This window comes from Acidovorax sp. JG5, from assembly GCF_017939685.1.
Classification (GTDB): domain Bacteria; phylum Pseudomonadota; class Gammaproteobacteria; order Burkholderiales; family Burkholderiaceae_C; genus Acidovorax.
Map to the genome: position 1 here is coordinate 1 of NZ_JAGKSE010000016.1, position 55266 is coordinate 55266.

The following is a 55266-nucleotide window of genomic DNA, read 5'->3' on the forward strand; positions in this document are numbered from 1 at the left end:
CAATTCCTCATTCGAGGTAGATGGGTTGGCCGGACGGATACCCTGCGCCAGCCCATTGCGATCGACAATCGGTCAGGCCCCGGTGGAACTCTAGGCACTGCGGTTGCCGCGAGAGTTCCTGCAGACGGGCATCACCTCCTGATCCCAAACACCCTGCCCCACACCTCAGCCGAGGGGCTGCTCTGCCAGCGGTACAGCCCTCCTTCTGGCTCGCTGTTGTGCCTTGCTTCGCACATGAATCCGCCCAAGACAGATCAACATGGCTCATCAAAGCCGATTCCAAAGTGGGGGTAGAGGCGGGGGGTGGACGGACTCGAACCCGCGCCCCCCGGCGTGACAGTCAGCCCCCCTCGCAACAGTTTTCGTATGCCTGCGTGAAGTGCAGGTCACACCCGTGTAGACACGTATTGTTCGAATCGCATCAATGCATCAAGCAATTGCTCTTTGGTTGGCGGCGCGTAAGAAAGCGTCATAGTGATCGTCGGCGAATGCTTCATCAAATAGGCGATCGTGAATGCATGCACATTCAATGAGGTCATGGTCGTCGTGAAGGTTCGTCGCAAGTCATGCATGGACCAATGCTCGCCACATGCCCGCCGGATTTTCTTGATGGCCTGCTGGGGCGGGCATGGGATGCGCCCGGTTTTCGATTCCTTATAGCCAAAGACAAAGTCATTGACCTTCTCTTTCCGGCGCCTCCCCAAGATGGTCAGTGCCAGCGGGGTCAACGGAAATACGTAGTCCAAACCATTTTTGGTGTCCCAATATGCCACCTCTCGCTTCTTGAGGTCAATATCGCCCCATTTCAACGTTGCGCACTCGATTGATCTACCACCTTGCAATAGCGTAAATAGGATGTAATCGCCGGCAACGCGGGATTCACAGGCCTCACACGCCTTCCACCATTGAACAAAGCTAGGCTGACTGGTGTCGAGGAAGCTACTTCGCCGATTTATACGACTCCACCGTCTCGCCGTTTTCAGGATGTCTACAGGGTTTTCAAAACCCATCTTCGTCAGGCCGTGTTTTCTGATGACGTAGTTATAGGCAGCCTGTAGATACTTGAAGGCCTGGTTGGCAGTACGCGTGATCGGCGCAGGCTTGTCCCCGAGTTTGCGTGCCGGAACCATTCGAGAAATCGCATCAAATCGGGCAAGGACTTCGTCCTGAGTGATGTCCCGATACCGACGCTTCATCCAACTAGCCAACTGCACCGGTACGAGCTCAACAGTTTCGAATCTACGACCATTCGGCTTCGTCTTGAACGCTTGACCCATCACGTCGCAGAATTTTTTCTTCGCACGTTCGATGCTGATGCGGGTGTTTTCCTTGTGCTCGACATCTTTCGTGTACTCGGAGAACAATTCCGCTAACGTCCCATTCGTTACGCCTTTGATTTTCGCGGCATAGGGATCGACTCCAGACTGAAGTTGTGCCTTCATTTGCAAGGCAAGCTTCCGAGCTTGATCTACGGACTTGATGCCGTATTCCCCAAGTCGACGCTTCATGACCTTGTGACCCACCCGCATCTGCAGGTAGAACACCTTCTTGGTCGGGGACACACGCACCCCAAACCCAGTCAACTCATCATCCATATAGAACTTTTGAGACTCACCCGGAGCGAGGGTGAGCGACTTGACGACGGATTGCGTGAGCTTGGGCATTTGGACGTTTCCTAGGCTACAAGTAGGCTACATCTAGGCTACAAGTTCAACCAAGCCCATCCAAGTCAGGCGAAGTGCATCGTTGAGTAATTTATTTATAAATCAACGATTTAGGAGAATATTTCTGGTTTTCTCCAAGCTGCTCAAGGGCTTAGGAAAACCCAATGTAGGGGATTATGAGTCCTCTGCTCTAACCAACTGAGCTAACGCCCCTCGCACCAACACTGAATCAAACGGGACACCGCAAGTATTGTAGGGCGTTTATTTGCGGTAACTCAGCGCGTTGGACACCAGCTTGGAGGTAATGTCGACGATCTGGATCATCCTGTCATACGGCATACGGGTGGGGCCGATCACTCCCAGAGTGCCTACCACCCGGCCGTCCACCTCGTAGGGCGCGCTGACGATCGAAAGCTCTTCAAACGGCACCACCTGGCTTTCACCGCCGATGTAGATACGGACACCCTCAGCCTGGCTGGAGATGTCCAGAAGACGCAGTATCTGCGTCTTCTGCTCGAACAGATCGAAGGCCCTGCGAAGGTTGCCCATGTCACTGGAAAAATCGCTCACGGCCAACAAATTTCTTTCGCCCGAAATGACAACCTCATCCTGCGCTTCGGAAAGCGCCTCCGAACTAACGTTGACAGCAGCCTGCATCAATGACGCGATCTCCCCGCGAAGCATGTCAACCTCTGCCTTGAGCCTTTCCCGCACCTGCTCTATGGCCAGGCCAGCATAGTGTGCATTCAGGAAGTTGGCTGCCTCGATCAACTGCGACTGGGAATAGTCCACATCGGTGAAGATGACACGGTTTTGCACATCACCTTCAGGTGAAACAATGATCACAAGAAACCGGCGCTCTGAAAGCCGGAGAAATTCGATGTGACGGAACACGGAGGTACGACGCGGTGCCATCACCACACCCACAAACTGCGAGAGGTTTGACAAAAGGTGTGCCGCATTAGCAATCACTTTTTGCGGCTGCTCTGGCGCCAGCTGTGGCGGCGTCAATGGATCACGTTGCACCGTTAGCATAGTGTCCACAAACAAGCGGTAGCCACGCGCCGTGGGGATCCTGCCAGCGGACGTGTGCGGGCTGGCGATCAATCCCAGTTCCTCGAGATCCGCCATGACATTGCGTATCGTTGCCGGAGAGAGCTCCAGGCCGGACGCACGCGAAAGGGTGCGCGAACCCACGGGTTGCCCATCGGCGATGTAGCGCTCGACCAGCGCTTTCAGCAACAACTTGGCACGGTCATCGAGCATGGGGTGATTTTAATGATGTAATTTCGCGATGACGTCCAATTTCCGCCATGTTGCGCTTATCGGCAAGTATCAGGCAACGGCTGCCGGCGGCATGACCGACAGCTCTCGCCACGCCCTGGGAGAGATCGCGCAGTTTCTGGTCCGCCTGGGATGCCAGGTGGTGCTTGAAAAAGAAACCGCCATCAATGCCAACCTGACCGACTACCCCGCCTTGGACGTCGACGCCATTGGCACCCAATGCGATCTGGGCCTGGTAGTGGGGGGAGACGGCACCATGCTGGGCATCGGGCGTCGGCTGGCACGCTACGGCACCCCGCTGATCGGGATCAACCAGGGACGCCTGGGTTTTATTACCGACATCCCCTTCGACAGTTACCAGATGGCACTCACTCCCATGCTGTGTGGAGAGTATGAAGAAGACTTGCGCCCCCTGATGCGAGCGCGGGTGGTTCGGGAGCAGACCACGGTTTTTGAAGCCCTGGCCATGAACGATGTGGTGGTGAATCGCGGCGCCACCTCCGGCATGGTGGAGCTGCGCGTGGAGGTGGGCGGGCGATTGGTTGCCAATCAAAGGGCTGACGGGTTGATCATTGCTTCGCCAACGGGGTCAACGGCGTACGCGCTGTCCGCTGGAGGCCCCATGCTTCACCCATCCATTCCCGGATGGGTGCTGGTTCCCATTGCACCCCATACCCTGTCAAACCGCCCGATCGTTTTGTCCGATGCCACCGAAGTGGCGGTCGAGATCGTGAGCGGCAGGGACGTCAGCGCCAATTTCGACATGCAGTCACTGGCGTCACTGCTGCATGGTGATCGCATTCTCGTGCAGCGCTCCGAGCACAGCGTCCGGTTTTTGCACCCGCACGGCTGGAACTACTTTGCCACCCTTCGCAAAAAGTTGCGCTGGAACGAAGGGGGCTCCTGAACATGGCGCTCAAGCGGATCACCCTGCGAGACTTCGTGATCGTTCAAGAACTGGCGCTTGATCTTGAGACAGGCTTTACCGTGCTGACTGGGGAAACGGGTGCTGGCAAGTCGATTTTGGTAGATGCTCTGCAACTTTCACTGGGTGCACGCGCGGATGCAGGATACGTGCGCGAAGGCGCCCCCCATGCGGATGTGTGCGCAGAGTTCGATTGCCCCAGCCACTTGCAGCCGTGGTTCGAGGAAGCAGGAGTCGAAACCAACGACAGCCTACTCCTGCGCAGAACCGTTGACACCCAAGGAAAAAGCCGCGCATGGATCAATGGCACGCCGGCCACCGCAACACAACTGCGCTTCCTCGGGGATCAGTTATTGGATATCCATGGGCAGCACGCATGGCAAAGCCTGACCCGCCCGGACTCCGTGCGGGGTTTGCTTGACGCCTATGCAGGCATCTCGCTGCAGGAATTGGCTGCATGCTGGGCAAAATGGCGTGCCGACCAGAAGATCCTGGAGGATGCGCGCACCGCACAAACAACCCGCCAGCAAGAGCGCGAGCGGCTGCAATGGCAAATTGCGGAAATCAGCAAGCTGGCCCCGGCAGAGGATGAATGGGCAGAGCTGGAAGCACAACACAAGCGCCTCTCGCACGCCCATACGCTGCTGGAGGCCGCCCAGGGTGCGCTTGCCACCCTCGACGAGGAGGAATCGGGCGCTCAGTCCAGCCTGACGCGTGCGGCCGCCCTGCTTCAAAGCCAGGAGCAACTGGAACCCGTGTTCAGCGAACTGGCCGACATCCTCTCGTCCAGCCTGGCGCAGACCAGTGACGTCATCCGCTCGCTGCAAACCTATCTGCGACACACCGACCTGGACCCGGACCGCCTCGCAGCGCTCGACGCGCGCCTGTCGCAATGGATGGCTCTGGCCAGGCGCTACAAACGCCCGCCCGCCGAATTGCCAGCCTTGCTGCAAGCATGGAAAGCAGAACTGCAGCAACTGGACGCCGCAGCCGACCTCGCGAGCCTGGAAGCAGCGCAAGCGAGCAGCGCCAAAGCCTACCAAGCGGTCGCACGCGCCATCTCTCTTGGCCGGACAAGGGCCGCCCCCCAACTGTCTGCCGCCATCACACAGGCCATGCAGGGCCTGGGCATGACGGGAGGCGTGTTTGAGGTATCGGTGACAAAAGCCTCTGAACCTGCACTCCATGGCTTGGATGACATTGCTTTTCTCGTGGCAGGCCACCCCGGCATGACGCCCCGCCCGATCGGCAAAGTCGCGTCGGGCGGTGAACTGTCACGAATTTCGCTGGCCATTTCCGTGACCACCAGCGAACTCGGCACGGCACCCACCCTGGTCTTCGACGAAGTGGATTCGGGTGTCGGCGGGGCCGTGGCAGAAACCGTGGGGCGGTTGATGCGGCAACTCGGGCGCGACCGGCAGGTGCTGGCAGTCACCCACTTGCCGCAAGTGGCAGCCTATGCCGATCACCACCTCATGGTGTCCAAGCGCAGAAATGTTGCAGGAACCACGAGCACAGTCACGCCCGTTCTGGGCGACCACCGGGTGACGGAAGTGGCCCGCATGCTGGGCGGCGAACGCCCCACCGGCACCACCCTGGCCCACGCCAGCGAAATGCTGACCCTCGCCACCACACCGCAGAAAGGCTGACGACCATGTCCCTGGAAATTGTGCTGATCACAGGGATGTCTGGTTCCGGAAAATCCGTGGCATTGCATGCCATGGAAGATGCGGGCTACTACTGCGTGGACAACCTGCCCCCCGAACTGCTCCCGGCCTTTGTGGCGCTGGAGCACAAGCACCACGGCAACCGCGTGGCCATCGCCATGGATGTGCGCAGCGCCACGTCACTGCCGCAGGTGCCCCAGGAACTGGAGCGACTGCGCAATCAAGGGGTGACCATTCAGTCCATCTTCCTGGATGCCACCACGGAAACACTGGTCCGCCGTTTTTCTGAAACCCGTCGCCGCCATCCTTTGTCGCATGACGACATTCCCGATGGCCGGCTGGCGCTCACACAGGTGATTGAACTGGAGCGCGAGCTGCTGGCCGACCTGCGCGAGCAGGCGCACGTCATAGACACCAGCACGATCAGGGCGGCCCAGCTGCAAAGTTATGTCAAAGACCTGATGCCGGCGGCGCCAGGGCAGCTCACGTTGGTTTTCCAGTCGTTCGCCTTCAAGCGCGGGATTCCAGTGGACGCCGACTATGTGTTCGATGTGCGCATGCTGCCCAACCCGCATTACGAGCCCGGGTTGCGCGACCTGACGGGACTGGACGCTTCCGTCGCAGACTTTCTGCACCAAGAGCCAGATGTGGCGCTGATGGGCCAACACATTGAGCAGTTCCTCTCGCACTGGCTGGAGATGCTGGACCGCAACCACCGAAGCTATGTGACGGTAGCCATCGGGTGCACGGGCGGTCAGCACCGATCAGTCTATCTGGTAGAGCAATTGGCCCAGGCGTTCAACGACCGATGGACCGTGCTGCGACGCCATCGCGAGCTGGACGGCCGCTAACCCAGGTTAAACCCAGGCCCAGCGCACGCATCCAAGTGGTGCGCCCTGCTGAATCTACAGCCCTGCCAGCAGCTTGCGAACGGGTGCCGGAAGGCCCAGCGCCCCGATCTGCTCCGCGGTAAACCAGCCCCCACCATCGCCTGGCGTTGCGTCACCGCCATACCGAACGATCACGGGATGCAGATGCAGATCCCGATGGGTCAGCACATGCAAGAAGGGTGCACCCTCCTGGATGGATTGCGCAGAGTCAGGTCCGAGGTGATCGAGAAACGCTGAAAGATCCGAGCGCAGGGGGAATACGGGCACGCAATACAGCCCCGCCCAGATGCCCGCCGCAGGACGGCGAGCCAACCACACCCGCCCCGCAGCATCCTGCAGGACCAGGAGCCACCACGCTTCAGAACGGCGTTTGAGCTTGCGCGTTCTGACAGGGTATTTTTCGGGCTCTCCCTCGCGGTGTGCAACGCACAAGGTCTGCAATGGGCATTGCGGGCAGGCGGGATTGCGCGGCATGCACAGGCTTGCCCCCAAATCCATCAACCCCTGGGTGTAGCGCGGCATGGCTGCTTCGATGTTCACCGAGGGCAGCAAGGCCTGCGCGTGCGCCCACAGTGTCCGTTCATTCTTGGCCAGGGCCAGATCGGCATCAAAGCCCAGCACGCGGGTCAGCACCCTGCGCACATTGGCGTCGAGAATCGGTGTGCGTTCTGCAAAACAGAAAGCCGCAATCGCGCCGGCCGTCGAGCGCCCAATGCCGGGCAAGGTGGCCAGCACCTGCGCACTGCGCGGGAAAATTCCGCCATGCTCACTGACCACGGTCTGGGCGCAGTGGTGCAGATTGCGCGCACGGCTGTAATAGCCAAGGCCGCTCCAGAGCGCCATCACATCATCCTGCGGTGCAGCGGCCAATGCACGCACATCGGGAAACCGCTCCAGAAATCGCGCGTAGTACCCCAGCACCGTGCTGACCTGCGTCTGCTGCAACATGATTTCAGACAGCCAGACCCGATACGGATCGCGCGTCTGCTGCCAAGGCAGGTGGTTGCGCCCATGGCTTGCTTGCCAACGAACCACCCGCGTGGCGACATCCGTTTCCGAAAGAATCATGCAGGCATGAGCCCGGTATCTTCTGCTGCCTCCGCCAAGGCCGGCAAGGCGATCAACTGGGCCGTCAGTTCGGTCAAGCGTCGTTCCAGTTGAACGAGTTCTTCTTCACCGGCCTCGATCTCGGAAATTCGCTCCACCAGGCCCGTGGCAGCGTGCTGAATCCTGTCAACCGCCTCGATGCGCCGGGCAAAGCTCCGGCGGCGCTCACGCAACTGGGCATCGAGTTGCGCCGTGGCCGACTTGCTCCACAGCTCCAGGTCATTGGCCGCCGACTCATACACCGTGCGCAAACGCATGGCCAAAGCACGCACCAGGCGTTCGGCGAACTCTGGCTGCACAAGCTTCAGGGCGTTGCCGACGCCCAGGTACTGCAAATGGCTTTGCTCGATCTGCGCCAGCTCCTGCACAAATTGTTCAAGCTGCGGCGGGGGAGGAACCTGCAGGGAGAACCCAAACTCCGCATTCAACTGGCGAAACGTGCCACCCAACATCGCCTGTATTTCAATGCCGGCTGCCTGCGCTCTGTCCAGGGTGCCCCTCAGACTGTCAAAGGTCTTGGCATATATTTTGCGCACGCCCAACTTCAAGCCTTTTTGCTGGAGCATCTGCGCCAACTCGGCCAATTCCATCTTGAGCGACTTCGCCCCCAGCTGATGAAAAACCTCCCGCAGCAGCTTGAGATGCACCGCCCGAACCGCCTGGATCTTGGCGGTGCTCATATCGAACTCGCGCTGCTCTTGCTCCACGCGGTGGCGCATCGACTCGATCACCGAAGCATTCTTGCCCCGGAGACTTCGCAGTTCCGCCATCTGGTCATCCAGATCCCGGCGACGAATATTGATGACACGCGAAGTCTCGGCGCGCAGACCCGCCACCCCCGTTGCCACGGCAGCGCGCAAGATGGCCTGGCGACGGCCCATGATCCCCTTGGCCAGCGCCTCCTCCAATAGAGGCAGGCCACTGGATTCAAGCAGCAGGTCGTCACAGGTGATTTTTGCCGCCAGCCCTTTTAGCGCAGAAACAGGCACCACCTGCGCCAGCGGAACGCCCAGCATGTCGGCAGAAGTTCTGCATTGCCGGTTCATCTGCGCAAGGATTTCGTCCGGCGCATTGAGGGTGTCCCAGAGCGTATCGATCTTGTTGAGAACCACCAGCCGCGCGTCCAGGCTGTCCGGGGATGCTGCCAGATGCTCGCGCCAGATGGACAAGTCCGAACGGGTGACCCCCGTGTCCGCGCTCAGGATGAATACCACCGCATGGGCCTGCGGAATGAGATTGACCGTCAACTCGGGCTCGGCGCCCACCGCATTCAATCCGGGGGTGTCCAGAATCACCAGGCCTTGCTTGAGCAAGGGATGGGGAATGTTGATGATGGCGTGTCGCCACATCGGCACTTCCACCAGGCCATCGGCATCAGGAACCGGATTTTCATCGGGCAGCTCATCGTGCCAGAACCCCAGCGCCCGAGCGCTGTCCCGCGTGACCTTCCGTACCTCGGCAACCTTTTCAAGGGCCTTGGCGATCTGATCGGCATTGTGGACATCCAGGGGAATTTCAATCCAGCGATCAGGCTTCACTCGCCATTCTGCGAGGCCCCGCAACTGCAACCGGGTTTCTATCGGTAGCAGCCGAAGACTGGGCGCCACAGAAGCGTCGTAGCCCAGTTCCGTGGGGCACATCGTCGTGCGGCCAGCGCTGGCAGGCATGATGCGACGGCCGTAGCCGGCAAAGAAAATGGCGTTGATCAACTCGGATTTGCCGCGCGAAAACTCCGCGACGAAAGCCACCATCACCTTGTCGCTGCGCACCTGGGCTTCCAGGCGATGGAGCCGCTCCTGCACCGCAGCGTCCATGAGCTCGTGGTCGGTCATCCACTCGGACAGACGGTGAATCTGGTGGGCAAACTCACGCCGCCAGGCACCATGCTGGTCGAACTGTTCGTTGAAGGATGGTCCCACTTTGCTCCCGAAGTGCGATGAATGACCTACATGCAGGTAGGCACAAAATATAGCATTGCCTGCACCGCGGGAGCGATCCCCAGGGCGATTGCCATCCGCCCGGCGTCATGCACGCTGGCAGCGGGGGCAAAAATAGCTGCTGCGTTGCCCCTGGCGAAGCAGCTGGATGGCCGTGCCACAGCGATGGCAAGGGGCGCCGTCGCGACCATAGACATCCGCCGCATGCTGAAAATGCCCGGCCATCCCGTCGGCACTGGAAAAATCCTTCAGCGTGCTGCCACCCAGTTCCACCGCACGCGCAAGCACCGTCGTGATGGCGGAAAAAAGCCTGCGCGCCCTCACGGGGCCGATGCGCTGCGCGGCAACAGTGGGCCGAATGCCGGCAAGAAACAACACCTCGGACGCATAGATATTGCCCACACCCACGACCAGCCGCCCCGCCAGCAGCACCTGCTTGATCGGCGCTCGACTCGCCTTGAGTCCCGCCGCGAAGGCGGGAAAGGTAAAAATATCGGACAGCGGCTCCATCCCCAAACTGCCAAGCAACTTCTGGGCGACCGCGTCCTGCTCGCTTGCCGCAAACACCACAGCACCAAAACGCCTGGGATCATGCAGACGAAGGGTCCCTTGAGAGGTGACCATGTCGAAATGGTCATGCGCCCCAAAAGGAGGTAGATCGCTGCTGAAACGCAAGCTGCCCGACATACCCAGATGCACAAGCAACATGCCGCAGTCCAGATCCGCCAGCAAATACTTGCCCCGCCGGCGCAGCGAGAGCACCTTGCGCCCCACCAGCGATTGCGGATCACATCCCAGCGACCACCGCAATGGCTTGCCCATGCGAACCGAATCGATCCGAGCCCCGGCAATGGCCTGCGCAAAGCTGCGACGGGTGACTTCCACTTCGGGCAGCTCAGGCATGCCGTGGCCTTTGGAACAGGTTTGAAAGCATGGATTATTATGATCCGATGGTGCAATCTCATCGCTTTCGAACCGCCCTCCTCACTGCCGCTCTGTTGGCTGCATCAACCACGGTATGGGCGCAGTCCGGCGATCAAGAGCACCCCGCCAGCACCGAAGCCGCGACCCTCCCCGATCCCGGAGCGCAGCTGGATGCCGAACTTTTTTATGAGATCTTTCTGGGCGAGCTGACCACCCGGTCTGGGGACCCTGGTGCTGGTTATTCGCTGATGCTGGAAGCGGCACGGCGCAGCGGAGACAGCGCCTTGTACCGGCGCGCTGCAGATATTGCCTTGCAAGCCCGGTCTGGTGACTACGCTTTGGCGGCAGCACGGGCGTGGAAAGAGGCGCAACCCCAGTCGCGAGAAGCCAACCGTTACACGCTGCAGATTCTGATTGCGCTCAACCGGATCGGTGAAACCCCGGAACTGCTGCGCCAGGAATTGGCGCAGATACCCCCCGCTTCCAAAGCCGCGGCCCTCTCGGCTCTGCCCCAGATGTATGGCCGCGCCAGCGACAAGACATTGGCGGCGAATGTGGTCGAGCAGGCGCTGGCCGATGAACTTCGCCACCCCGCCACTGGGCCCGCCGCCTGGACCGCACTGGGTCGCATGCGGCTGGCGGCAGGAAACAAGGCCGGCGCACTGGATGCGGCGCGTCGGGCCCTCGCGCTGGATGGAGCAAGCGAAGTGGCCATGCCGCTGGCCCTGGAACTGATGGAAGAAGGAGTGAGGGAGGCGGAATCGCTGGTGACAGCCCATCTTGCCAAACAACCGGCCCCCGAATTGCGCACGGCATATGCCCGCGTCCTTTTAAGCCAGCAACGTTACCCTGCCGCGCGCCAGCAGCTGGAGACCGTGACGCGCGACAAGCCCGATTTCAGGGAAGCGTGGCTTGCGCTTGCGACACTGCAACTCCAGGACAACCGACTGCCCGATGCAGAAAAATCACTGCAACGCTACATCGAACTGGCCAATGCTGCCACGTCAGACCCCGACCTCCAGCGGCGCAGCCTGACCCAGGCCTATCTTCTCTATGCACAGCTTGCCGAAAAGAAAAAGGACTACACGGCAGCGGAATCCTGGCTCGCACGCATTGACAATGCAGAAGAAATGCTCAGCGCGCAGCGGCGCCGGGCGTCCCTGCTGGCGCAACAGGGAAAGATCGCTGACGCACGCGCCCTGCTGCGCGGCCTGCCGGGCCACACCCCCGCCCAGACCCGCCTGAAACTGCAGGCAGAGGTGCAGCTTCTGCAGGAACTGCGTTGGTACAAAGAAGCCCTGGCCGTTCAGACCGAACTGGTGGCCCAGAATCCGGACGACAACGAGCTGGTCTACGACCAGGCCATGCTGGCCGAAAAGACTGGTGATACGGTCATGATGGAGCAGTTGCTACGGCAGCTGATGGCGCGGCAACCCGATTTTCACCACGCCTACAACGCTTTGGGATACTCGCTGGCCGAACGCGGGCTGCGCCTGGAGGAGGCCAAGGGCCTGATCGCCAAGGCACTCGAATATGCTCCCGGCGATCCCTTCATTACGGACAGCCTCGGCTGGGTCGAATTCCGCCTCGGCAACAACACCGAGGCCTTGCGGCTGCTAACGGCTGCCTTCAAAACCCGGCCCGATGCCGAAATTGCAGCGCACCTGGGCGAAGTCCTCTGGAGCACCGGCGACCGTGCGCGCGCCACCAGCGTCTGGCGTGAAGGTTTGCGCCTGAACCCAGACAACGAAACACTCAAAGACACCCTGAAACGCCTCGGAGCAAAGCCCTGATGTTGCGTGCCGTTTCACCGGGCTCGCTTGCGCAACGCACAGTCGGAACGTTGCACCGTGGGTTGACATGCCTGCTGGCGCTTCTGGTTCTGCTGCTGGCCGGCTGTGCCCAGCCGCAGCCCATGCCTGCAAACTCTCATCGCACGCTGTGGACAGGACGCCTTGCGTTGCAGGTGGAAGAACAGGCGTCACAGTCATTTTCGGCATCGTTTGAGCTGTCGGGGTCGGCGCAGCAAGGCCAATTCATCTTGCTGAATCCTCTTGGCAACACCCTCGCGCGAATCCAGTGGGATGCCGGCCATGCAGAGATCACCACGGGGCAGAGCACGCGCGAGTCCGAATCACTGGATGCCTTGCTGCACGATGTCCTGGGCACGAGCATTCCGGTCGCTGCACTGTTCAGCTGGCTGGAAGGCACCCAGGTCGCGGCCGTTGGCTGGCAAGTCGATCTGTCGGCCATTGCCGCCGGGCGACTGGTGGCACAACGCCACACGCCGGCGCCGCAAGCCACCCTGCGCATCGTCCTGACCCACTGACCCCGTTTCATGCAAGCCCTGTACGACGTGCCGGCGCCGGCCAAGCTCAATCTTTTCCTGCATATCACGGGCCAGCGCGCCGACGGTTACCACCTGATGCAGTCCGTCTTCATGCTGATCGACTGGTGCGATACGCTGCATTTCGAGGTGCGCCACGATGGCCGCGTCACCCGTGAAGACCTCGGCCCCGCGCTTCCTGCCATCGACCTGACGGTGCGCGCAGCGCAGGCCTTGCAAGAGGCCACCCACTGTGGCCTGGGCGCTCACATCGGGGTGCTGAAAAAGGTCCCTGCGCAGGCGGGCATGGGGGGCGGATCATCGGACGCGGCCTCCACACTGCTGGCACTCAATCGCCTCTGGAACCTGAACCTGCCCCTTGCCGCGCTGGAATCCATCGGATTGAAACTGGGCGCCGATGTGCCATTTTTTTTGCGCGGCCGCAACGGCTGGGTAGAAGGAATTGGTGAGATAATCACGCCGCTTGAGAAAGCACATCAGCTACCGCAGGCGCGCTTTGTGGTGGTGAAACCCGAAGCGGGTTTGGATACGAAATCAATTTTTTCCGCTCCAGACCTTAAACGCGATTCAGATAGTGCTACAATCTTAGGCTTTGCTGCAGCACAATACGACTTCGGTTGTAATGACCTGCAACCAGTTGCCCAGGCCCTGTGCCCCGAAGTGACCCAAGCCCTTCAATGGCTAGAATCACACGGTTTGCAAGGTCGGATGACCGGTTCTGGTAGTGCAGTTTTTGCGCAAATATCGCATGCCGTTGATCTCCAAAACGCCCCCGGCGCTTGGCAGGTCAGAACATGTGAAAATTTGATGATTCATCCTCTGGCAGGGTGGGCGTCAGACAAGAGTTTCGGTTGATTGCTTCTGCAATCGACCTGTGTAGGGGAGTCGCCAAGCTGGTTAAGGCACCGGATTTTGATTCCGGCATGCAAAGGTTCGAATCCTTTCTCCCCTGCCAAATTTCTTTTCGCGTACGGGCTTTTTTTTCAGACTGCTGGGACGCTCATGCAAGCCAACCAACCCGACTTCATGGTTTTCACCGGCAATGCCAATCCTGGCATGGCAGCTGAAATTGCCCAACACCTTGGCACCACCCTGGGTGCGGCCGATGTGGGCCGATTCTCTGACGGTGAAGTCACCGTCGAAATCAAACAGAACGTGCGCGCCCGCGACGTTTTCGTGGTGCAGTCCACCTGCGCACCCACCAACGAAAACCTCATGGAACTGCTGATCATGGTGGACGCACTCAAGCGCGCCTCCGCCGAACGCATCAGCGCCGTGATCCCCTACTTTGGCTACGCCCGCCAGGATCGCCGTCCCCGCTCCAGCCGGGTGCCGATCTCTGCCAAGGTGGTGGCCAACATGCTGCAGGCGGTGGGCGTGGCCCGCGTACTGACCATGGATCTGCATGCCGACCAGATCCAGGGTTTCTTCGACATCCCGGTCGACAACATCTACGCCTCGCCCGTGCTGCTGGGCGATCTGCGCCAGAAGCAATACGAAGACCTGATCGTCGTCTCGCCCGATGTGGGCGGCGTGGTGCGTGCCCGCGCTCTGGCCAAGCAGCTCGGCTGCGATCTGGCCATCATCGACAAGCGCCGGCCCAAGGCCAACGTGTCCGAAGTGATGCATGTGATCGGCGAAATCGACGGCCGCAACTGCGTGATCATGGATGACATGATCGACACCGCCGGCACGCTGGTGAAGGCCGCCGAAGTGCTCAAGGAGCGCGGCGCCAAGAAGGTGTACGCCTACTGCACCCACCCCATTTTCTCCGGCCCCGCCATTGAACGCATCGCGCAGGGCTCGGCCCTCGATGAAGTGGTGGTGACCAACACCATTCCCTTGAGCGACAACGCCAAGGGTTGCGCAAAAATCCGCCAGCTCTCCGTGGCCCCGCTGATCGCCGAAACGATCCAGCGCATTGCCAAGGGCGAGTCGGTGATGAGTTTGTTCTCGGACCAAGATAATCTTTTCTGAGCGCCGGCCCGCGCCCCTCGCGAGGCGCGGCTGGGTTGTTCAGTCAGATGCTTGCCAAGCCTCCTTCGGGAGGCTTGCCTGTTCGGGAGCATTGTTGTGGGCTTGCCGCCATCCGGGCGCAACAAGCCTTTTTTCAACAGGGAATGACTGGTCGCGGTCGTCCCTTTTCAGGAGCTAACTATGAACTTCGTCGCTTTTGAGCGCGCCAAGCAGGGTACGGGTGCGAGCCGCCGTCTGCGCAATTCGGGCAAAACGCCTGGCATCGTGTATGGCGGTTCCGCTGAACCCCAACTGATCGAGGTGGACCACAACGCACTGTGGCACGCCCTCAAGAAGGAAGCATTCCACTCCAGCGTGCTGGACATGGAACTGGCCGGCACAACCTCCAAGGTGCTGCTGCGCGACGTGCAATACCACCCCTACAAGCAACTGGTGCTGCACATCGACTTCCAGCGCGTGGATGCCAAGACCAAGCTGCACATGAAGGTGCCACTGCACTACAGCGGCGCGGAAGAGTCCGATGCTGTCAAGGTGGACAAGTGCACGGCGAACGTCATCGTGAACGAACTCGACGTGACCTGCATGCCTTCCGACCTGCCAGAGTTCATCGCCGTGGACTTGAGCACGCTGAAGAAGGGCGTTTCTTTGCACCTCAAGGACATCAAGCTACCCAAGGGCGTGAGCCCCGTGATCCGTGGCGGCCAGAACAACAACCCCGTGCTGGTTTCCGTGGTCAACCCCGTGGTGGTCGTTGAAGCGCCTGCCGCCGACGCAGCACCTGCCGCCGATGCCAAGGGCAAGGGCAAGGGCAAGAAGTAAGACCGGCGCACCGGTCTGAAGCGGCCTGCCCTCCCGGCAGCGCCGCATCCAACGGCCCACCTGTGTGGGCCGTTTTCATTGGCAGCTACCGATAATTGCGCACATGATCAAACTGTTTGTGGGCCTGGGCAACCCGGGGCCCGATTACGAGGCCACCCGCCACAACGCGGGCTTCTGGTGGATCGACGCGCTGGCGCGGGAACTCAAGGCCACGCTGGTGCCCGAGCGCAGCTACCACGGCCTGGTGGCCCGCACCAGCGTGCATGGCCAGAGCGTCTGGCTGCTGCAGCCGCAGACCTTCATGAACCTGTCGGGCAAGTCGGTGGCGTCCCTGGCGCGGTTCTTCAAGATTCAGCCCGAGGAAATCCTGGTGGTGCACGATGAACTGGACATTGCCCCCGGCCAGGTGAAGCTCAAGCACGGCGGCAGCCATGCCGGGCACAACGGCCTGCGGGACATCCACGCCCAGCTTGGCTCGCCCGACTACTGGCGCCTGCGCATTGGCATCGGGCACCCGGGCGTCAAGGCCGAAGTGGCCAACTGGGTACTGAAAAAACCGTCGCCCGACCAGCGCACGCTGATCGAGGACAGCATCGCGCATTCGCTCAAGGCCCATCCCGCCATGCTGGCCGGAGACATGGACAAAGCCACGCTGCTGATCCACACCACCAAGCCCCCGCGTCCCAAACCCCCACGACCGGAAGAGAACTAAAAGCTACTATTTTTATAGCTATCAGCGCTTGATGGATGAGCACCAGAGGCCAAAAATGCTCAAATTTTTGTGACCGCCTGCAGCCTTTGAAACTTCTGCCACAGCGTCTCCCGGCTCTCCACATGCTGCGGGTCCACCGGGATGCAGGCCACCGGACACAGCTGCACGCACTGGGGCTCGTCGAAATGGCCTACGCATTCGGTGCATTTGTGGGGGTCGATCTCATAGATCTCCGGCCCCACGGAGATGGCCTGGTTCGGGCACTCGGGCTCGCACACATCGCAGTTGATGCACTCGTCGGTAATCATCAGCGCCATGCGGGCCTCCCTGCGGATGGCAAGAGCGCCAGGCGCGAATGCAGCGATTTCAAGGAGGCAGTGTTCATGCCGCGTATTATCCCGCGCCCCTGCCCTGCACCGTCTTGCCCGCGGCACAACACACCACCGCCACCATGGGTGCTTTGTCGGTATGCTGCGCAGGCTCCTCTGCCCTCCCAACCTTCCGAAGCACCCGCCCGGCCCTGCCCGCACCACCATCCATGGGTTTCTTTCTTCTCAAGCGGTTCCTGACCCTCATCGCCACGCTGCTCGGTGCATCGGTGGTCGTATTTGTGGTGCTGGATGTGCTGCCGGGCAATGCCGCCCAGGTGCTCATGGGGCCCGATGCCGCGCCCGATGCGGTGGCGGCGCTGGCCACCCAGCTGGGGCTGGACCAGCCCGCCGCGCAACGCTACGGGCAATGGATAGGCGGCGTGCTGGTGGGCGACCTGGGCGAGAGCTACGCCTATGGCAGCCCGGTGCTGGATCTGGTGCTGGAGCGCCTGGCGCTCACCGTGCCGCTGGCGTTGCTGGCCATGGCGCTCAGCACGGTGCTGGCGCTCGCGGCCGGCCTTTACGCCGCATCGCGCCACAACCGCTGGGGCGACCTGGGTGTGATGGGCCTGGCCCAGCTGGGCATTGCCATTCCCAACTTCTGGTTCGCCATCCTGCTGATCTTGCTTTTTTCGGTGAAGCTGCAATGGTTTTCGGCGGGGGGCTTCCCGGGCTGGACCGAAGACAGCGGCGGCGGCCCGCTGGCCGCGCTGAAGGCGCTGCTGCTGCCGGCGCTGGCGCTGGCAGTGGTGCAGGCGGCCATACTGGCGCGCATCACGCGCTCGGCCGTGCTGGATGTGCTGCGCGAAGACTTCGTGCGCACCGCGCGGGCCAAGGGGCTGTCGCGGCGGGCCGCACTGTGGGGCCATGTGCTGCGCAACGCCATGATCCCGGTCATTACCGTGATGGGCCTGCAGTTTGCCAACCTGCTGGCCGGCACCATCGTGGTGGAAAACGTGTTTTATCTGCCCGGCCTGGGCCGGCTGATCTTCCAGTCGATTGCCAACCGCGACCTGATCGTGGTGCGCAACTGCGTGATGCTGCTGGCGGCGATGGTGGTCCTGGTCAACTTCTTCGTGGACCTTTTGTATGCGGTGATCGACCCCCGAGTGAAGGCCAACGATATATGAGCTGCCCCCCTGAGTCACTTCGCGCCATCCCCCCAGGGGGACGCCACCCGTGGCCTGGCAGAGCCAGTTCCACGGTGGCACTGGCCTTCGGGCAAGCCGGTTTCCAGCGCCAGGGGCTTCACAAAAAACTGTCAACCAACCCATGAACGCAGCGATTTCATCCTCCATTCCCTCGTCGCGCCCCCACTGGCTGCACCGCGCCCTGGGCCACCGCAGCTTTGTCGCGGGCGCCGTCCTGGTGGCGCTGCTGCTGGCCGCGGCAGCGCTGTCGCTGGTCTGGACGCCCTGGTCGCCCTACGACATGGACCTGCCCGCCAAGCTGCAGCCGCCCAGCGCCCAGCACTGGCTGGGCACCGACGCCTTTGGCCGCGACGTGGCGTCGCTGCTGCTGGTGGGCGCGCGCAACTCGCTGCTGGTGGGCGTGATTGCGGTGGGCATTGGCATGGGCCTGGGTGTGGCGCTGGGGCTGATTGCCGCCGCGCGGCGCGGCTGGGTGGAGGAAACCATCATGCGGCTGGCCGACTTCACGTTTGCGTTTCCGGCGATTTTGTCGGCCATCATGCTGACGGCGGTGTTTGGCGCGGGCATCGTCAACTCGATCATCGCCATCGGCATCTTCAACATTCCCACCTTTGCGCGGGTGACGCGCGCATCGGCCAACGCCGTGTGGTCGCGCGATTTCATCCTGGCAGCGCGGGCCTGCGGCAAGGGCCGCTGGCGCATCACGCTCGAACATGTGCTGCCCAACATCGCCTCGGTGCTGATCGTGCAGGCCACGGTGCAGTTCGCCATTGCCATCCTGGCCGAGGCCGCGCTGTCGTACCTCGGCCTGGGCACGCAGCCGCCGCAGCCCTCGTGGGGCCGCATGCTCAGCGATGCGCAAACCCTCATGTTCCAGGCCCCGCTGCTGGCCGTGTGGCCCGGCGTGGCGATTGCGCTGGCGGTGCTGGGCCTGAACCTGCTGGGCGACGGCCTGCGCGATCTGCTCGACCCGCGCCTGGCCCGAAAGCGCTGATCCCGACCCCAACATGCCCACCGTACCCATGCCCTTGCTGCAAGTCTCCAACCTGCGCATCCGCCTGCAGACGCACCACGGCGCGGCCGACGCGGTGCGCGGCATCGACTTCGCGCTCCAGCGCGGCGAAACGCTGGGCCTGGTGGGCGAATCGGGCTGCGGCAAGTCGATCACCGCCCTGGCGCTCATGGGCCTGCTGCCTGAGGCCGCGCAGGCCAGCGGCAGCATTCTTCTGGACGGGCAGGAACTGCTGGGGCTGGACGAGCGCGCGCTGTGCCGCCTGCGCGGCAACCGCATCGGCATGGTGTTCCAGGAGCCCATGACGGCGCTCAACCCCGTGCACACGATTGGCGACCAGGTGGCCGAGCCGCTGCGCCTGCACCGCGGCATGGATCGCGCCGCGGCACGCCGCGAGGCCCTGGCCCTGCTGGAGCGCGTGGGCATTGCCGATGCCGCGCGGCGCCTGGATGCCTACCCGCACCAGTTCTCGGGCGGGCAGCGCCAGCGCATCACCATCGCCATGGCGCTGGCCTGCGGGCCCGACCTGCTGATTGCCGACGAGCCCACCACGGCGCTCGACGTGACGGTTCAGCAGCAGATCCTGGACCTCATCAGCGAGCTGGTGGCCGAGCGCGGCATGGCGCTGATCCTGATCTCGCACGACCTGGGCGTGATCTCGCAGAACGCCGACCGCATGCTGGTGATGTATGGCGGCAGCGTGGTGGAGAGCGGGCCCACGCAGGCCGTCTTCTCGACCATGGCCCACCCCTACACGCGCGGCCTGTTCGCGGCGCGCCCGCAGCTCACGGCGCGCGCGCCCGGCGAGCGCAGGCGCCTGTCCACCATCCCGGGCACCGTGCCCGAGCTGGCCGATCTGCCCGCCGGCTGCCCGTTTGCGGGGCGCTGCGGCGGCGCGGTGGCCGCCTGCCACACCACCGCGCCGCCGCCCGTGCAGGTGGGCACTTTGGGCGCTGTGGATGGGGGGCACCTGGCGCGCTGCATCCGGCTCGATGCCCTGCCCGCCGTGCTGGAGGAGCGCGCATGAACCCCTCCGTAACTACCAATTTGATAGCTACTAGCGCTTGTCCAGAAAGCGCTACAGGCCAATTTGGCTCAAAATCGCCCACCGATGCACATCCCCCGCTGCTGCAGGTAACGCAGCTGGTGCGCCACTACCCGCTGCCGCGCACGCACCTGTTGCAGCCGCCGCAGCAGGTGCAGGCGCTGCAGGGCGTGGACTTCACCGTGGCGGCGGGCCACAGCCTGGGCATCGTGGGCGAATCGGGCTCAGGCAAATCCACGCTGGCCCGGCTGGTAATGGCGCTCGACACGCCCACCAGCGGCGCTGTGCACCTGCTGGGCCGTAACCTGCACCGCCTGCCCGCCGCCGAACTGCGCCGCGCACGGCGCGACTTTCAGATGGTGTTCCAGGACCCCTATGGCTCGCTGGACCCGCACCACACCGTGCAGCGCATCGTCACCGAGCCGCTGCAGGCCCAGGGTGCCAGCAGCCGCGCCGAACAGCGCGAGCAGGCCGCCCAGGTGCTGGCGCAGGTGGGCCTGCGCAGCACCGACCTGGACAAATACCCGCACGAGTTTTCGGGCGGCCAGCGCCAGCGCATTGCCATTGCGCGCGCGCTCATCACCCGCCCCCGCCTCATCGTGGCCGACGAGCCCGTGAGCGCGCTGGATGTGTCGGTGCAGGCCCAGGTGCTCAACCTGATGCTGGACCTGCAGCAGCAGTTCGGCATCACCTACCTGCTCATCAGCCACGACCTGGCCGTGGTAAACCACCTGTGCGAAGAGGTGCTGGTGCTCTACCAGGGGCGCATCGTGGAGCGCGGAACGCCGCAGGAACTGTTCCACCACCCGCAGCATCCCTACACGCGTGCGCTGGTGAACGCCGTGCCGCGCATCGAGCCCGGGCGTGCCCGCGCGCGCCGGGCGCTGCTGGCCGACAAAGCGGCGCGCACCATGGTGTAAAAAGCCTTCCACCCCAGCCGGCCGTGCACCTGCCGGCCCGGGCCCGATCCACAGGTATTCCTCCGGAGATTTCCAACATGCTGAGCCGCCGTTCCATCCTCACCACTGGCGCCATCGCCGCAGCGCCCCTGGCCGCGCCCTGGGGCGCCCTGGCCCAGGGCCGCAAGGACACGGTGGTGCTGGCCATGACGCTGGAGCCACCCGGGCTGGACCCGACGGCCGGCGCCGCCTCGGCCATTGCCGAGATCGTGCACTACAACATCTTCGAGACGCTCACCAAGATCAACGCCGACGGCAGCGTGTCGCCGCTGCTGGCCGAGAGCTGGGAGGTGGCGCCCGACCTGAAAACCTACACCCTGCGCCTGCGCCGGGGCGTGAAGTTCAGCAACGGCGTGCCCTTCACTGCCAAGGCGGTCAAGTTCTCGTTTGACCGCGCAGGCAGCGACAAGAGCACCAACAAGGACAAGCGCACCTTCGCCAACCTCACCACGCAGGTGGTGGACGACCACACCGTGGTGCTGATCCACAAAGACATCGACCCCGATTTTTTGTTCGTGCTGGGCCAGGCCACGGCCATCATCGTCGAGCCCCAAAGCGCCGCCACCAACGCCACCCGGCCCGTGGGCACCGGCCCCTATGTGCTGGGCGCGTGGAACCGGGGCGCGTCGATCACGCTGAATGCCTGGCGAGGCTTTCGCGCCCCCGCCACCATCAAGATGCGCCGGGCCACGTTCCGCTTCATCTCCGACCCTGCCGCGCAGGTGGCGGCGCTGCTGGCGGGCGATGTGGATGCGTTTGCCCGCGTCACGCCACGCAGCGTGGCCCAGTTCAAGGCCAACCCGCGCTTTCAGGTGGTGGTGAGCGGCTCGCGCGCCAAGACCATCCTGGCCATCAACAACGACCGCAAGCCCCTGAACGATGTGCGCGTGCGCCGTGCCATTGCCGCCGCCATCGACCGCAAGGCCGTCATCGAAGGCGCGGGCGACGGCTTTGGCGTGCCCATTGGCAGCCACTATGTGCCGGGCGCGTTCGGCTATGTGGACACCACGGGCATCAACCCGTTCGATATCGACAAGGCCAAAAAGCTGCTGGCCGAGGCGGGCGTCAAGACCCCGCTCACGCTCACCCTCACGCTGCCCCCGCCGCCTTATGCGCGCCAGGGGGGCGAGGTGATCGCCGCGCAGCTGGCCAAGATCGGCATCGTGTGCAAGATCCAGAACGTGGAATGGGCCCAGTGGCTCAGCGGCACCTACGGCAACAAGAACTACGACCTGACCCTGATCTCGCATGTCGAGCCCTTCGACCTGGGCAACTTTGCCAAGCCCGACTATTACTGGGGCTACCACTCGCCGCAGTTCAACACGCTGTTCGAAAAAATCAAGAACACCCCGCGCCCGGCCGACCGCGCGCGCCTGCTGGGCGATGCGCAGCGCCTGCTGGCCGAAGAGGCCGTGCATGCTTTCCTCTACCAGCCGCAATGGGTCACGGTGGCAAACAAGAACCTCAGGGGGCTGTGGAAAGACATGCCTATCTTTGTGAACGACCTGTCGGCCCTTTTCTGGTCCTGAAACCGGCGAACCCGCACCATGAGCGCGCTACACGACCTGCCCGCCCACGCCCTGCTCGCGGCCTACCGCCAGCGCACGCTGTCCCCGGTCGATGTGCTGGCTGACCTGCTGGCCCACATCGAGCGCTGGGAGCCCCACATTCGGGCCACCTACCTGCTGCGCCCCGAAGCCGCCCTGGCGCAGGCGCGGGCCTCCGAAGCCCGCTGGCTGCGCGGCGAACCGCTGGGCACACTCGACGGAGTACCCGCCACCATCAAGGAAAACATCGCCACACTCGGCGACCCCATGCCGCTGGGCACCGCCGCCACCGCGCTGGTGCCCGCCACCGCCGACGCCCCGCCCGCTGCACGTCTGCGCGAAGCCGGCGCGGTGATCGTGGCCAAGACCACCATGCCCGACTACGGCATGCTGTCTTCGGGCCTGTCGAGCTTTCACGCGCTGGCGCGCAACCCCTGGGACTTATCCAAAGGCCCCGGCGGCTCCAGTGCCGGTGCTGGCGCTGCGGCCGCCGCCGGCTATGGCCCGCTGCACATCGGCACCGACATCGGCGGCTCGCTGCGCCTGCCCGCCAGCTGGTGCGGCATCTTCAGCCTCAAGCCCAGCCTGGGCCGCATCCCCATCGACCCGCCCTACACCGGCCGCGCCGCCGGCCCCATGACACGCACGGTGGCAGACGCCGCGCTGATGATGCAGGTGCTGAGCCAGAGCGACGCGCGCGACAGCATGGCCCTGCCCGCGCAGGACATTGCCTGGAGCCAGTTCAATCAAGGGGCCGAGCGCCTGCGTGGTTTGCGGATTGGCCTGCTGCTGGAGGCCGGCTGCGGCCTGCCGGTAGAGCCCGAGGTGCGCGCCGCCATCGAGCAGGCCGCCCGCTGGCTGGAGCAGGCCGGCGCCCACATCGTGCCCATGCAGCCGTTCATGACGCAGACCATGCTCGACGGCATGGACCATTTCTGGCGCATGCGCTCGCACACCGATCTGCTGGCCCTGCCCGCCCGGCAGCGCGACCGGGTGCTGCCCTACATCCGCGCATGGGCCGACAGCGCCGCTGGCCTGAGCGGCACCGAGGTGTTCGACGCCAGCCAGCAGTTTCACCTGACCCGTGTGGCCACCGTGCGCGCCTGCAGCGCGTTCGACTACGTGATCTCGCCCGTGGCACCCATGCCGGCGTTTGCGGCCGAGCTGCCCTCGCCCACCAACGACCCGCTGCGGCCGCTGGAGCACATTGGTTTTACCGTGCCCTTCAACATGTCCGAGCAGCCCGCCGCTTCGGTGAACTGCGGCTACACCAGCGGCCTGCATCCCTTGCCAATTGGCCTGCAGATCGCCGGGCCGCGCTTCGACGACCTGGGCGTGCTGCAGGTGGCGCATGCGTTCGAGCAGATCCGCCCCCCTCAAAAAGCGTGGCCCGAGCCGCCGCAGCTATAAACGAGCCATGGACATTCTCACCCTCGCCCTTCTGATCGCCATCGGCAGCTACATCCTCAACCACCGGCAACAACGCAAGCGCATTGCCCTGCTGGCCAGCCACCTGGGCCACTACCAGATCGAAAAGCTCATGGAGACCCTCACCGAGGGTTATCTGCGGGCGCTGGGTGAAAGCACGCCCGAGCGGCGCGAGCAGATCTGGCGCCTGCTCGCCACCACCGAATCGCAGCTGAGCGAGCAGTTCAACCGCTTCGCTGCAGAGTTTGCCCAGGTGAACGAGGCCGATGCCCGCGTCAGCCGCTTTGCCATGGCGATTCCCTTTGCCAGCCAGCTGTTTCCTGGCACCACCTTCGACATGCGCAAGGCCCTGGCGATCCACGCCCGGGGCATCGAGGCCATGGCCCGCAATGCGGCGCACCTGACACCCCGCGACAAGGCCTTCACCATGTCGGCCGAGCTGTTCCTGATGCAGCACACCTGCCACTGGTTCTGCAAATCAAAGACCATCGCCACGGCGCGCATGCTGGCACGGCATAAGACGCCTTACGAGCAGCTGGTGGATTCGGTGTCGCCGCAAACCCGCAGCGCTTATCTGGCCCTGGTCAAGGGCGGCAAGGACGACAGGGGAATCAAGGGCGCGTGACGCCTTCGCTGCGCTGCAGCCGGGTCTGGTTCCAGTCGGTTTCGCCATGGCGGATGAGGAGGAGTTCGGTCATGCATTCATTGTGAAACCTGCGCATGACACTTCAAGCCTTTTAGGGCTCTAGCGCTTATACACAAAGCGCTTACAGCTATGTTTTTTATAGCTACCGCTCCGCCGTGGCCAGCCGCAGCGCCAGCCCCAGAAACACCAGGCCCGCCACCCGGTTGAGCACCGTCTGGGCGCGCGCCGAGCGTTGCAGCAGCGCCCCAAAAGCGCCAGAAAAGCAGGCGATGGCACCAAACACCAGCAACGTGGCCAGCATGAACACCACCCCCAGCACCATGAGCTGCAAAGCCACACTGCCGCGCGCCGGATCAGCGAACTGCGGCAAAAAGGCCAGAAAGAACACCAGCACCTTGGGGTTGGTGAGGTTCATGACCATGCCGCGCCCCACCATGCGCCAAAGGCTGCGGCCGCCTTGCTTGCCCTGGTTTCCTTGGGTGGAGGCGGGCTGCTGCGCCGTGGCGGCGGGCGCCCGCAGGGCCTGCCATGCCAGATAGGCCAGATAGGCCGCGCCGCAATATTTGAGCACCGTGAACGCCATGGCCGACGCGGCAAACACGGCTGCCAGCCCCAGGGCCACCGCCGTGGTGTGCACCACCAGGCCAGCGCACAGGCCCGCCACCACCGCCATGCCGGCGCGCCAGCCGCGCTGGGCCGATTGCAGCAGCACGAACAGGTTGTCGGGGCCGGGCGTGAGCCCCAGCAGCACCGACACGCCAAAAAAAGTGAGCAAAGTTTCGAAAGCAGGCATGGCGGTGGACATTGGCAAGGGCTGGGCCGTCCATTGTGCCAACACCGGGGCCGGCGAAATCAGGCCGTGACAATCCAGCCTTCGAGGCCATCGAACCCCGTCGGCAGACCATAAAGCGCATCGCCCTCCTCATGGCGCTGCTGCGCCCAGGCGGCCTGCAGCAGGCACAGCACGGCGTCCAGACGGTCGCCGCTGGCGTCATCCACCAGAGCATCGCGCTGGGCGTGGCTGAGCTTGAGGCGCAGGCCCAGGCGGGTCTGGCCCATCTCCAGCGCATGCACCAGATCCTTGCGGGCAATCAGCCGCTCGGGCGTCTGTTGGGCGCGGTCGTCACTTTTGTAGCTGCGGCGCGCCAGGATTTCGCGCGCCAGCAAGCCGGGGTAGGCCTCCAGCGCCACGCGCTGCGGGTCGCCGGGGTGCAGTCCGGGCAGATGCACCCCCGCGTCCAGCAGCAGCGGCACGCCGGCGTGCAGCATGTAGGCCACGGGCGGGTTGACCCATTTCATCGATGGGCTGGAGCCGGCCGGCCCATCGGTGGCCCGGTGCGCGAACTTGCCGCCCACGGGCCGCGCGGCGCAGAAGGCGGCAAAGCTGTCGCGGATCTGCGCCCGCGAGAGCGCGCAGTAATGCTGCATGCACGCATGCCACTGCAGCGGCCAGCCCAGCGCCTGCACCAGCTCGCGCGGCAGGCCAAAGGGCAGGTCAAAGCCGCCCACCCAGGCGCGCGGCGCGGCCAGCCAGCGCGCCAGGCCATCAAGGGTGTCAAAGGTTTCCAGGCCCAGCAACTGCACCCGCGCCGCCACGCGCTGGCCCAGCGCCAGCACAATGGGTTTGCGCCGGCCGGGGCTGCTGGAGAAGTCGCAGCCCAGCAGCAAGGATGGTTCGGCCATATCGGTCGTCATGGGCTGTGGTCACAGATCAGAGCGCTGGAATGCAAAAAGCCGCAGCGTCGGCAACGACGGCCTGCGACCCAGAGAAAAATCACCGAAGCAGAAAGGTGGGGCGATTTGCGTAGCGAGCGGCCTCAGCTTGCGTTGAGGAACGCAGCCGCACTCTCGTGCGGCGAGTACCGCAGGCGCAAGATCAGGCCGCGCAGTAGCAAAGCGCTCCGCCTTTCAGGCACGGCCGATGATGGAGGCTGTCGCCATCAGCTCTTCAAGCAGCGCAAACGACACCTTGCCCGAAACCGCATCAGGATCGAGCTCGGGTTTTTCGGAGTATTTGAGCAGGATGGAGTGGTTGATCTTGGACAGGTTCACCTGCCCCATGATCCAGCCGCCAAAGCGCCGCTCGGCAATCTCTTCGTAGTGCAGCAGCTCCACATTCTTGTGGCGCGGGTCGCGCTGGATGTGGCCATACAGCTCGTTGACCGACGAGCGCCCGCCCTCGATGGCCTGCAGGAAGACCCCGCCGCCATAGCACAGGATGCCCGTGATGCCGCTGCCCGGGTTGTGCTGGCGCGACTGGGTGAGGATGGCTTCGATGGCGGCGGGCGAAGTGTCCACCGCGCGGCTGGCATACAGCAGGCGTACGAGCATGTCAGTTCCTTCCTGGAATGAGCGAGAGGAATTCGCGGCGCAGGGCGCTGTCTTTCAGGAACACGCCGCGCATCACGGAGTTGATCATCTTGCTGTCCATGTCGCGCACGCCGCGCCAGGACATGCAAAAGTGGCTGGCTTCCATGACGATGGCCAGGCCGTCGGGCTGGGTTTTTTCCATGATCAAGTCGGCCAGCTGCACCACGGCCTCTTCCTGGATCTGCGGGCGGCCCATGACCCAGTCGACCAGGCGCGCGTATTTGGACAGGCCGATCACGTTGGTGTGCTCGTTGGGCATGATGCCGATCCAGATCTTGCCCAGCACGGGGCAAAAGTGGTGGCTGCAGGCACTGCGCACCGTGAGCGGGCCCACGATCATCAGCTCGTTGAGGTGCTCGGCGTTGGGAAACTCGGTGATCGGGGGCGCCTGCACATAGCGGCCCTTGAACACCTCGTTGAGGTACATCTTGGCCACGCGGCGCGCGGTGTTGCGGGTGTTGTGGTCGCCCTCGGTGTTGATGACCAGGCTGTCGAGCACGCCCTGCATCTTGTCTTCGACCTCGTCGAGCAGCCGCTCCAGCTCGCCGGGTTCAATGAAGTCGGCGATGTTGTCATTGGCGTTGAAGCGCTTGCGCGCGGCGGCGATGCGCTCGCGGATCTTCACGGAAACGGGCGTGCCTTCATCCGGCGGAATGGGCGTCATATCGGCGACTGGTTGACTGGACATGGCTGCATCGTACCAGTGAATGCCCGACCAATGATTCCAAGGATTTTAGGGCGCTAGCGCTTATGGAACAAGCGCCAATAGCTATTTATTTAATAGCACCGCCCTGCGCCCGCGCTCAGTACCGGTTTCCCGTGACCCACAAGGCCAGGCGCATCAGGCCAAAGGCCACGCGGTCGAGCACGCGCTGGCGCAGCGGGCGGCCGGCATAGTGGGCCGGGTCCATGCGCCGCCCGGCGTGCCGCATGGCATGCACGAGGCGCTGGCGCAGGTCGATGGCAAAGGCGGCATCTTCGACCACCACGTTGGCCTCGCGTGCCAGCAGCAGGCTCAAGGGGTCGAGGTTGGACGAGCCCACCGTGGCCCAGGGCTTGTCGCTGTGGGCGTCGATCACCGCCACCTTGGCGTGCAAGAAGCTGGGCTCGTATTCGTGGATCTCCACGCCAGCGGCCAACAGCGCGCCATACACCGGCCGCGCCGCGTGGTACTGCATGAAATATTCGTAGCGCCCCTGCAGCAAGAGCTGCACGCGCACGCCCCGGTTTGCCGCCAGAATCAGCGCGCGGCGCAGCTTGCGGCCGGGCACGAAATACGCATTGGCGATGATGATGTCGTGGCGTGCCGCGCCAATGGCGCGCCGATAGGCCTTTTCGATGCGGCTGCGGTTGCGCACGTTGTCGCGCAGCACCAGCGCGGCCCGCATGCCGCTTGCGTCCGGGTCCTGCTGTCTGGCGTGCCGGGTGGCGCTGGCGGCGCGCAGGTCGCGCACGGCTTGCGGCAGGCGGTGCAGGCGCACGTCGCGCACCGCCTGCAGGCGCCACCACAGGCGCTCCATGGTCTGGCTGGCCTGCGCCGCGATCGAGCCCGTCGCCTGCACGGCAAAATCAAAGCGCGGCGCATCGAGCGTGCCGTAGTTGGGGTCGTAAAGATCGTCCAGCACATTGATGCCGCCGCAAAACACCAGCAGGCCATCGACCACGCACAGCTTGCGGTGCAGGCGCCTCCAGCGGTGGGGCAGCAGCAGCCCCAGCGGCCCCAGCGGCGAATACACCCGTACCAGCACCCCCGCAGCCTTCATGCGCTGCTGCCAGGTCTTGGGCAGCGGCCCGGTGCCCACGCCGTCCACCACCAGATGGGTGCGCACGCCGCGCTCTGCGGCGCGAATGAGCGCCTCGGCCACCTGCGCCCCCGCCCCGGTGAAATCGAAAATGTAGGTCTCGAACTGGATGTCGGAGATCGCCGCATCCATCGCCTCGATCATGGCGGGAAACAGCTCTTGCGCACCCTGCAGCAAGCGCACGCGGTGGTCTTTGGCGAAATCGGCCATCCGTTTCATCCGCCGGTCAAAGCCTGAACTCGGCAATCAGCGGCAGGTGGTCGGACATGCGCCACCAGATGCGCCCCCGCGGCACATGCAGCCCGAGCGGCTCCAGCCCACGCACATAGACATGGTCGAGCTGCACCAGCGGCAGCCGAGCGGGATAGGTGTAGGCGCGCGGCGCATCAAACTCATACAGGCCAAAGCCCGACAGCATGCGCTTGATCTGCGCCCCCCAGTCGTTGAAGTCACCGGCCACCACCACCGGCGACCCCGCGGGCACCTCGCGCTCGATGAACTGCTGCAGGCGCTCGACCTGCCGCACCCGGCTGCCGGGAATCAGCCCCAGGTGCACCACGATCACATGCACACGGCGGCCATGCGCATCCACTTCCACATGCAGCAGGCCGCGCTGCTCGAAGCGGTGGTCGGAAATGTCCTCATGCTGGTGCCCGATCACCGGCCAGCGCGACAGCAGCGCGTTGCCATGCTCGCCATGGCGCGTGAATGCATTGGTGCGGTACACCGCCTCATAGCCCTCGGGCGCCAGGTACTCGGCCTGCGGCACATCGGGCCAGCGCTGGAAATAGGCGGCTTCACGGCGGTGCATCTTGCGCACTTCCTGCAGGCAGACGATGTCGGCATCGAGCTGCTCCACGGCCAGGCCCAGGTTGTGGATCTCCAGCCGGCGCGCCGGGCCCAGGCCCTGCACACCCTTGTGGATGTTGTAGGTGGCAATGCGCAGAATTTCGGAAGCGTGGTGGGATGGGTTCATGGCAAGGCAAATTGTGGCAGCAACAGGATGGCCTCGGCATTCGAAGGCGAGAAGCAGCGGTCCGCCGCCTCGCGCCAGGGCCACCAGGCCCAAGCGGTGTGCTCGCGCGGGCTCAGCACCACCGGCATGGCAGCGGGCACCTGCAGGCCAAACACGCGCTCGGTGTTGCGCCGCACGCCGGGCGCGTAGCGGTGCAGCCATTGCGGGTAAATGTCGTACCGATTTTCCAGGCCCCAGTCGCGCAGCGTGCAACCCGGTGCATCCGCGCGGATGCCGGTCTCTTCCAGCACCTCGCGCACCGCGGTTTCACGCCAGTCTTCCTGCAGGCTGTCCTTGCTGCCAGTGACCGATTGCCAGAACGCCTGGCCATCGGGGGCATCGACCGCGCGGCGGATCAGCAGCACTTGCAGCGCCGGCGTGTGGATCACCACCAGCACGGACTGGGGGATTTTGAACAGCGGCTCCGGCAAGTTCGGCATCTGGTTTCCCTTAAAAAAAGGGCGCCCGATGGCGCCCTTCCGATCTGCACGAAGGCACAAAGGCCTGATGCAATCAGTCTGCCTTCACCGCATCCGGATTGCGCAGGCGGATGTGCAACTCGCGCAGCTGCTTTTCGTCCACGATGGACGGCGCCTGGGTCAGCAGGCACTGGGCGCGCTGGGTCTTGGGGAAGGCGATCACGTCGCGGATGGACTCGGCGCCCGTCATCAGCGTGACGATGCGATCGAGGCCAAACGCCAGGCCGCCGTGCGGGGGCGCGCCGTATTGCAGGGCGTCGAGCAGGAAGCCGAACTTCTGCTGCGCTTCTTCGGGCGTGATCTTGAGGGCGTCGAACACTTTCTGCTGCACGTCGGCGCGGTGGATACGCACCGAGCCGCCACCCATTTCCCAGCCGTTGAGCACCATGTCATAGCCCTTGGAGATGCACTTCTCGGGCGCGGTGACCATGTAGTCCTCGTGGCCGTCCTTGGGTGCGGTGAAGGGGTGGTGCACGGCAACCCAGCGGTCGTTTTCTTCGTCGTGCTCGAACATGGGGAAGTCCACCACCCACAGCGGTGCCCAGCGGTCGTCAAACAGGCCGTTCTTCTTGCCGAACTCGCTGTGGCCGATCTTGATGCGCAGCGCGCCAATGGCGTCGTTGACGATCTTTTCCTTGTCGGCGCCGAAGAAAATCAGGTCGCCGTCTTGTGCGCCGGTGCGCTTCAAAACTTCGGCCAGCGCCGCGTCGTGGATGTTTTTCACGATGGGCGATTGCAGACCGTCGCGGCCCTTGGCCAGCTCGTTGACGCGGATGTAGGCCAGGCCCTTGGCGCCGTAGATCTTGACGAACTCGGTGTAGGCGTCGATCTCGCCGCGGCTGATGCCGCCGCCTTCGACCGAGCCACCGGGCACGCGCAAGGCCACCACGCGGCCGTTCTTCATGTTGGCAGCGCCCGAGAACACCTTCAAGTCCACGTCCTTCATCACGTCGGTCAGCTCGGCAAATTCAAGCTTGACGCGCAAGTCGGGCTTGTCGGAGCCAAAGCGGTGGGCAGCTTCCTGGTAGGTCATGACCGGAAACTCGCCCAGGTCCACACCCAGCGTGTTCTGGAACACCGTCTTGATCATGCCCTGGAACATGTCGCGGATTTCCTGCTCGTCCATGAACGAGGTTTCGATATCGATCTGGGTGAATTCGGGCTGGCGGTCGGCGCGCAGGTCTTCGTCGCGGAAGCACTTGGTGATCTGGTAATAGCGATCAAACCCCGACACCATCAACAGCTGCTTGAACAGCTGGGGCGATTGCGGCAGCGCAAAGAAATGGCCGTCGTGCACGCGGCTGGGCACGAGGTAGTCGCGCGCGCCTTCGGGCGTGCTCTTGGTGAGCATGGGGGTTTCGATGTCGATGAAGCCGTTGGCATCAAGGAACTTGCGCACTTCCATCGACACGCGGTAGCGCAGCTTCAGGTTGTTCTGCATGTAGGGGCGGCGCAGATCGAGCACCCGGTGCGTGAGGCGCGTGGTCTCCGACAGGTTCTCTTCGTCGATCTGGAACGGGGGCGTGACCGAGGGGTTGAGCACGTTCAACTCGTGGCACAGCACTTCGATCTTGCCGCTTTGGAGGTTGTCATTGGTGGTGCCTTCGGGGCGCGCGCGCACCAGGCCCTTGACCTGCACGCAGAACTCGTTGCGCACGCCTTCGGCGGTCTTGAACATCTCGGCGCGGTCGGGGTCGCAGACCACCTGCACCGAGCCTTCGCGGTCACGCAGGTCGATGAAGATCACGCCACCATGGTCGCGGCGGCGGTTCACCCAGCCCGACAGGGTGACGGTTTGGCCCAACAGGGCTTCGGTCACAAGACCGCAATAGTGGGAACGCATGGCCATGGCAAAACTTCCGGCGCCGCTGTGGCGCATTAAAGGGGATTCACTTGGAGGAGACAGGGGCAAGGGCGGGGTCGGAAGGAGCGACCACGCCCATCGAAATGATGTATTTGAGCGCGGCGTCCACGCTCATGTCGAGCTCGACGCAATCGCTCTTGCGCACCATCACAAAATACCCGCCGGTGGGATTGGGGGTGGTGGGCACGTACACGCTGACAAACTCATCGCGCAGGTACGCCGCCACTTCGCCGTTGGGCGTGCCCGTGACAAAGGCCACGGTCCAGACCCCGTCGCGCGGCCATTGCACCAGCACGGCGGTGCGAAAGGCGTTGCCGCTTTCAGAGAACAGCGTGTCGGAAACCTGCTTGACGCTCGAATAAATAGAGCGCACCACCGGGATGCGGCTGACCAGGCTGTCGCCCAGCTGCACCAACTTGCGCCCGGCAAAGTTGCTGGCCGTAGCACCCACCACCAGCAAGATCAGCAGGGTCAGCAGCACGCCAAAGCCTGGGATGTGAAAGCCCAACAGCTTGTCGGGTTGCCAGGCGCCCGGCAGGATTTGCAGGGTCTGGTCGAGCGTGCCCACGATCCAGTTGAGCACCGCAATGGTGATCACCCCCGGAACAATCACCAGCAAGCCGGTGAACAACCATTTGCGCAAGGCGGACATGGATGGGCTCAGTCGGAAGAAACGGCGCTGGCGCCAGTGGTGGCCGGGGCTGCGGCCACCTTCGTGGCGGCGCCGGTATCGGCTGCGGCAGGCGCGGAAGCCTGGGTGCTTGCAGCTCCCGGGCCGTCGCCCTTGGCGTCAGTGGCAGGGGCAGAACTGCCGCCGTTGCCGCCACGAAAATCCGTCACATACCAGCCAGAGCCCTTGAGCTGAAACCCTGCAGCAGTCACCTGCTTGGTGAAGGCTTCGGCGCCACAAGCGGGGCACACCGTGAGCTGAGGGTCGGAGATTTTTTGCAGCACATCCTTGGCATGGCCACAGGAGCCGCATTTGTAGGCGTAAATAGGCATGACGAAAGTGTTGGGAAGAAGTGCAAAAACCTTCAATTATAGGCGGCCGCCCTGCCTTCAACACCCCGGCCTCATTCCACGCCCACCATGCGATGGTGCCCGGCATGGTGGTTGCCAATCGCCTGGGGGCCCAGCGAGCCCGCCAGCATGCCCACCAGTGCCGCCAGCAAGCCGGCCAGTTGCGCCGGAAACACCTGGCCCGCCGGAGTTGCCAGAAACAACACCCAGGTCAACAAGCCCAGCACGATGGCAAACACCGCCCCCTGGGTGGTGGCCCGCTTCCAATACAGGCCAAACACCAGGGGCACAAAGGCGCCGACCAAGGGCACCTGGTAGGCGCCCGAGACCAGTTCATAGATGGAAGTGCCTTCCATGCGAATCGCATAGGCCAGCACCAGGCCGCTGAACACCAGCGTGGTGATGCGCATGGTGCGCAAATGCTGCTGGTCGGAGGCATGCGGACGGAACTGGCGCCAGATGTTCTCGGTAAACGTCACGCTGGGCGCCAGCAAGGTGGCCGATGCCGTGGACTTGAGCGCCGACAGCAGCGCGCCAAAAAAGAGCACCTGCATGACAAACGGCATCTTCTCCAGCACCAGCGTGGGCAGCACCTTTTGCGGATCGTCCTTCAGCAGCGCTGCCGTTTCGGTCGGCATGATGATGAGCGCGCTGGCCACCAGGAACATAGGCACAAAGGCAAACAGGATGTAGCAAATGCCGCCAATCACCGGGCCGCGCGTGGCGGCCTGGATGTTGTTGGCCGACATGACGCGCTGAAACACATCCTGCTGAGGAATCGAGCCAAACATCATCGTGATGGCCGCCGCGATGAAGAACACGATGTCGTGGAATTTCGGCTCTGGCAGAAAGCGGAACAGCTCGCGGCTCGCGGCCAGCTCGATGACCTTGTCCGCCCCGCCGGCCATGTTGCCCGCAAACACGGCGATCAGCGTCAGCCCCACCACCAGGATGATCATCTGGATGAAGTCCGTCACAGCCACTGACCACATGCCGCCAAACAGCGTGTACGCCAGGATGGAAACCACCCCGATCACCATGCCCACGGGAATGCTGATGGCACCGCCCGACAGCAGGTTGAACACCAGCCCCAAGGCGGTGACCTGGGCCGAAACCCAGCCCAGGTAGCTCAGCATGATGATCAGCGAACACACCACCTCTACCACGCGGCCGTAGCGCTCGCGGTAGTAGTCGCTGATGGTCAGCAGCGTCATGCGGTAAAGCTTGCCCGCAAAGAACAGGCCCACCAGAATCAGGCAAAACCCCGCGCCGAACGGGTCTTCGACCACATTACCCAGCCCGCCCTCGATGAACTTGGCGGGAATCCCCAGCACCGTCTCCGAACCAAACCAGGTGGCAAACGTGGTGGTGACGATCATGTACAGCGGCAGGTGCCGCCCGGCAATCGCAAAATCGGCGGAATTCTTGACCCGCTTGGCGGCAACCAGGCCAATGGCGATGGTGATCAACAGATAGACGATAACCAGGGTCAACAGCACGGCATGCTCCTTGATGTCGCGAAAAGCAGGAAAAAAGAGAAAAAAACCCGGCCCAGCCAGCGTCAGAAGATCCGCACCCTGACCATCAGCTGCATCACCAGCAGCCCCAGCACAAAGCCCAGGCCGCCGTAAATAATGCTTTGCAACAGGCGATTGGTGCGCTTTTGCGCCTCCAGCAACTCGCGCAAGGCGCTTTGCGACTCGGCCGGCCGTCGGCTCAGGTAGTCATACAGCAGGCGCGGCAGCTCGGGCACCAGCTTGGCGTAGTGCGGCGCCTCGGCCCGCAGCTCGCGCCACAGGCGTTGCGGCCCCATCTGCTCCAGCATCCACTTTTCGAGGAAAGGCTTGGCGGTGCTCCACAGGTCCAGCTCCGGGTCGAGCTGGCGGCCCAGGCCTTCGATGTTCAGCAGGGTCTTTTGCAGCAGCACCAGTTGCGGCTGGATCTCAACCTGGAAGCGCCGCGACGTCTGGAACAGGCGCATCAGCACCATGCCCAGCGATATTTCCTTGAGCGGACGGTCGAAATAGGGTTCGCACACGGCGCGGATCGCCGATTCGAGGTCGTTGACGCGGGTTTCCGGGGGCACCCAGCCGCTTTCGATGTGCAGCTCGGCCACGCGCTTGTAGTCGCGGCGAAAAAAGGCCACAAAATTTTGCGCCAGGTATTCCTTGTCCACTTCAGTGAGCGTGCCCACGATGCCGAAATCGAGCGAGATATAGCGCCCAAAGGTCGCCGGCTCCAGGCTCACCTGGATGTTGCCCGGGTGCATGTCGGCGTGGAAAAAACCGTCGCGGAACACCTGGGTGAAGAAGATCGTGACGCCATCGCGCGCCAGTTTGGGGATGTCCACCCCCGCATCGCGCAATCGCTCGACCTGGCTGATGGGCACGCCGTTCATGCGCTGCATCACCATGACCTCGGGGTGGCAGAAATCCCAGTGGATTTCCGGAATCAGCACCAGATCAAGCCCCTGCATGTTACGGCGCAGCTGCGCGGCGTTGGCGGCCTCGCGCACCAGGTCCAGCTCATCGTGCAGGTAGTTGTCGAACTCGGCCACCACCTCGCGCGGCTTGAGGCGCTTGCCATCGGCCGACAGGTTCTCCAGCCACCCGGCCATCATGCGCATGAGGCTCAGGTCTTTTTCGATCACCGGCAGCATGCCCGGCCGCAGCACCTTGACGGCCACCTCGCGCTCCACGCCGCCCCGGTCGCGCAAGATGGCGAAATGCACCTGCGCAATCGATGCACTGGCCACCGGCACGCGGTCAAACGCAACAAACACCTCGCCCACCGGGCGGCGGAACGCGCGCTCGATGGTGGCAATGGCGATGTCTGGATCAAACGGCGGCACGCGGTCTTGCAGCCGCGCCAGCTCGTCGGCCATGTCGGCGGGCAACAGGTCGCGCCGGGTCGAGAGCACCTGGCCAAACTTGACAAAGATGGGGCCGAGTTGCTCCAGCGCCTCGCGCAGGCGCTGGCCGCGCGGCGCCTCCAGATTGCGGCCGATCGAAAGAACGCGTGACAGCAGGCGCAGCCAGGGTTTCTGGAAACTGTCCAGCACCAGGCCATCCAGCCCATACCGGAACACCACCCAGACAATGGTGGCACCCCGCAGAAAACGCTTCATGGAGCAGTCCGGTCGGCAGTGCCCGACGGTGATGCTGGCGCAACAGGGGCCGCTGGCGGGGCAGCAGCCGGCACCGGGGCAGCATCGGCCGATGCCATGCGCGTGCCCACGAACTGGCGCAACGCCTGCGCCGCCTTGCGCACCACCTGGCCCAGCGTGTGCGCGGGCGCGTCGCCAATCACGCGGGCAACGTCTTCTTCCAGGTCCCAGCGGACATGGTCGACCAGCCAGTTGATCTCGGCCGCCAGTTGCACATCGCCCTCAATGCGGATCGCCGGCTTGTCACCCCTCAGGGCAACACTTGCCAGCGCCAGTGGAGAGGTTTCGGTGACTTCCAGCTGCAGATCCGGCGCCGCGCCTTCAGGCGCCACGTTGAACAGGCCCGCTGGCGTGATCAGCAAGGCCATTGAGTAGGAGCGCCACTGCACACGTGCCACGCGGCCGCGCTGGCGCACCAGGCGGTCCATGGCTTCCTTCTCCTGCATCAACACATGGTTGAGAAACAGGACCAGGCGCTGCTGCACCTCGTGCACCAGCCACTGCGGTGGCTGCGGGCCGGCGGCCACGCGGTCAAGAAGACCATCCAGAAATGAAAAAGGGGACTGTGTTGCCATAGTCCCCGATTATTCCCTGAACGGGATGGCCCTGCCGCTTTACTGCAGTGCTTGCACGCCCGCCACCAGCCAGCCGCTGTTGCCCGTCTTGGCCTTGGTCATGTTCCAGACCTCGCGGAAGGGGCTGGGCCCGGCCGAAAGTTCTTCGCGGATCATGCCCGAGAACTCCACGCTGGCCATGTAGCCGTCGTCCAGCTCTTCGATGCCCAGCAGTTGCGCCTCGATCATGACCACATCGGTGTGATTGGGCTGATCGCCGCGGTGCGATTCGCGCTCGGTCAGCTGCGTGCGAATTTCTTCGAGCATGCTGTCGGTCAGCATCGAACGCAGCGTGGCGAGGTCGGAGCGGTCCCAAGCGGCCTGCAGCGTGACGAAATTGCGCTTGGCCGCCGTGAGGAAGCCTTCGGCGTCAAACCCTTGCGGAATGCCCCAGTTCTGCGAGCCCGACAGGCCCGAGCCAATCATCGTGCCCGCGCCCTGTTGCTGGCGCGATGCATCAAACGCCATGCCGCTGCGCTCCCACGGGCGCGCCGAAGCATCGTTGCCCACGTTGGCGGGGCTGTATTGACGGGGAACCTGCGCAGCCTCTGGCGTAGCGGCGCCCGCGCCCTGGAAGGCGAAAGGCGCACCGCCCGCCGCCGCAAGGCGGTTGTTGCCGCCGCTGCGCGCGCGCATCACCAGCTTGAAGATGGCAAACGCGGCCATCGCCAGCAGCACGATCATCAAAATATTGCCAAACCCTTCGCCCAGGCCCAGCGAGCTGGCCAGCCAGGCAAGACCCAGACCGGCAGCCAGGCCGCCCAGCATGGCGCCCCAAGGCTTCTTGGCCGCTGCGGCAGGCGCTGCGGCGGCAGCAGGCTTGGCCGCCGCTGCGTTGGTCGCCGTCTGCGCCGGAGCGCCCGGCGTTGCGGGCGGTGTGGCCGCGTCACGCTGCGTGACGTTGCTGGACTGCTTGCCCACCGACTTGCCACCACCCATGCGCCGGGCATCCGCATCGGCATGCGCAAACGCCAGCATTGCCACCAACACCACAGACCACAGTTTCATCATGATTTCTCCGTCTCCGTTAATCCACTTTGAGCGAAACGCTCACTCAGCACTTGATTCCAACATGCAAGGCCACAATGCCCCCCGTCATGTTGTGATAGTCCACATGCCCAAAGCCATTTTTCTGCATGAGGCTTTTGAGCTCTTCCTGCCCCGGATGCATGCGAATCGACTCGGCCAGATAACGGTAGCTGGCATCGTCGCCCGCCACCAGCTTGCCCAGCTGCGGCAGCACCTTGAACGAATACCAGTCATACATCTTCGTCAGCGGCTTGGCCACTTTCGAAAACTCCAGCACCAGCAGCTTGCCGCCGGGCTTGAGCACCCGACACATCTCGGCAATCGCCTGGTCCTTGTGCGTCATGTTGCGCAGGCCAAAGGCCACGCTCACCACGTCAAAGTGCGCGTCGGGGAACGGCAGCTTTTCGGCATCGCACACCAGCGTGGGCAGCACCACGCCAGCGTCGATCAGGCGGTCGCGCCCCACGCGCAGCATGGCTTCGTTGATATCGGTGTGCACCACACGGCCCGATGCGCCCACCTTTTTGGAAAACGCCAGCGCCAGGTCGCCCGTGCCGCCCGCAATGTCGAGCACCTGACTGCCCTCGCGCAGGTTGGCCACCATCACGGTGTAGGCCTTCCAGGCACGGTGCAGGCCCACCGACATGAGGTCGTTCATCACGTCGTATTTGGAGGCGACAGAATCGAACACACCGCGCACGCGGCGTGCCTTTTCCTGCTCGTCCACCGACTGAAAACCGAAATGCGTAGTACTCATAAGAATCATGCTAGGCGCCTTGGCGCCAGAGGTACAGCGACAACCCCGCATGGGCTTGGGGCATCTGTCGCAATTTGAACGAAGCTATTTGAATGAAAACAGCTGCTAGCGCTTATACACATTGCGCCAACAGCTATATATTCAATAGCACATGAATCACCGGGGCAGCGGGCAAATTCTGCGCTTGGCCCGGCATGCGCCCCGCCAGCCACCTCAGTGGCTGCCGCAGGCGTGGCCCCCTGCCCCACCTTTGGGCGCCATGGGCGCATCGCGGTCGGCACCGGCAGCGGCCAGCCGCTCGGTGTACTGCGCCCACAGCGCATCCTGCTGCTGGCCCAGTTCATAAAGGTAATCCCAGGTGAAGATGCCGCTTTCGTGGCCGTCCGAGAACGTGGGCTTGACGGCATAGTTGCCCACCGGCTCCAGGTTGACCAGCGCCACATTGCGCTTGCCCGTCTGCAGCACCTCCTGCCCCGGGCCATGGCCCTGCACCTCGGCCGAGGGCGAATACACGCGCATCAGCTCAAACGGAATGCGGAACGTGGCGCCATCGGAGAACGCCACCTCAAGCACGCGCGACGCCTCATGCACCGTGAGTGCCTGCGGCGTGGGCGCACCCGCTTTCAAACCTGCCATGGATTCACCTGTAGAAAAACGATTGTCGAAACAGCCGCCATTGTCCCACCGCGCCCGTGGCTGCCAGACCCGACAGGCGCCAGCCTTGCCGCGCCAAGGGCTGCAGGGCATCGAGCGGGTTGAGCAGCACCGGCATTGTGTGGATGGCGCAGCGCGCCTGCAGCAAATGCTGGCAAATAGCAGTCTTGATGCGAATGCTGTAACGGCGCGTGCGCAGGTGGTCATGCAGGCGTTCAATGGTTTGGGCGGTGGGGCGACCTACGGCACGGCAAATGCGGTGGGTGCGGCGCGATCGGGAGGCGATGTCATCCGGGAAATTTAGGTTTGACTCAACGTCATCATTTCGGCACGATCCACATGTACCATTGGATACATCTTGTTTTGGCAGACTCATATGCTTACGGTGGCTGTCGTCTAAATCTAGTTAGTCTGCACAAAAACCGCTTTATTTAAGGACATGCTTTATTCACCGGCATTTAGTTTCTCAAGCGTCTATCCGCTATGGTTTTGCCGTGTGTCGAGCTTTGCCTTGGGGATCTGCGCTGGTTTCAAGCCTTTTTAGCCGATAGCCCTTGCACGACAACCGCCAAAAGCTATTATTTTGGAACCATTTTTCCGCCTCCGTGGAGCAGTGCTTTTTCGCGATTTGCGCTCATCGCCAAGTTGGGATTTCCCCTTTTGGCGTATGGATCTAGCTGTGCAGTCAAGCCGACCAGCCTTCGGCGGAAGGCTTACTTTCGTTCGTTACTTATATAAAAGGAACACATTCGAATGCAAATTGACAAAGCATCCTCAGAAAGGCTGACCACACTACGCTTTCCCCTAATAATTGGGGTAGTTTTCATTCATGCATATAACACAGAAGTCGGATTTTCAAATGGCGTTATTGGGATAGATAATACAGGGTATTGGGTAAATTTTTGCCGAAACCTTATTTCCCAAGGTATGGCCAGAGTAGCAGTCCCACTATTCTTTCTAATATCTGGATACTTCTTTTTTATAGGATTTTCCTTTTCTGCAAAAAACTACAAAACAAAACTAAAATCTCGACTAAAGACACTTCTTATTCCATTTTTATTCTGGAACATCCTTACTCTTTTCCTAATTGCGTTGGCGCAACACATTCCAACAACCCAATCATTCTTTTCCGGAAAAAATGCCTCCATATCAAAATTCGAAATATTTGACTACTTCAACGCAGTATTCGGGATTGATAGATCTCCAATTTCATATCAATTTTGGTTTATAAGAGACTTAATAGTAATGGTGCTGATTGCACCAGCAATTTATTTCTTACTCAACAAAGCATCAAAGATAGTTCTTCTTGTACTTTTTTCTCTATGGCTGCTAAGCGCATGGCCAATTTATATCCCATCTGTAACCGCATTCTTATTTTTTATGCCGGTGCTTACCTCGCACATTCAAACACCAACATATTTGCACTAGATCGATTCGGACCTTTAATTCTATTTCTATATTTTGCAACCCTGTTGATCGACACATCAACAAAAGACCAAACATTCAACAACCACATACACAATGCCGGAATACTTTTCGGCATTGGATCAGCCCTATACATCACAAACGCAATTGTAAAAACAAATTATTTAAAAAAAATGTTGTTATGGGCCAGCAGTTTCAGCTTCTTTGTTTTTGCCACTCATGAACCACTGCTAACAGTAGTGCGCAAATTGAGTTATAAGGCGCTGCAGCCCAGTAATGAAATATTAGTTATTTCGTTGTATTTTATTATGCCGGTTTTTGTGATTGTTTGTTCTATGCTTACATACATAGCATTAAAATCAATAACACCTAAGTTCTTGAGTTCAATATCAGGCGGAAGATAACAACACAACAATCACATGCACTCGGACAGCAAAAAACGCCACTTTTTCGTCGCCCTGCTTTTTACCGTCGGTGATGTGAATCGTTAGGCGTTTCAATGTGCGCACAAATTTTGGCTAGCGACAAGACTGGGTTTTTTCAGCCGGAACCATTCTGTGCCGAGGAAAAGGTCGATGATTGAGTTCATTGTCGGGCTGGTAGTTTTCGCCTTAATCCTGATCGTCAGCGTAACAAACAAGGGCGACCTAAACCGGTATCCAGAAATCAAGAACAAACGCCGTTTCAGCGACAAGCACCTGCGACCGGATGAACTGGCCGAGCTTGAGAAGTTTGCACGGAAGCAACCCCTCGCTCAAGCGGAGCGCCAACGGCAGGGCGCCAGGGCTCGGTCGGCGCTACGCAGTACATTTTCGCCAACCGGGCCCTGGCGCCCTGCCGTCGTCGCCCGCTTACCTCGAACGTTAGGCAACCATCGTAAGCTGCTTGGACACACAGCACGAATCGACTAGAGTCTGCGCATGGCACCCACAGTCGTTCGCGATGGCCCCTACAGGCTTTTCTTCTTCTCCCGGGAAGAGCCGCGCATCCACGTACACGTGGCGCACCCCGATGGAGAGGCCAAGTTCTGGCTCACTCCCATTGTCCACTTGGCTACTTCTACTGGCCTCACGCCAAAGCAGATCACCGATGCCCAAGCCGTCGTTCAAGCACATATCATGGAGGTTCAAGATGCCTGGCAACACCACTTCGGCGGCTGAAATAACGCATATCTCCCAACATGGGCTCTGGCTCCTGCTCGGGGATGAAGAGTTACACCTTCCTTTTCAGAAGTTTCCCTGGTTCAAGCAGGCCACAGTCGATCAGATTGTCACTGTCGAACATCCAACGCCAGACCATTTGTATTGGCCATTACTCGACGTGGATCTTTCGGTGGACTCTATACGCCGTCCAGATGATTTTCCGTTAATGTCACGCGCTTGACACCGCCCCCGAGGAACGCTCGCCTTCAAATCAAGGCGCTCTCTTTTGGCGTTCGGGGTCTAATTGTTCATAGCAGCCAACCGCCTACGGCAACGGCTGAAGTCAGGGCGTTAACCACTGATACAGGCCATGCATCATTACGATCCAGAACGTACGCCAAATGCGCATGAGTGGCTTGCATTTGATGAGCAGGAACGAATCTCTTTGGCCGAGAAATATCATCGCGCTGCGCGAAGCAAGCTGCCCAACGTCACGGTGCACTGCATGCCATCGGCTCAGTTCTGGCGGAGCACCTGTTCGATCTCTTGCACGAGAAGTCGGGCACCATGATTTCCACGGCCAATTACGACGCGGCAATCGAGCGTCTCACAGCAGACGTCTGGCGTCGGGGCTAGCTGTCGCATCCCGGATGCGCCCGCCATAGACCCGCTATAGACCCAGACACCCGCGCAACTGCGCTTCCATGGCGGGCAAGCGCTCGCGCAAGGCAGCTTCCTGCCCCGCGTCACGCGTTCGCAGTGCCGCCGCCCACACCGGCGCCGGAAAGTGGCTGTCCCAGTCAAAGCGCGCAATCACATGCCAGTGCAGGTGCGCCACCATGTTGCCCAGCGTGGCCAGGTTGATCTTGGTGGGTTGCAGGTGCTGGCGCAGGGCTTGTTCGACCTGCACCACCACGTCCATGCAATGCGCGCGGTCCGCAGCATCCAGGTCCGAAAACTCGGCCACATGGGCGTTCCAGACGACGCGGTAAAACGCCGGAAAGCCCGCCTCGTCGGCACGGATCACGCGCAGCTTTTCGCCGCGCCAGACCAGCTGGCCGCCGTCTTGCGCGCACAGCGGGCAGTCCATCAGACCAGCACCCGCTCGATGCCGCCGTTGTTGGCGCGGTGCACGTAGTCGGGCATCCAGTTCTCACCCAGAATCTCGCGCGCCATTTCGACCACGATGTAGTCGGCTTCGAGCAAACCGTTTTGCAGGTCGCCTTCGTAGCGGTTCAGGCCCTGCAGGCAGCTGGGGCAGCTGGTGAGGATCTTGACGTTGTCCTGCGCGCCCACGGCGCCGCTCTCGCGCAGCTGGGCTTCGCCCTTCTTGATTTCTTCTTCCTTGCGAAAACGCACCTGCGTGGACACATCCGGGCGCGTTACGCCCAGCGTGCCCGATTCGCCGCAGCAGCGCTCGCTTTTCAGCACCTGCTCGCCCACCAGCGCCTTCACGGTCTTCATCGAGTCCTGCAGCTTCATGGGGTTGTGGCAGGGCTCGTGGTAAAGATAGGCGCCCTTGCCCTGCAGCGTGATGCCCTTTTCGAGCAAATACTCGTGGATGTCGATGATGCGGCTGCCGGGGAAGATCTTGTCGAACTCGTAGCCCTGCAGCTGGTCGTAGCAGGTGCCGCAGCTCACCACCACGGTCTTGATGTCGAGGTAGTTGAGCGTGTTGGCCACGCGGTGAAAGAGCACCCGGTTGTCGGTGATCATCTTCTCGGCCTTGTCAAACTGGCCCGAGCCGCGCTGGGGGTAGCCGCAGCACAAATAGCCCGGCGGCAGCACGGTTTGCACGCCTGCATGCCACAGCATGGCCTGCGTGGCCAGGCCGACCTGGCTGAACAGGCGCTCCGATCCACAACCCGGAAAGTAAAACACCGCCTCCGTCTCGGCCGTGGTGGCCTGCGGGTTGCGGATGATGGGCACGTAGTCCTTGTCCTCGATGTCGAGCAAGGCGCGCGCCGTCTGCTTGGGCAAACCACCCGGCAGCTTCTTGTTGATGAAGTGAATCACCTGCTCCTTGATGGGCGCGGTGCCCACCGTGGCTGGCGGCTTGGCGGTCTGCTTGCGGCCCACCTTGCGCAGCAAGTCCACGGCCATGCGCTGGGCCTTGAAGCCCACGCCCACCATGGCTGTGCGCAGCAGCTTGATGGTGTCGGGGTTGGTGGCGTTGAGCATGGTCATGGCCAGCGCGTTGCCGGGGCGGAAGGTCTTTTTGCCCATCTTGCGCAGCAGGTTGCGCATGTTCATGGTGACGTCGCCAAAGTCGATCTTCACCGGGCAGGGGCTTTCGCACTTGTGGCACACGGTGCAGTGGTCGGCCACGTCTTCAAACTCTTGCCAGTGCTTGATGCTCACGCCCCGGCGCGTCTGCTCTTCGTACAAAAACGCCTCAACCAGCAGCGAGGTGGCCAAAATTTTGTTGCGCGGGCTGTAGAGCAAATTGGCGCGCGGCACATGGGTGGAACACACGGGTTTGCACTTGCCGCAGCGCAGGCAATCTTTGACGCTGTCGGCAATGGCGCCGATATCGCTCTGCTGCATGATCAGCGACTCGTGGCCCATCAGGCCGAAGCTGGGCGTGTAGGCGTTGGTCAAATCGGCGTGCAGCAAGGGTTTTGAAGCCAAATTGGGCTCTAGCGCTTGTCCACCAAGCGCTGGCAGCTCCTGATTTCGGAGCAATTTGCCTTTGTTGAAGCGCCCTTCCGGATCGACCTTGCGCTTGTAGTCGGCAAAGGGTTGCAGCTCTGCGTCGGTCAAAAACTCCAGCTTGGTGATGCCGATGCCGTGCTCGCCCGAGATCACGCCGTCCAGGCTGCGCGCCAGCACCATGATGCGTTCGACCGCCTGGTGCGCGGTTTGCAGCATTTCGTAGTCGTCGCTGTTGACCGGCAGGTTGGTGTGCACGTTGCCATCGCCCGCGTGCATGTGCAGAGCCACCCACACGCGGCCCTTGAGCACGCGCTTGTGGATGGCGGTGGCTTCATCCAGGATGGGCTGGAACGCCGCACCCGCAAAGATGCCTTGCAGCGGCGCGCGCAGCTGGGTCTTCCAGCTGGCGCGCAGGGTGTGGTCCTGCAACTGCGGGAACAGGGTTTCAACGCCCTGCAGCCAGCCCGACCACAGCGCGCGCACCTCGGCCACCAGCGCAATGGCCTGGGCCACGCGGTCTTCCAGCAGCTCGGCCGACGGAATCTCGTTGGCGTCGTCGTGCTTGCCCAGCGGCAGGTTGCCACGCTCGAAAAAGTCGGTGAGCGCGTCGCACAGCTTGATCTTGTTGCGCAGGGAGAGCTCGATGTTGATGCGCTCGATGCCGTCGGTGTATTCGGCCATGCGCGGCAGCGGGATCACCACGTCTTCGTTGATCTTGAAGGCGTTGGTGTGGCGGCTGATGGCGGCCGTGCGCTTGCGGTCGAGCCAGAATTTCTTGCGCGCCTCGGGGCTGATGGCGACAAAGCCTTCGCCGCTGCGCGAGTTGGCAATGCGCACCACCTCGCTGGTCACGCGCGCCACGTCGTCGGCGTTGTCGCCCGCGATGTCGCCAAACAACACCATCTTGGGCAGGCCGCCGCCGTGCTTCTTGCTCTTGGTGGCGTAGCCCACGGCTTTCAGGTAGCGGTCGTCCAGGTGCTCCAGGCCCGCCAGCAACACGCCGCTGCGCTTTTGCTCGGCGAACATGAAGTCTTTGATTTCCACGATGGAAGGGACGGCATTCTTGGCGTTGCCAAAGAACTCCAGGCACACGGTGCGCGTGTGCTCGGGCATGCGGTGCACCACCCAGCGCGCGCTGGTGATGAGGCCGTCGCAGCCTTCCTTCTGGATGCCGGGCAGGCCGCTGAGGAACTTGTCCGTCACGTCCTTGCCCAGGCCCTCTTTGCGGAAGGTCTTGCCCGGAATGGCCAGGCGCTCGGTGCGCACCGGCGTCTTGCCATCGGCTTCGAAATACTGCAGCTCGAAGGTGGCGGTTTCCACGTCATGGATCTTGCCCATGTTGTGGTCCAGCCGCGTCACCTCCAGCCACTGCGCCTCGGGCGTCACCATGCGCCAGCTGGCCAGGTTGTCCAGCGCCGTGCCCCACAGCACGGCCTTTTTGCCGCCCGCGTTCATGGCGATGTTGCCGCCAATGCAGCTGGCTTCGGCGCTGGTCGGGTCCACGGCAAACACAAAGCCCGCGCGCTCGGCCGCGTCGGCCACGCGCTGGGTGACCACGCCGGCTTCGGTCCAGACCGTGCCCACCTCGCGGTCCATGCCCGGCAGGCGGCGCATTTCCACCTCGGTCATGGCTTCGAGCTTTTCGGTGTTGATGACCACGCTTTTCCAGGTGAGCGGAATCGCGCCGCCGGTGTAGCCCGTGCCGCCCCCGCGCGGGATGATGGTCAGACCAAGCTCGATGCAGCCCTTGACCAGGTGCGCCATTTCGGCCTCGGTGTCAGGCGTCAGCACCACAAAGGGGTATTCGACGCGCCAGTCGGTGGCGTCGGTGACGTGGCTCACGCGCGAGAGGCCGTCAAACTTGATGTTGTCCTTGGCCGTGAGGCGCCCCAGCGTGCGCTGGATCTGGCGGCGCAGCGTGGCGGCCTGCTCGAACGTGGCATCAAACTCGGCCACCGCGCGGCGCGCGGCCTGCGCCAGCTCGCCCACCAAGAGGTCGCGCTCGGCGTCGTCGGCGGGGGTGCGGCGCTTGTCGATCTCGCCCAGGCGGTGGTTCAAGGCATCGACCAGCAGCTTGCGGCGGGCGGGGTTGTCCAGCAGGTCATCCTGCAAGTAGGGGTTGCGCTGCACCACCCAGATATCGCCCAGCACTTCATACAGCATGCGGGCAGAGCGGCCGGTGCGGCGCTCGTTGCGCAGCTGGTCGAGCAGCTCCCAGGCGGGCGCGCCCAGCAGGCGGATCACGATCTCCCGGTCGGAGAACGAGGTGTAGTTGTAGGGAATTTCGCGCAGACGGACAGGCTCGGCAGCCTGCGTCTGCAGGGCAGCCAACGCAATCGGAACATTCATGGGATCAACCTGGGTGGACGCAGCGCGCCCTTGGGCCTTGGGGTCGGAATTTTATGCCACCGCCTCCGGGTGCGCCGCCCGGCGCTGAACGCCGGGGCGGCCCCCAAGGCAGTGAATGCGGATTTTTATAACAAATCAGGCCGCAGCGCTTTACCAGTAATCGCCGTCAGCTATCTTTACAGGAGCAAACTTAAAACAGCACACGGCTGCGCAGGGTGCCGGGCACATGTGCCAGCTTGTCGAGCGCCAGGTCGGACGACGCAGCGTCGATATCGATCACCACATAGCCGATCTTCTCGTTGGTCTGCAGGTACTGGGCCGCAATGTTGATCTGGTTGTCCGAGAAGATGCGGTTGATCTCGGACAGCACGCCCGGCACGTTGCGGTGGATGTGCAGCAAGCGGTGCTTGCCGGGGTGCGCGGGCAAAGCCACCTCGGGGAAGTTGACCGAGGAGGTGCTGGTGCCGTTGTCGCTGTACTTCACCAGCTTTTCGGCCACTTCCAGCCCAATATTGGCCTGCGCCTCCATGGTGGAGCCGCCGATGTGGGGCGTCAGGATGACGTTGTCCAGGCCACGCAGGGGCGACAAAAACTCGTCCTTGTTGGTGCGCGGCTCGACCGGGAACACGTCGATGGCGGCGCCCAGCAGCTTTTTGGCCTTCAGCGCCTGGGCCAGCGGTTCGATCTGCACCACCGTGCCGCGCGCCGCGTTGATGAGGATGCCACCGGGCTTCATGGCGGCAATTTCGGCCGCGCCGATCATCCATTGGGTGGACGGCAGCTCGGGCACATGCAGGCTCACGATGTCGCTCTGGCCCAGCAGGTCGTGCAGGCGCTGCACCTGGCGCGCATTGCCCAGCGGCAGCTTGTTGACCACGTCAAAAAATGCCACATGCATGCCCAGCGCCTCGGCCAGCACCGACAGCTGGGTGCCGATGGAGCCATAGCCCACGATGCCCAGCGTCTTGCCACGGATCTCGTAGGCGTTGTCGGCCGACTTGAGCCAGCCGCCGCGGTGCGCCGCCGCGTTTTTCTCGGGGATGCCGCGCAGCAGCAAAATGGCCTCGGCCAGCACCAGCTCGGCCACGGATCGGGTGTTGGAATACGGGGCGTTGAAAACGGCAATGCCGCGCTCGCGCGCCGCGCTCAGGTCCACCTGGTTGGTGCCGATGCAAAAGCAGCCCACGGCCACCAGCTTGGGCGCGTGGGCAAACACGTCTTCGGTCAGCTGCGTGCGCGAGCGGATGCCCACGAAGTGCGCGTCGGCGATCTTGCGCTTGAGTTCCTCATCAGGCAGTGCGCCTGCGATGGCCTCGATTTGCGAATAACCGGCGGCGCGGATGACATCCAGCGCAGAGGGGTGTATGCCCTCGAGCAACAGGAATTTGATCTTGCTTTTGTCCAGGGAAGTGGTGGCCATGGCGGATGAAAAATGGGTAAAAACCTGGCTTGCACATGCACACGACAGTGCAATCCATCAAGTTTGCAGCATGATGCATTGCAGCAAAAATCGCCACACGCTCCGCAATGGCCTTGACGCCATCCGTGAATTGACGGCAGTTGGTTTATGACCGTCACACTTTCGCCGCGCCTTGCAGCGCGCGGTTTCGTCGCAGCGGGTTTCCCCGGTTGCTGGGGAGAAAAGCCTGTGCGACAACGACACGCCACAGACACAAAAGTCGCCTAGCATCGCCCCTTTTGTGTCATCGTCCTCTTGGAGAAGTGTTCATGCAACTCAAGCACCTGGCCCTGTCTGCCGCCCTTGCCACCACCGTGTGCGTCTCTGCGCAAGCCCAAACTGAAATCCAGTGGTGGCATTCGATGACGGCCGTGAACAACGAGTGGGTCAACGACCTGGCCAAACAGTTCAACGAGCGCCAGAAGGAATACAAGGTCGTGCCCACCTTCAAGGGCGCTTATGACGAAAGCATGACGGCCGCCATTGCCGCCTTCCGCTCGGGCAATGCCCCGCACATCCTGCAGGTGTTTGAAGTGGGCACGGCGACCATGATGGCCTCCAAGGGCGCCACGGTGCCCGTGGGCAAGGTGATGACGGACGCCGGTGCCGACTTCAACCCCGGCAGCTACATCCCCGCCGTGGCCGCCTATTACACGGCCCCCAACGGCCAGATGATGAGTTTCCCGTTCAACAGCTCGACCACCATCTTTTATTACAACAAGGACGCCTTCAAGAAAGCCGGCCTGAACGCCGACAAGGCCCCTGCCACCTGGCCCGAAGTCTTTGAAGCCGCCAAGAAGCTCAAGGCCAGCGGCCACAGCTGCCCCATGACGCTGGCCTGGATGGGCTGGACGCAACTGGAGTCGTTCTCGGCCTGGCACAACGTCGAATTTGCCACCGAAAAAAATGGCCTGAGCCCGAACGGCTACAAGGCGCGCATGAAGATCAATTCGCCCCTGCACGTCAAGCACATCAACAACCTGGCTCAAGCAGCCAAGGCGGGCGAGTTTGTCTACAAGGGCCGCGGCTCGGCGGCCCAGGCATCGTTCACCTCGGGTGAGTGCGCCATGATCCAGACATCTTCGGGCTTCTACGGCGACGTGGCCAAGAACGCCAAGTTCGCCTACGGCCTGGCTCCGCTGCCCTACTACCCCGACGTGAAGGGCGCCCCACAAAACACCGTGATCGGCGGCGCCTCGCTGTGGGTCATGGCCGGCAAGAAGGCCGAAGAGTACAAGGGCGTGGCCAAGTTCTTCGAGTTCCTGTCCGATACCAAGGTGCAGGCCGCCAGCCACCAGCGCACCGGCTACCTGCCCATCACCATGGGCGCGTATGAGCTGACCGACAAGTCCGGCTTTTACGCCAAGCACCCCGGCACCGATGTGGCCGTGAACCAGATGGTGCGCAAGGTAACTGACAACTCCCGCGGCATCCGCCTGGGCAATTACGTGCAGATCCGCACCATTGAGGACGAAGAGATGGAACAGGTCTGGGCCGGCAAGAAGTCGGCCAAGGAAGCCCTGGACTCCATCGTGACCCGTGGCAACGAGCTGCTGGCCCGCTTCGAGCGCTCGTACAAGAAGTAAGCTGCGGCATCCTGTGACAGGCAAGGCGTTCCCATGAGCGCCCCTGCTTTGATCGGCGGCCCCTGCCTGGGGGCCGCTTTTTGTTTTTTCGTCAGTGCAGCAACGCTGCACCGGCGGTTTATCTGGTTGTGAACGTCATGGAAAAACGCGTACTTTTCCGCTCGGCGTGGCTGCCCTGGGTGCTGATGGCCCCGCAGTTGCTCATCATTGGTGTGTTTTTCTTCCTGCCTGCCGGACAGGCCATCCTGCAGTCATTCCTGATGGAAGACGCCTTCGGCATGAGCACCGAGTGGGTGGGGCTGGACAACTTCCGGCAGATTTTCAACGACCCGTCCTACCTCCACTCCTTCCAGCGCACCGCCCTGTTCTCGGTGCTGGTGGCGGGCATTGGCATCGTGGTGTCGCTGGTGCTGGCCATCTTTGCCGACCGCATCGTGCGCTTTGCGCTGGTCTACAAAACCCTGCTCATCGTGCCCTACGCGGTGGCGCCAGTGATCGCCGGAGTGCTGTGGGTGTTTCTGTTCTCGCCCTCGCTCGGCGTGGCGAGCCATTACCTGGGCCGGCTGGGTTACGGCTGGAACCATGTGATGAACGAACATCAGGCGATGGCGCTGATCGTGATTGCCTCGGTATGGAAGCAGATCTCCTACAACTTCCTGTTCTTCCTGGCGGGCCTGCAATCCATCCCCAAGGCGCTGATCGAGGCCGCCTCCATTGACGGCGCGGGCCCCTGGAGGCGCTTTTGGCACATCCAGCTGCCGCTGCTGTCGCCCACCACCTTCTTTTTGCTGGTGATCAACATCGTGTATGCCTTCTTCGACACCTTCGGCATCATCGACGCGGCCACACAGGGCGGGCCGGGCCAGTCCACCTCCATCCTGGTCTACAAGGTGTACCAGGACGGCTTCAAAGCGCTGGACCTGGGTGGCTCGGCGGCGCAGTCGGTGATTTTGATGCTCATCGTCATCGCGCTGACCGTGGTGCAGTTCCGTTATGTCGAAAAGAAAGTTCAATACTGAATATGGAACACCCCCCTGAGTCGCTTCGCGCCTTCCCCCCGCTCTCGCATTGCTGCGCAATGCGGGCAGGGGGACGCAGCCCTCGCTACGGGGCGGCCCTTGCTCGGCTGCCCTGGCCTGGGGCGCGCCAGTTTCATGCGGCGCGGTTAATGCGCAGCATCGTGGAAAGCCAAAATGATTGATCGCAACCCCTGGCTCGACTTTGTTTCGCACGCCGTGCTGCTGCTGGGCGTGGCCATCGTGGCCTTTCCGCTGTACCTGGCGCTGGTGGCCTCCACGCACACGGCCGCTGACATCGTGCAGTCGCCCATGCCGCTGCTGCCGGGCGTGCATACGTGGGACAACTACCAGGCCGCGCTGTTCGGCTCGGGCAAGCTGGGCTCCAACACCAACGTGGTGCACATGATGTGGGTGAGCTTCGTGGTGGCCATGGTCATCACCGTGGGCAAGATCGCCATCTCGCTGCTGTCGGCGTTTGCCATCGTGTACTTCCGCTTTCCGTTCAAGATGCTGTGCTTCTGGGCCATCTTCGTGACGCTGATGCTGCCCGTGGAGGTGCGCATCCTGCCCACCTACAAGGTGGTGGCAGACCTGGGGCTGCTCAACAGCTACGCCGGCCTGACGCTGCCGCTCATCGCCTCGGCCACGGCCACCTTTTTGTTTCGCCAGTTCTTTCTGACGGTGCCCGACGAGCTGGTGGAGGCCGCGCGCATGGACGGCGCCGGCCCCATGCGATTTTTCAAGGACGTGCTGGTGCCGCTGTCGCGCACCTCGATCGCGGCGCTGTTCGTCATCCAGTTCATCTACGGCTGGAACCAGTACCTGTGGCCGCTGCTCATGACCACGTCCGAGGACATGTACCCGGTGGTCATCGGCATCAAGCGCATGCTGGCCGGCGGCGAGGCCGCCGTGGACTGGAACATCGTCATGGCCACCGCCATCATTGCCATGCTGCCACCCACGGCCGTCGTCATCCTGATGCAGAAATGGTTCGTCAAAGGCTTGGTCGATACCGAAAAATAAGCATAAAAACCACCTGCAGCGCATATATATAAAGCGCAAGCAGCTATCAAACAAATAGCAAAATCAGATAGCAAATATGGCATCCCTCACCCTCAGCAACGTCGTCAAGCACTACGGCAGCGGCAAGCACGCGGTGCCCGTGATCCACGGCGTCAACGCCGACATCCAGGACGGCGAATTCATCGTCATCGTCGGCCCCTCGGGCTGCGGCAAATCCACGCTGCTGCGCATGGTGGCCGGGCTGGAAGAGATCACCGGCGGCACCATCGCCATCGGCGAGCGCGTGGTCAACAACCTGGAGCCCGCCAAGCGCGACATCGCCATGGTGTTCCAGAACTACGCGCTGTACCCGCACATGAGCGTATTCGACAACATGGCCTATGGCCTGAAGATCGCCAAGGTGCCCAAGGATGCGATCAAGACGCGCGTGGACAAAGCCGCCGCGATCCTGGAACTTGGCCATCTGCTCGAACGCAAGCCGCGCGCGCTCTCGGGCGGCCAGCGCCAGCGCGTGGCCATGGGCCGCGCCATCGTGCGCCAGCCCCAGGTGTTTTTGTTTGACGAGCCCTTGTCCAACCTCGACGCCAAGCTGCGCGCCCAGACCCGCATCGAAATCCAGAAGCTGCACCGCGAACTGGGCATCACCAGCCTGTTCGTCACGCACGACCAGGTCGAGGCCATGACCCTGGCGCAGCGCATGATCGTCATGAACGCGGGCGTGATGGAACAGTTCGGCACGCCCGAAGAGGTCTATCACACGCCGGCATCGGTTTTTGTGGCCAGCTTCATCGGCTCGCCGCCCATGAACCTGTTGCGCCATGCGCCCAACAGCAAGCCCGGCACCATTGTGGGCATTCGCCCCGAGCACCTGGACATCACCGCCACCGGCTGGGAGGCGCGCGTGGACACGGTCGAACTGCTGGGCGCCGAGCGCCTGGTGTACGCCACCATGGGCGGCGACAGCCTGATCGTGCGCATCGACGAGGGCAGCGCCTCGCCCAAGGCGGGCGACACCATCCACGTCACGCCGCGCGAGAACCGCCTGCACTGGTTCGACGCCCAGACCAGCAAACGCCTCTGACCGGCCCCAACCGATGACCCACCTGACCAACCCCTGGCCTTATCCCCGCTGGATCGCCCACCGCGGCGCCGGCAAGTTGGCGCCCGAGAACACCATGGCGGCCTTTCGGCTGGGGGCGCACCATGGCTACCGCATGTTCGAGTGCGACGCCAAGCTGAGCGCCGATGGCGTGCTGTTCCTGCTGCACGACGCCACGCTGCAGCGCACCACCAACGGCCACGGCACGGGCGGCGACCTGCCCTGGCATACCCTGTCGCAGCTCGATGCCGGCAGCTGGCATTCGCGCGCCTACGCGGGCGAGAGCCTGCCCACGCTACAGGCGCTGGCGCGCTGGTGCCTGGCCAACCACTTCTGCCTGAATGTGGAAATCAAGCCCACGCCCGGCACCGAAGCCGCCACCGGCCGCGCCGTGGGCGAGCTGCTGGCCCGCATCTGGCCCGCCACGGCCGTGCCGCCTTTGCTGACCTCGTTCCAGCCAGACGCACTGGCGGCGGCCCAGGCCGCCGCGCCCCAGCTGCCGCGCGGCCTGCTGATCGACACACTGCAGCCAGGCTACCTCGACCTGGCGCAACAACTGGGCTGCCAGGCGCTGGTGTGCAACCACGCGCTGTGGAATGCCGCACTGGTGCAACAGGTCCACGCACTCGGTCTGCGCGCCCTGAGCTACACGGTGAACGACGAATGGGCCGCCCAGCGCCTGATCGACCTGGGCACCGACGGCATCATCACCGACCGCGTCGATCTGTTCAGCGCAGCCTGAGCTCCTCAACCCCGCCAGCCGCGCACCAGCACCCACTGGCAACTGGCGCAGGCCAGCACCAGCGCCGCATAGGTCAGCATCTTGCCGTCGCGGCCCAGCACCACGAGCCCGGCCACCAGCACCGCGCAGCCCACTACAAAATTAATAGCTAGTTGCGCTTTCCACGAAAGGGCTAACGCCCCTTTTGAGCGAATAAATCGCCCACCCAGCACCAGCAGCAGGGCCAGCGCCGCTGCGGGCGCCATGAAATTCATCGCGTGGAGGAGAACGTCCAGAGGACCCATAAAACGTGACCCAGATCAAGACTTGGGCAGACACGGTGCCCGATGCAGCGAACAATTTTATAATCGCGGTCTATGGCAGTCTGGGCCCTCGGCATCAACCACACCACCGCGCCGCTCGATCTGCGTGGCCGGTTTGCGTTTGCGCTCGACCAGATTGCCCCCACGTTGCAGGGTTTGCGCCAATCGCTGGGCAACTCTGCAGGCGGTGCCAGCCGCCACCCTGGGGTGGAGACGGCCATCATCTCCACCTGCAACCGCACCGAAATTTACTGCGCCGGCGACCAGCCCGCCATGGACCACACGCTGGGCTGGCTGGCGCAAAGCGGCGGCGTGAGCCCCGCGCTGCTGCGCTCGCACTCCTACACCCTCGAAGACAGCCTGGTGGCGCGCCACGCCTTTCGCGTGGCCAGCGGGCTCGATTCGATGGTGCTGGGCGAGGCCCAGATTCTGGGCCAGATGAAAGACGCCGTGCGCGCCGCCGAAACGGCTGGCGCCCTGGGCACCACGCTCAACCAGCTGTTCCAGCGCAGCTTTGCGGTGGCCAAAGAGGTGCGCACCAGCACCGAAATCGGCGCCCACAGCATCAGCATGGCCGCTGCCGCCGTGCGCCTGGCCAGCCAGCTGTTTGAAGACCTCTCCAAGATCCGCGTGCTGTTCGTCGGCGCGGGCGAGATGATCGAGCTGTGCGCCACGCACTTCGCGGCCAAGAACCCCAAGCAAATCGCGATTGCCAACCGCACGCTGGAGCGCGGCGAAAAGCTCGCCACCCGTTTTGGCGGCGAGGTGATGCGCCTGGCCGACCTGCCCGAGCGCCTGCACGAGTTCGACGCCGTCATCAGCTGCACCGCCAGCAGCCTGCCCATCATCGGCCTGGGCGCCGTGGAGCGTGCCCTCAAGAAGCGCCGCCACCGCCCCATCTTCATGGTCGATCTGGCCGTGCCGCGCGACATCGAGCCCGAGGTCAAGGCCCTGGGCGATGTCTACCTGTACACCGTGGACGACCTGGCCAGCGTGGTGCAGACCGCGCAGGCCAACCGCCAGGCCGCCGTGGCGCAGGCCGAGGCCATCATCGACGCCGGCGTGCAAAGCTTCATGCACTGGATGGAGCTGCGCAGCCCTGCCGGCACATTGGGCGCGGCAGGCGGCGTGGTGCCCCTGATCCAGCAGATCAACGCCCAGACCGACGAGTGGCGCGCCCTGGAGATCGCGCGCGCCAAAAAACTGCTGGCCAAGGGCGAGGATGTGGACGCGGTGCTGGAAGCCCTCTCGCGCGGCCTCACGCAGAAGATGCTGCACGGCAC

General features: G+C 62.8%; 56 protein-coding genes and 1 tRNA gene (1 of these 57 only partly in view). 30 read left to right on the forward strand and 27 right to left on the reverse strand.

Annotation, left to right across the window (positions count from 1 at the left end; all coding sequences use genetic code 11):
• Nucleotides 1-386 precede the first annotated feature (386 nt).
• Together J8G26_RS14340 and hrcA are read right to left on the reverse strand one after the other, a co-directional pair.
• Nucleotides 387-1664 (reverse strand): integrase arm-type DNA-binding domain-containing protein, encoded by a 1278-nt coding sequence (locus tag J8G26_RS14340; RefSeq protein ID WP_210569715.1) that lies wholly within the window; start codon nt 1662-1664, stop codon nt 387-389.
• Between the two features lie 261 nt (nt 1665-1925).
• Nucleotides 1926-2930, reverse strand: a complete 1005-nt coding sequence (hrcA, locus tag J8G26_RS14345; protein ID WP_087744035.1) for a heat-inducible transcriptional repressor HrcA — start codon at nt 2928-2930, stop codon at nt 1926-1928.
• Between the two features lie 28 nt (nt 2931-2958).
• Between hrcA and J8G26_RS14350 the strand changes: the two genes are divergently transcribed.
• From J8G26_RS14350 to rapZ, 3 genes are read left to right on the forward strand one after another with little or no spacing between them, the layout of a single operon-like run.
• Nucleotides 2959-3855 carry an NAD kinase gene (locus tag J8G26_RS14350; protein ID WP_087744033.1) on the forward strand — a complete coding sequence of 299 codons (897 nt, stop codon included), beginning with the start codon at nt 2959-2961 and terminating at the stop codon, nt 3853-3855.
• Nucleotides 3856-3857: 2 nt separating this feature from the next.
• Nucleotides 3858-5522: a DNA repair protein RecN gene (recN, locus tag J8G26_RS14355; protein WP_210569717.1), complete on the forward strand. Its 1665-nt coding sequence runs from the start codon at nt 3858-3860 to the stop codon at nt 5520-5522.
• A 5-nt stretch (nt 5523-5527) separates the two neighbouring features.
• On the forward strand, nt 5528-6391 hold the full coding sequence (rapZ, locus tag J8G26_RS14360; RefSeq protein WP_210569719.1) for an RNase adapter RapZ: 864 nt from the start codon (nt 5528-5530) through the stop codon (nt 6389-6391).
• A gap of 54 nt (nt 6392-6445) precedes the next feature.
• Here rapZ and mutY read toward each other — a convergent pair whose 3' ends face one another.
• The 3 genes from mutY to mutM form a co-directional block, all read right to left on the reverse strand.
• Nucleotides 6446-7498 (reverse strand): A/G-specific adenine glycosylase, encoded by a 1053-nt coding sequence (mutY, locus tag J8G26_RS14365; protein WP_210569721.1) that lies wholly within the window; start codon nt 7496-7498, stop codon nt 6446-6448.
• Complete coding sequence (locus J8G26_RS14370; RefSeq protein WP_210569723.1) at nt 7495-9456, reverse strand: dynamin family protein; 1962 nt, start codon at nt 9454-9456, stop codon at nt 7495-7497. Before J8G26_RS14370 ends, mutY begins: the two co-directional genes overlap by 4 nt.
• A 105-nt stretch (nt 9457-9561) precedes the next feature.
• Nucleotides 9562-10377: a bifunctional DNA-formamidopyrimidine glycosylase/DNA-(apurinic or apyrimidinic site) lyase gene (gene mutM / locus J8G26_RS14375; protein ID WP_210569725.1), complete on the reverse strand. Its 816-nt coding sequence runs from the start codon at nt 10375-10377 to the stop codon at nt 9562-9564.
• A gap of 29 nt (nt 10378-10406) precedes the next feature.
• Between mutM and J8G26_RS14380 the strand changes: the two genes are divergently transcribed.
• The 7 genes from J8G26_RS14380 (at nt 10407) to pth (ending at nt 16253) form a co-directional block, all read left to right on the forward strand.
• Complete coding sequence (locus J8G26_RS14380; protein WP_210569727.1) at nt 10407-12191, forward strand: tetratricopeptide repeat protein; 1785 nt, start codon at nt 10407-10409, stop codon at nt 12189-12191.
• 122 nt (nt 12192-12313) lie between these two features.
• Nucleotides 12314-12727 carry a lipoprotein insertase outer membrane protein LolB gene (locus J8G26_RS14385; protein ID WP_246881416.1) on the forward strand — a complete coding sequence of 138 codons (414 nt, stop codon included), beginning with the start codon at nt 12314-12316 and terminating at the stop codon, nt 12725-12727.
• A 9-nt stretch (nt 12728-12736) separates the two neighbouring features.
• A complete protein-coding gene (gene ispE / locus J8G26_RS14390; protein ID WP_210569731.1) occupies nt 12737-13600 on the forward strand; it encodes a 4-(cytidine 5'-diphospho)-2-C-methyl-D-erythritol kinase in 864 nt (287 codons plus the stop codon).
• A gap of 23 nt (nt 13601-13623) precedes the next feature.
• Nucleotides 13624-13700: transfer RNA gene (locus tag J8G26_RS14395), tRNA-Gln, on the forward strand.
• Between the two features lie 47 nt (nt 13701-13747).
• Complete coding sequence (locus J8G26_RS14400) at nt 13748-14722, forward strand: ribose-phosphate pyrophosphokinase (protein WP_210569733.1); 975 nt, start codon at nt 13748-13750, stop codon at nt 14720-14722.
• 180 nt (nt 14723-14902) lie between these two features.
• Nucleotides 14903-15541, forward strand: coding sequence for a 50S ribosomal protein L25/general stress protein Ctc (locus J8G26_RS14405; protein ID WP_087744014.1), 639 nt, complete (start codon nt 14903-14905; stop codon nt 15539-15541).
• Nucleotides 15542-15644: 103 nt separating this feature from the next.
• Nucleotides 15645-16253 carry an aminoacyl-tRNA hydrolase gene (gene pth, locus J8G26_RS14410; protein ID WP_210569735.1) on the forward strand — a complete coding sequence of 203 codons (609 nt, stop codon included), beginning with the start codon at nt 15645-15647 and terminating at the stop codon, nt 16251-16253.
• 59 nt (nt 16254-16312) lie between these two features.
• On the opposite strand, the gene J8G26_RS14415 is transcribed toward pth, so the two are convergent.
• Nucleotides 16313-16570 carry a YfhL family 4Fe-4S dicluster ferredoxin gene (locus J8G26_RS14415; RefSeq protein WP_086913208.1) on the reverse strand — a complete coding sequence of 86 codons (258 nt, stop codon included), beginning with the start codon at nt 16568-16570 and terminating at the stop codon, nt 16313-16315.
• Between the two features lie 221 nt (nt 16571-16791).
• Between J8G26_RS14415 and J8G26_RS14420 the strand changes: the two genes are divergently transcribed.
• From J8G26_RS14420 to J8G26_RS14450, 7 genes are all read left to right on the forward strand, one after another.
• The gene (locus tag J8G26_RS14420) at nt 16792-17754 is read left to right on the forward strand and encodes an ABC transporter permease (RefSeq protein ID WP_210569737.1); all 963 of its coding nucleotides are present in this window, start codon (nt 16792-16794) and stop codon (nt 17752-17754) included.
• 142 nt (nt 17755-17896) lie between these two features.
• Nucleotides 17897-18769, forward strand: coding sequence for an ABC transporter permease (locus tag J8G26_RS14425; protein ID WP_210569738.1), 873 nt, complete (start codon nt 17897-17899; stop codon nt 18767-18769).
• 28 nt (nt 18770-18797) lie between these two features.
• On the forward strand, nt 18798-19814 hold the full coding sequence (locus J8G26_RS14430) for an ABC transporter ATP-binding protein (RefSeq protein ID WP_210569813.1): 1017 nt from the start codon (nt 18798-18800) through the stop codon (nt 19812-19814).
• On the forward strand, nt 19811-20752 hold the full coding sequence (locus tag J8G26_RS14435; RefSeq protein WP_210569739.1) for an ATP-binding cassette domain-containing protein: 942 nt from the start codon (nt 19811-19813) through the stop codon (nt 20750-20752). Before J8G26_RS14430 ends, J8G26_RS14435 begins: the two co-directional genes overlap by 4 nt.
• A 77-nt stretch (nt 20753-20829) precedes the next feature.
• A complete protein-coding gene (locus J8G26_RS14440) occupies nt 20830-22320 on the forward strand; it encodes an ABC transporter substrate-binding protein (protein ID WP_210569740.1) in 1491 nt (496 codons plus the stop codon).
• Nucleotides 22321-22338: 18 nt separating this feature from the next.
• Nucleotides 22339-23748 (forward strand): amidase, encoded by a 1410-nt coding sequence (locus J8G26_RS14445; RefSeq protein WP_210569741.1) that lies wholly within the window; start codon nt 22339-22341, stop codon nt 23746-23748.
• A gap of 7 nt (nt 23749-23755) precedes the next feature.
• Nucleotides 23756-24391 (forward strand): hypothetical protein, encoded by a 636-nt coding sequence (locus J8G26_RS14450; protein ID WP_087743996.1) that lies wholly within the window; start codon nt 23756-23758, stop codon nt 24389-24391.
• Here the strand turns inward: J8G26_RS14450 and J8G26_RS19415 are convergent.
• From J8G26_RS19415 to J8G26_RS14530, 17 genes are all read right to left on the reverse strand, one after another.
• On the reverse strand, nt 24378-24488 hold the full coding sequence (locus J8G26_RS19415) for a histidine phosphatase family protein (protein ID WP_232476478.1): 111 nt from the start codon (nt 24486-24488) through the stop codon (nt 24378-24380). The genes J8G26_RS14450 and J8G26_RS19415 overlap by 14 nt on opposite strands.
• Nucleotides 24489-24554: 66 nt before the next feature.
• A complete protein-coding gene (locus J8G26_RS14455) occupies nt 24555-25205 on the reverse strand; it encodes a LysE family translocator (protein ID WP_087748170.1) in 651 nt (216 codons plus the stop codon).
• Between the two features lie 59 nt (nt 25206-25264).
• Nucleotides 25265-26095, reverse strand: a complete 831-nt coding sequence (locus J8G26_RS14460; protein ID WP_210569742.1) for a DUF429 domain-containing protein — start codon at nt 26093-26095, stop codon at nt 25265-25267.
• 225 nt (nt 26096-26320) lie between these two features.
• Entirely contained in the window at nt 26321-26743 is a 423-nt protein-coding gene (locus J8G26_RS14465; RefSeq protein ID WP_210569744.1) for a BLUF domain-containing protein, read from the reverse strand.
• Between the two features lies 1 nt (nt 26744).
• Nucleotides 26745-27470 (reverse strand): GTP cyclohydrolase I, encoded by a 726-nt coding sequence (folE, locus tag J8G26_RS14470; protein ID WP_210569745.1) that lies wholly within the window; start codon nt 27468-27470, stop codon nt 26745-26747.
• A gap of 115 nt (nt 27471-27585) precedes the next feature.
• Nucleotides 27586-28803, reverse strand: a complete 1218-nt coding sequence (gene clsB / locus J8G26_RS14475) for a cardiolipin synthase ClsB (RefSeq protein WP_210569747.1) — start codon at nt 28801-28803, stop codon at nt 27586-27588.
• A gap of 7 nt (nt 28804-28810) precedes the next feature.
• Nucleotides 28811-29560 (reverse strand): endonuclease/exonuclease/phosphatase family protein, encoded by a 750-nt coding sequence (locus J8G26_RS14480; RefSeq protein WP_210569756.1) that lies wholly within the window; start codon nt 29558-29560, stop codon nt 28811-28813.
• The gene (gene nudB / locus J8G26_RS14485; RefSeq protein ID WP_210569758.1) at nt 29557-30039 is read right to left on the reverse strand and encodes a dihydroneopterin triphosphate diphosphatase; all 483 of its coding nucleotides are present in this window, start codon (nt 30037-30039) and stop codon (nt 29557-29559) included. Before nudB ends, J8G26_RS14480 begins: the two co-directional genes overlap by 4 nt.
• Nucleotides 30040-30112: 73 nt before the next feature.
• A complete protein-coding gene (gene aspS / locus J8G26_RS14490) occupies nt 30113-31927 on the reverse strand; it encodes an aspartate--tRNA ligase (RefSeq protein ID WP_210569760.1) in 1815 nt (604 codons plus the stop codon).
• A gap of 40 nt (nt 31928-31967) precedes the next feature.
• Nucleotides 31968-32594 carry a DUF502 domain-containing protein gene (locus J8G26_RS14495; RefSeq protein WP_087743982.1) on the reverse strand — a complete coding sequence of 209 codons (627 nt, stop codon included), beginning with the start codon at nt 32592-32594 and terminating at the stop codon, nt 31968-31970.
• An 8-nt stretch (nt 32595-32602) separates the two neighbouring features.
• Entirely contained in the window at nt 32603-32944 is a 342-nt protein-coding gene (locus J8G26_RS14500) for an FmdB family zinc ribbon protein (protein ID WP_210569762.1), read from the reverse strand.
• Nucleotides 32945-33015: 71 nt separating this feature from the next.
• Nucleotides 33016-34461 carry a sodium:solute symporter family protein gene (locus tag J8G26_RS14505; protein ID WP_210569765.1) on the reverse strand — a complete coding sequence of 482 codons (1446 nt, stop codon included), beginning with the start codon at nt 34459-34461 and terminating at the stop codon, nt 33016-33018.
• Between the two features lie 62 nt (nt 34462-34523).
• Nucleotides 34524-36089 carry a ubiquinone biosynthesis regulatory protein kinase UbiB gene (ubiB, locus tag J8G26_RS14510; RefSeq protein WP_210569767.1) on the reverse strand — a complete coding sequence of 522 codons (1566 nt, stop codon included), beginning with the start codon at nt 36087-36089 and terminating at the stop codon, nt 34524-34526.
• Complete coding sequence (locus J8G26_RS14515) at nt 36086-36703, reverse strand: hypothetical protein (RefSeq protein ID WP_087743973.1); 618 nt, start codon at nt 36701-36703, stop codon at nt 36086-36088. Before J8G26_RS14515 ends, ubiB begins: the two co-directional genes overlap by 4 nt.
• A gap of 39 nt (nt 36704-36742) precedes the next feature.
• Nucleotides 36743-37753 carry a TIM44-like domain-containing protein gene (locus tag J8G26_RS14520; protein WP_210569769.1) on the reverse strand — a complete coding sequence of 337 codons (1011 nt, stop codon included), beginning with the start codon at nt 37751-37753 and terminating at the stop codon, nt 36743-36745.
• 43 nt (nt 37754-37796) lie between these two features.
• Nucleotides 37797-38528: a bifunctional demethylmenaquinone methyltransferase/2-methoxy-6-polyprenyl-1,4-benzoquinol methylase UbiE gene (gene ubiE / locus J8G26_RS14525; protein ID WP_210569771.1), complete on the reverse strand. Its 732-nt coding sequence runs from the start codon at nt 38526-38528 to the stop codon at nt 37797-37799.
• Nucleotides 38529-38741: 213 nt separating this feature from the next.
• Complete coding sequence (locus J8G26_RS14530; RefSeq protein ID WP_087743965.1) at nt 38742-39164, reverse strand: DUF971 domain-containing protein; 423 nt, start codon at nt 39162-39164, stop codon at nt 38742-38744.
• Between J8G26_RS14530 and J8G26_RS14535 the strand changes: the two genes are divergently transcribed.
• The 6 genes from J8G26_RS14535 (at nt 39163) to J8G26_RS14560 (ending at nt 41990) form a co-directional block, all read left to right on the forward strand.
• Nucleotides 39163-39486, forward strand: coding sequence for a hypothetical protein (locus J8G26_RS14535; protein WP_210569773.1), 324 nt, complete (start codon nt 39163-39165; stop codon nt 39484-39486). The two genes, J8G26_RS14530 and J8G26_RS14535, sit on opposite strands and share 2 nt — an antisense overlap.
• A 179-nt stretch (nt 39487-39665) precedes the next feature.
• Complete coding sequence (locus tag J8G26_RS14540; RefSeq protein ID WP_210569775.1) at nt 39666-39920, forward strand: DUF1010 domain-containing protein; 255 nt, start codon at nt 39666-39668, stop codon at nt 39918-39920.
• A 15-nt stretch (nt 39921-39935) separates the two neighbouring features.
• Complete coding sequence (locus J8G26_RS14545; RefSeq protein WP_210569777.1) at nt 39936-40610, forward strand: acyltransferase; 675 nt, start codon at nt 39936-39938, stop codon at nt 40608-40610.
• Between the two features lie 572 nt (nt 40611-41182).
• Nucleotides 41183-41518: a hypothetical protein gene (locus J8G26_RS14550; RefSeq protein WP_210569779.1), complete on the forward strand. Its 336-nt coding sequence runs from the start codon at nt 41183-41185 to the stop codon at nt 41516-41518.
• 9 nt (nt 41519-41527) lie between these two features.
• Entirely contained in the window at nt 41528-41767 is a 240-nt protein-coding gene (locus tag J8G26_RS14555; RefSeq protein WP_210569781.1) for a DUF4160 domain-containing protein, read from the forward strand.
• On the forward strand, nt 41739-41990 hold the full coding sequence (locus tag J8G26_RS14560; RefSeq protein ID WP_210569783.1) for a DUF2442 domain-containing protein: 252 nt from the start codon (nt 41739-41741) through the stop codon (nt 41988-41990). Before J8G26_RS14555 ends, J8G26_RS14560 begins: the two co-directional genes overlap by 29 nt.
• Before the next feature lie 429 nt (nt 41991-42419).
• Here J8G26_RS14560 and J8G26_RS14565 read toward each other — a convergent pair whose 3' ends face one another.
• The 3 genes from J8G26_RS14565 to serA form a co-directional block, all read right to left on the reverse strand.
• On the reverse strand, nt 42420-42839 hold the full coding sequence (locus tag J8G26_RS14565; RefSeq protein ID WP_210569784.1) for an HIT family protein: 420 nt from the start codon (nt 42837-42839) through the stop codon (nt 42420-42422).
• Nucleotides 42839-46753: an FAD/FMN-binding oxidoreductase gene (locus J8G26_RS14570; RefSeq protein WP_210569786.1), complete on the reverse strand. Its 3915-nt coding sequence runs from the start codon at nt 46751-46753 to the stop codon at nt 42839-42841. Before J8G26_RS14570 ends, J8G26_RS14565 begins: the two co-directional genes overlap by 1 nt.
• A gap of 190 nt (nt 46754-46943) precedes the next feature.
• Nucleotides 46944-48173, reverse strand: a complete 1230-nt coding sequence (gene serA / locus J8G26_RS14575; RefSeq protein WP_210569787.1) for a phosphoglycerate dehydrogenase — start codon at nt 48171-48173, stop codon at nt 46944-46946.
• Between serA and J8G26_RS14580 the strand changes: the two genes are divergently transcribed.
• The 6 genes from J8G26_RS14580 (at nt 48172) to ugpQ (ending at nt 53681) form a co-directional block, all read left to right on the forward strand.
• Nucleotides 48172-48324, forward strand: coding sequence for a hypothetical protein (locus J8G26_RS14580; protein ID WP_210569789.1), 153 nt, complete (start codon nt 48172-48174; stop codon nt 48322-48324). The two genes, serA and J8G26_RS14580, sit on opposite strands and share 2 nt — an antisense overlap.
• Before the next feature lie 157 nt (nt 48325-48481).
• Nucleotides 48482-49798 carry a sn-glycerol-3-phosphate ABC transporter substrate-binding protein UgpB gene (gene ugpB / locus J8G26_RS14585; protein WP_087743953.1) on the forward strand — a complete coding sequence of 439 codons (1317 nt, stop codon included), beginning with the start codon at nt 48482-48484 and terminating at the stop codon, nt 49796-49798.
• Nucleotides 49799-49935: 137 nt separating this feature from the next.
• Entirely contained in the window at nt 49936-50817 is an 882-nt protein-coding gene (gene ugpA / locus J8G26_RS14590) for a sn-glycerol-3-phosphate ABC transporter permease UgpA (RefSeq protein WP_210569791.1), read from the forward strand.
• Between the two features lie 174 nt (nt 50818-50991).
• A complete protein-coding gene (gene ugpE / locus J8G26_RS14595) occupies nt 50992-51840 on the forward strand; it encodes a sn-glycerol-3-phosphate ABC transporter permease UgpE (RefSeq protein WP_210569793.1) in 849 nt (282 codons plus the stop codon).
• Nucleotides 51841-51916: 76 nt separating this feature from the next.
• Nucleotides 51917-52921, forward strand: a complete 1005-nt coding sequence (locus J8G26_RS14600) for a sn-glycerol-3-phosphate import ATP-binding protein UgpC (protein ID WP_210569795.1) — start codon at nt 51917-51919, stop codon at nt 52919-52921.
• A 13-nt stretch (nt 52922-52934) separates the two neighbouring features.
• A complete protein-coding gene (gene ugpQ, locus J8G26_RS14605) occupies nt 52935-53681 on the forward strand; it encodes a glycerophosphodiester phosphodiesterase (RefSeq protein WP_210569797.1) in 747 nt (248 codons plus the stop codon).
• A 5-nt stretch (nt 53682-53686) separates the two neighbouring features.
• Here the strand turns inward: ugpQ and J8G26_RS14610 are convergent, their stop codons facing one another.
• Nucleotides 53687-53965: a hypothetical protein gene (locus tag J8G26_RS14610; protein WP_210569799.1), complete on the reverse strand. Its 279-nt coding sequence runs from the start codon at nt 53963-53965 to the stop codon at nt 53687-53689.
• A 72-nt stretch (nt 53966-54037) separates the two neighbouring features.
• On the opposite strand from J8G26_RS14610, the gene hemA reads away from it, so the two are divergent.
• A protein-coding gene (hemA, locus tag J8G26_RS14615; RefSeq protein ID WP_210569801.1) for a glutamyl-tRNA reductase crosses the window boundary here: on the forward strand, nt 54038-55266 show its 5' portion. It continues 100 nt past the right edge of the window; 1229 of the gene's 1329 nt are visible here — the first part of the coding sequence; the start codon lies at nt 54038-54040; the stop codon falls past the right edge of the window.

Bases quoted from the DNA above. Each gene is read 5' to 3' on its own strand.
- J8G26_RS14445 (WP_210569741.1), top strand. From the start codon at position 22,339: ATGAGCGCGCTACACGACCTGCCCGCCCACGCCCTGCTCGCGGCCTAC.
- aspS (WP_210569760.1), bottom strand. From the start codon at position 31,927: ATGGCCATGCGTTCCCACTATTGCGGTCTTGTGACCGAAGCCCTGTTG.
- J8G26_RS14580 (WP_210569789.1), top strand. From the start codon at position 48,172: ATGGCGGATGAAAAATGGGTAAAAACCTGGCTTGCACATGCACACGAC.
- mutM (WP_210569725.1), bottom strand. From the start codon at position 10,377: ATGCCTGAGCTGCCCGAAGTGGAAGTCACCCGTCGCAGCTTTGCGCAG.
- J8G26_RS14455 (WP_087748170.1), bottom strand. From the start codon at position 25,205: ATGCCTGCTTTCGAAACTTTGCTCACTTTTTTTGGCGTGTCGGTGCTG.
- J8G26_RS14495 (WP_087743982.1), bottom strand. From the start codon at position 32,594: ATGTCCGCCTTGCGCAAATGGTTGTTCACCGGCTTGCTGGTGATTGTT.
- ispE (WP_210569731.1), top strand. From the start codon at position 12,737: ATGCAAGCCCTGTACGACGTGCCGGCGCCGGCCAAGCTCAATCTTTTC.
- hrcA (WP_087744035.1), bottom strand. From the start codon at position 2,930: ATGCTCGATGACCGTGCCAAGTTGTTGCTGAAAGCGCTGGTCGAGCGC.
- J8G26_RS14405 (WP_087744014.1), top strand. From the start codon at position 14,903: ATGAACTTCGTCGCTTTTGAGCGCGCCAAGCAGGGTACGGGTGCGAGC.
- ugpA (WP_210569791.1), top strand. From the start codon at position 49,936: ATGGAAAAACGCGTACTTTTCCGCTCGGCGTGGCTGCCCTGGGTGCTG.
- J8G26_RS14440 (WP_210569740.1), top strand. From the start codon at position 20,830: ATGCTGAGCCGCCGTTCCATCCTCACCACTGGCGCCATCGCCGCAGCG.
- J8G26_RS14570 (WP_210569786.1), bottom strand. From the start codon at position 46,753: ATGAATGTTCCGATTGCGTTGGCTGCCCTGCAGACGCAGGCTGCCGAG.
- J8G26_RS14350 (WP_087744033.1), top strand. From the start codon at position 2,959: ATGACGTCCAATTTCCGCCATGTTGCGCTTATCGGCAAGTATCAGGCA.
- J8G26_RS14530 (WP_087743965.1), bottom strand. From the start codon at position 39,164: ATGGCAGGTTTGAAAGCGGGTGCGCCCACGCCGCAGGCACTCACGGTG.
- J8G26_RS14380 (WP_210569727.1), top strand. From the start codon at position 10,407: ATGGATTATTATGATCCGATGGTGCAATCTCATCGCTTTCGAACCGCC.
- J8G26_RS14430 (WP_210569813.1), top strand. From the start codon at position 18,798: ATGCCCTTGCTGCAAGTCTCCAACCTGCGCATCCGCCTGCAGACGCAC.
- nudB (WP_210569758.1), bottom strand. From the start codon at position 30,039: ATGCCGAACTTGCCGGAGCCGCTGTTCAAAATCCCCCAGTCCGTGCTG.
- J8G26_RS14600 (WP_210569795.1), top strand. From the start codon at position 51,917: ATGGCATCCCTCACCCTCAGCAACGTCGTCAAGCACTACGGCAGCGGC.
- J8G26_RS14500 (WP_210569762.1), bottom strand. From the start codon at position 32,944: ATGCCTATTTACGCCTACAAATGCGGCTCCTGTGGCCATGCCAAGGAT.
- J8G26_RS14565 (WP_210569784.1), bottom strand. From the start codon at position 42,839: ATGGACTGCCCGCTGTGCGCGCAAGACGGCGGCCAGCTGGTCTGGCGC.
- J8G26_RS14540 (WP_210569775.1), top strand. From the start codon at position 39,666: ATGGTTTTGCCGTGTGTCGAGCTTTGCCTTGGGGATCTGCGCTGGTTT.
- J8G26_RS14425 (WP_210569738.1), top strand. From the start codon at position 17,897: ATGAACGCAGCGATTTCATCCTCCATTCCCTCGTCGCGCCCCCACTGG.
- J8G26_RS14450 (WP_087743996.1), top strand. From the start codon at position 23,756: ATGGACATTCTCACCCTCGCCCTTCTGATCGCCATCGGCAGCTACATC.
- ubiE (WP_210569771.1), bottom strand. From the start codon at position 38,528: ATGAGTACTACGCATTTCGGTTTTCAGTCGGTGGACGAGCAGGAAAAG.
- ubiB (WP_210569767.1), bottom strand. From the start codon at position 36,089: ATGAAGCGTTTTCTGCGGGGTGCCACCATTGTCTGGGTGGTGTTCCGG.
- J8G26_RS14550 (WP_210569779.1), top strand. From the start codon at position 41,183: ATGATTGAGTTCATTGTCGGGCTGGTAGTTTTCGCCTTAATCCTGATC.
- J8G26_RS19415 (WP_232476478.1), bottom strand. From the start codon at position 24,488: ATGCGCAGGTTTCACAATGAATGCATGACCGAACTCCTCCTCATCCGC.
- serA (WP_210569787.1), bottom strand. From the start codon at position 48,173: ATGGCCACCACTTCCCTGGACAAAAGCAAGATCAAATTCCTGTTGCTC.
- clsB (WP_210569747.1), bottom strand. From the start codon at position 28,803: ATGAAACGGATGGCCGATTTCGCCAAAGACCACCGCGTGCGCTTGCTG.
- J8G26_RS14480 (WP_210569756.1), bottom strand. From the start codon at position 29,560: ATGAACCCATCCCACCACGCTTCCGAAATTCTGCGCATTGCCACCTAC.
- J8G26_RS14520 (WP_210569769.1), bottom strand. From the start codon at position 37,753: ATGATGAAACTGTGGTCTGTGGTGTTGGTGGCAATGCTGGCGTTTGCG.
- J8G26_RS14420 (WP_210569737.1), top strand. From the start codon at position 16,792: ATGGGTTTCTTTCTTCTCAAGCGGTTCCTGACCCTCATCGCCACGCTG.
- recN (WP_210569717.1), top strand. From the start codon at position 3,858: ATGGCGCTCAAGCGGATCACCCTGCGAGACTTCGTGATCGTTCAAGAA.
- J8G26_RS14340 (WP_210569715.1), bottom strand. From the start codon at position 1,664: ATGCCCAAGCTCACGCAATCCGTCGTCAAGTCGCTCACCCTCGCTCCG.
- J8G26_RS14515 (WP_087743973.1), bottom strand. From the start codon at position 36,703: ATGGCAACACAGTCCCCTTTTTCATTTCTGGATGGTCTTCTTGACCGC.
- ugpQ (WP_210569797.1), top strand. From the start codon at position 52,935: ATGACCCACCTGACCAACCCCTGGCCTTATCCCCGCTGGATCGCCCAC.
- J8G26_RS14535 (WP_210569773.1), top strand. From the start codon at position 39,163: ATGGATTCACCTGTAGAAAAACGATTGTCGAAACAGCCGCCATTGTCC.
- J8G26_RS14400 (WP_210569733.1), top strand. From the start codon at position 13,748: ATGCAAGCCAACCAACCCGACTTCATGGTTTTCACCGGCAATGCCAAT.
- rapZ (WP_210569719.1), top strand. From the start codon at position 5,528: ATGTCCCTGGAAATTGTGCTGATCACAGGGATGTCTGGTTCCGGAAAA.
- J8G26_RS14610 (WP_210569799.1), bottom strand. From the start codon at position 53,965: ATGGGTCCTCTGGACGTTCTCCTCCACGCGATGAATTTCATGGCGCCC.
- J8G26_RS14465 (WP_210569744.1), bottom strand. From the start codon at position 26,743: ATGCTCGTACGCCTGCTGTATGCCAGCCGCGCGGTGGACACTTCGCCC.
- ugpE (WP_210569793.1), top strand. From the start codon at position 50,992: ATGATTGATCGCAACCCCTGGCTCGACTTTGTTTCGCACGCCGTGCTG.
- J8G26_RS14385 (WP_246881416.1), top strand. From the start codon at position 12,314: ATGCCTGCAAACTCTCATCGCACGCTGTGGACAGGACGCCTTGCGTTG.
- J8G26_RS14460 (WP_210569742.1), bottom strand. From the start codon at position 26,095: ATGGCCGAACCATCCTTGCTGCTGGGCTGCGACTTCTCCAGCAGCCCC.
- mutY (WP_210569721.1), bottom strand. From the start codon at position 7,498: ATGATTCTTTCGGAAACGGATGTCGCCACGCGGGTGGTTCGTTGGCAA.
- J8G26_RS14435 (WP_210569739.1), top strand. From the start codon at position 19,811: ATGAACCCCTCCGTAACTACCAATTTGATAGCTACTAGCGCTTGTCCA.
- pth (WP_210569735.1), top strand. From the start codon at position 15,645: ATGATCAAACTGTTTGTGGGCCTGGGCAACCCGGGGCCCGATTACGAG.
- J8G26_RS14545 (WP_210569777.1), top strand. From the start codon at position 39,936: ATGCAAATTGACAAAGCATCCTCAGAAAGGCTGACCACACTACGCTTT.
- folE (WP_210569745.1), bottom strand. From the start codon at position 27,470: ATGTCCAGTCAACCAGTCGCCGATATGACGCCCATTCCGCCGGATGAA.
- J8G26_RS14560 (WP_210569783.1), top strand. From the start codon at position 41,739: ATGCCTGGCAACACCACTTCGGCGGCTGAAATAACGCATATCTCCCAA.
- J8G26_RS14555 (WP_210569781.1), top strand. From the start codon at position 41,528: ATGGCACCCACAGTCGTTCGCGATGGCCCCTACAGGCTTTTCTTCTTC.
- ugpB (WP_087743953.1), top strand. From the start codon at position 48,482: ATGCAACTCAAGCACCTGGCCCTGTCTGCCGCCCTTGCCACCACCGTG.
- J8G26_RS14415 (WP_086913208.1), bottom strand. From the start codon at position 16,570: ATGGCGCTGATGATTACCGACGAGTGCATCAACTGCGATGTGTGCGAG.